The sequence below is a fragment of the Laedolimicola sp. genome (genome assembly GCF_051972735.1).
Lineage (GTDB): Bacteria > Bacillota > Clostridia > Lachnospirales > Lachnospiraceae > Laedolimicola > Laedolimicola intestinihominis.
In genome coordinates this window covers 1-42,461 of the sequence record NZ_JBOKYU010000019.1, presented here as the reverse complement: position 1 = coordinate 42,461, position 42,461 = coordinate 1, and the positions used below count along the sequence as shown (strand labels likewise).

At 49.5% G+C, this 42,461-nt stretch carries 41 protein-coding genes, 1 pseudogene and 1 riboswitch; of the genes and pseudogenes, 11 read left to right on the top strand and 31 right to left on the bottom strand.

The genetic code is table 11. The features are described 5' to 3' along the window. Nucleotides 1–206 precede the first annotated feature (206 nt). The 5 genes from ACTRC3_RS06360 to carB all read left to right on the top strand — a co-directional run bounded on the left by ACTRC3_RS06360 (nucleotide 207) and on the right by carB (nucleotide 5,760). Nucleotides 207–668 (top strand): Hsp20/alpha crystallin family protein, encoded by a 462-nt coding sequence (locus ACTRC3_RS06360; protein WP_158365130.1) that lies wholly within the window; start codon nucleotides 207–209, stop codon nucleotides 666–668. Nucleotides 669–812: 144 nt separating this feature from the next. After that, nucleotides 813–1,334, top strand: coding sequence for a nitroreductase family protein (locus tag ACTRC3_RS06355; protein WP_440322369.1), 522 nt, complete (start codon nucleotides 813–815; stop codon nucleotides 1,332–1,334). A gap of 71 nt (nucleotides 1,335–1,405) precedes the next feature. Then, nucleotides 1,406–2,044, top strand: coding sequence for an AAA family ATPase (locus ACTRC3_RS06350; RefSeq protein ID WP_440322367.1), 639 nt, complete (start codon nucleotides 1,406–1,408; stop codon nucleotides 2,042–2,044). Between the two features lie 17 nt (nucleotides 2,045–2,061). Next, nucleotides 2,062–2,499, top strand: coding sequence for a D-aminoacyl-tRNA deacylase (gene dtd, locus ACTRC3_RS06345; RefSeq protein WP_440322365.1), 438 nt, complete (start codon nucleotides 2,062–2,064; stop codon nucleotides 2,497–2,499). Between the two features lie 39 nt (nucleotides 2,500–2,538). Then, entirely contained in the window at nucleotides 2,539–5,760 is a 3,222-nt protein-coding gene (gene carB / locus ACTRC3_RS06340) for a carbamoyl-phosphate synthase large subunit (protein ID WP_440322363.1), read from the top strand. Nucleotides 5,761–5,879: 119 nt separating this feature from the next. On the opposite strand, the gene ACTRC3_RS06335 is transcribed toward carB, so the two are convergent. Next, complete coding sequence (locus tag ACTRC3_RS06335) at nucleotides 5,880–6,635, bottom strand: tRNA lysidine(34) synthetase (RefSeq protein ID WP_440322361.1); 756 nt, start codon at nucleotides 6,633–6,635, stop codon at nucleotides 5,880–5,882. A 225-nt stretch (nucleotides 6,636–6,860) separates the two neighbouring features. Between ACTRC3_RS06335 and cysK the strand changes: the two genes are divergently transcribed. The 5 genes from cysK to ACTRC3_RS06310 all read left to right on the top strand — a co-directional run bounded on the left by cysK (nucleotide 6,861) and on the right by ACTRC3_RS06310 (nucleotide 12,498). Next, complete coding sequence (gene cysK / locus ACTRC3_RS06330; protein ID WP_440322359.1) at nucleotides 6,861–7,793, top strand: cysteine synthase A; 933 nt, start codon at nucleotides 6,861–6,863, stop codon at nucleotides 7,791–7,793. Between the two features lie 49 nt (nucleotides 7,794–7,842). After that, the gene (locus ACTRC3_RS06325; RefSeq protein ID WP_440322357.1) at nucleotides 7,843–9,150 is read left to right on the top strand and encodes an O-acetylhomoserine aminocarboxypropyltransferase/cysteine synthase family protein; all 1,308 of its coding nucleotides are present in this window, start codon (nucleotides 7,843–7,845) and stop codon (nucleotides 9,148–9,150) included. 64 nt (nucleotides 9,151–9,214) lie between these two features. Beyond that, nucleotides 9,215–9,661 (top strand): RrF2 family transcriptional regulator, encoded by a 447-nt coding sequence (locus tag ACTRC3_RS06320; protein WP_440322355.1) that lies wholly within the window; start codon nucleotides 9,215–9,217, stop codon nucleotides 9,659–9,661. A gap of 256 nt (nucleotides 9,662–9,917) precedes the next feature. After that, nucleotides 9,918–10,274, top strand: a complete 357-nt coding sequence (locus ACTRC3_RS06315) for a LysM peptidoglycan-binding domain-containing protein (RefSeq protein ID WP_178040076.1) — start codon at nucleotides 9,918–9,920, stop codon at nucleotides 10,272–10,274. An 854-nt stretch (nucleotides 10,275–11,128) separates the two neighbouring features. Next, nucleotides 11,129–11,327: riboswitch (cobalamin riboswitch) on the bottom strand. A gap of 91 nt (nucleotides 11,328–11,418) precedes the next feature. Then, on the top strand, nucleotides 11,419–12,498 hold the full coding sequence (locus ACTRC3_RS06310) for a tyrosine-type recombinase/integrase (protein WP_440322353.1): 1,080 nt from the start codon (nucleotides 11,419–11,421) through the stop codon (nucleotides 12,496–12,498). 134 nt (nucleotides 12,499–12,632) lie between these two features. Here the strand turns inward: ACTRC3_RS06310 and ACTRC3_RS06305 are convergent, their stop codons facing one another. Further along, a complete protein-coding gene (locus tag ACTRC3_RS06305; RefSeq protein ID WP_440322351.1) occupies nucleotides 12,633–13,751 on the bottom strand; it encodes a DUF3048 domain-containing protein in 1,119 nt (372 codons plus the stop codon). Nucleotides 13,752–14,015: 264 nt separating this feature from the next. Between ACTRC3_RS06305 and lexA the strand changes: the two genes are divergently transcribed. Beyond that, nucleotides 14,016–14,636, top strand: coding sequence for a transcriptional repressor LexA (gene lexA / locus ACTRC3_RS06300; protein ID WP_178038135.1), 621 nt, complete (start codon nucleotides 14,016–14,018; stop codon nucleotides 14,634–14,636). A gap of 195 nt (nucleotides 14,637–14,831) precedes the next feature. On the opposite strand, the gene ACTRC3_RS06295 is transcribed toward lexA, so the two are convergent. From ACTRC3_RS06295 to ACTRC3_RS06155, 29 genes and pseudogenes are all read right to left on the bottom strand, one after another. After that, complete coding sequence (locus tag ACTRC3_RS06295) at nucleotides 14,832–15,449, bottom strand: NUDIX hydrolase (RefSeq protein ID WP_440322348.1); 618 nt, start codon at nucleotides 15,447–15,449, stop codon at nucleotides 14,832–14,834. Between the two features lie 5 nt (nucleotides 15,450–15,454). After that, a complete protein-coding gene (gene rsfS / locus ACTRC3_RS06290) occupies nucleotides 15,455–15,817 on the bottom strand; it encodes a ribosome silencing factor (RefSeq protein WP_158364765.1) in 363 nt (120 codons plus the stop codon). After that, nucleotides 15,798–16,403: a bis(5'-nucleosyl)-tetraphosphatase (symmetrical) YqeK gene (yqeK, locus tag ACTRC3_RS06285; protein ID WP_349165111.1), complete on the bottom strand. Its 606-nt coding sequence runs from the start codon at nucleotides 16,401–16,403 to the stop codon at nucleotides 15,798–15,800. Before yqeK ends, rsfS begins: the two co-directional genes overlap by 20 nt. Before the next feature lie 16 nt (nucleotides 16,404–16,419). Beyond that, nucleotides 16,420–17,040, bottom strand: a complete 621-nt coding sequence (nadD, locus tag ACTRC3_RS06280) for a nicotinate-nucleotide adenylyltransferase (RefSeq protein ID WP_440322346.1) — start codon at nucleotides 17,038–17,040, stop codon at nucleotides 16,420–16,422. Nucleotides 17,041–17,083: 43 nt separating this feature from the next. Next, complete coding sequence (gene yhbY / locus ACTRC3_RS06275; RefSeq protein WP_178038131.1) at nucleotides 17,084–17,386, bottom strand: ribosome assembly RNA-binding protein YhbY; 303 nt, start codon at nucleotides 17,384–17,386, stop codon at nucleotides 17,084–17,086. A 200-nt stretch (nucleotides 17,387–17,586) separates the two neighbouring features. Further along, entirely contained in the window at nucleotides 17,587–18,876 is a 1,290-nt protein-coding gene (gene obgE / locus ACTRC3_RS06270) for a GTPase ObgE (RefSeq protein ID WP_440322343.1), read from the bottom strand. A 73-nt stretch (nucleotides 18,877–18,949) separates the two neighbouring features. Further along, nucleotides 18,950–19,237, bottom strand: coding sequence for a 50S ribosomal protein L27 (gene rpmA / locus ACTRC3_RS06265; protein ID WP_440322341.1), 288 nt, complete (start codon nucleotides 19,235–19,237; stop codon nucleotides 18,950–18,952). Nucleotides 19,238–19,241: 4 nt separating this feature from the next. Beyond that, nucleotides 19,242–19,562, bottom strand: coding sequence for a ribosomal-processing cysteine protease Prp (locus tag ACTRC3_RS06260; RefSeq protein WP_178038129.1), 321 nt, complete (start codon nucleotides 19,560–19,562; stop codon nucleotides 19,242–19,244). 5 nt (nucleotides 19,563–19,567) lie between these two features. Beyond that, the gene (gene rplU, locus ACTRC3_RS06255; RefSeq protein WP_178038128.1) at nucleotides 19,568–19,879 is read right to left on the bottom strand and encodes a 50S ribosomal protein L21; all 312 of its coding nucleotides are present in this window, start codon (nucleotides 19,877–19,879) and stop codon (nucleotides 19,568–19,570) included. 234 nt (nucleotides 19,880–20,113) lie between these two features. Further along, nucleotides 20,114–21,364: a ribonuclease E/G gene (locus tag ACTRC3_RS06250; protein WP_440322338.1), complete on the bottom strand. Its 1,251-nt coding sequence runs from the start codon at nucleotides 21,362–21,364 to the stop codon at nucleotides 20,114–20,116. Then, nucleotides 21,364–22,086: a TIGR03936 family radical SAM-associated protein gene (locus tag ACTRC3_RS06245; protein ID WP_440322336.1), complete on the bottom strand. Its 723-nt coding sequence runs from the start codon at nucleotides 22,084–22,086 to the stop codon at nucleotides 21,364–21,366. The genes ACTRC3_RS06250 and ACTRC3_RS06245 overlap by 1 nt, the downstream gene beginning before the upstream one ends. Then, nucleotides 22,083–23,963 (bottom strand): TIGR03960 family B12-binding radical SAM protein, encoded by a 1,881-nt coding sequence (locus ACTRC3_RS06240; RefSeq protein WP_440322334.1) that lies wholly within the window; start codon nucleotides 23,961–23,963, stop codon nucleotides 22,083–22,085. Before ACTRC3_RS06240 ends, ACTRC3_RS06245 begins: the two co-directional genes overlap by 4 nt. A gap of 452 nt (nucleotides 23,964–24,415) precedes the next feature. Continuing rightward, on the bottom strand, nucleotides 24,416–25,780 hold the full coding sequence (locus ACTRC3_RS06235; RefSeq protein WP_440322332.1) for a hypothetical protein: 1,365 nt from the start codon (nucleotides 25,778–25,780) through the stop codon (nucleotides 24,416–24,418). A gap of 80 nt (nucleotides 25,781–25,860) precedes the next feature. Further along, nucleotides 25,861–27,786 (bottom strand): hypothetical protein, encoded by a 1,926-nt coding sequence (locus ACTRC3_RS06230; protein WP_440322330.1) that lies wholly within the window; start codon nucleotides 27,784–27,786, stop codon nucleotides 25,861–25,863. A 26-nt stretch (nucleotides 27,787–27,812) separates the two neighbouring features. Continuing rightward, nucleotides 27,813–28,442 (bottom strand): branched-chain amino acid transporter permease, encoded by a 630-nt coding sequence (locus ACTRC3_RS06225; protein WP_440322328.1) that lies wholly within the window; start codon nucleotides 28,440–28,442, stop codon nucleotides 27,813–27,815. A gap of 18 nt (nucleotides 28,443–28,460) precedes the next feature. Further along, entirely contained in the window at nucleotides 28,461–28,745 is a 285-nt protein-coding gene (locus ACTRC3_RS06220; RefSeq protein WP_178038121.1) for a hypothetical protein, read from the bottom strand. Nucleotides 28,746–28,826: 81 nt separating this feature from the next. Continuing rightward, nucleotides 28,827–29,924 carry a bifunctional phosphoribosyl-AMP cyclohydrolase/phosphoribosyl-ATP diphosphatase HisIE gene (hisIE, locus tag ACTRC3_RS06215; RefSeq protein ID WP_440322326.1) on the bottom strand — a complete coding sequence of 366 codons (1,098 nt, stop codon included), beginning with the start codon at nucleotides 29,922–29,924 and terminating at the stop codon, nucleotides 28,827–28,829. 1 nt (nucleotide 29,925) lies between these two features. Then, on the bottom strand, nucleotides 29,926–30,513 hold the full coding sequence (gene hisB, locus ACTRC3_RS06210; protein WP_440322324.1) for an imidazoleglycerol-phosphate dehydratase HisB: 588 nt from the start codon (nucleotides 30,511–30,513) through the stop codon (nucleotides 29,926–29,928). Nucleotides 30,514–30,516: 3 nt separating this feature from the next. Beyond that, complete coding sequence (gene hisD / locus ACTRC3_RS06205; protein ID WP_440322322.1) at nucleotides 30,517–31,818, bottom strand: histidinol dehydrogenase; 1,302 nt, start codon at nucleotides 31,816–31,818, stop codon at nucleotides 30,517–30,519. Beyond that, on the bottom strand, nucleotides 31,815–32,825 hold the full coding sequence (locus ACTRC3_RS06200) for an acyltransferase family protein (RefSeq protein ID WP_440322320.1): 1,011 nt from the start codon (nucleotides 32,823–32,825) through the stop codon (nucleotides 31,815–31,817). The genes hisD and ACTRC3_RS06200 overlap by 4 nt, the downstream gene beginning before the upstream one ends. 12 nt (nucleotides 32,826–32,837) lie before the next feature. Continuing rightward, entirely contained in the window at nucleotides 32,838–33,494 is a 657-nt protein-coding gene (hisG, locus tag ACTRC3_RS06195) for an ATP phosphoribosyltransferase (RefSeq protein ID WP_178038138.1), read from the bottom strand. 30 nt (nucleotides 33,495–33,524) lie between these two features. Further along, nucleotides 33,525–34,490 (bottom strand): annotated as a pseudogene (gene hisZ, locus ACTRC3_RS06190) (ATP phosphoribosyltransferase regulatory subunit); the annotation flags it as partial. A 49-nt stretch (nucleotides 34,491–34,539) separates the two neighbouring features. Continuing rightward, nucleotides 34,540–35,073 carry a Holliday junction resolvase RecU gene (locus tag ACTRC3_RS06185; RefSeq protein WP_349165061.1) on the bottom strand — a complete coding sequence of 178 codons (534 nt, stop codon included), beginning with the start codon at nucleotides 35,071–35,073 and terminating at the stop codon, nucleotides 34,540–34,542. A 154-nt stretch (nucleotides 35,074–35,227) separates the two neighbouring features. Then, nucleotides 35,228–36,067, bottom strand: coding sequence for a PRD domain-containing protein (locus ACTRC3_RS06180; protein ID WP_440322318.1), 840 nt, complete (start codon nucleotides 36,065–36,067; stop codon nucleotides 35,228–35,230). 4 nt (nucleotides 36,068–36,071) lie between these two features. Beyond that, nucleotides 36,072–37,484, bottom strand: coding sequence for a family 1 glycosylhydrolase (locus ACTRC3_RS06175; protein WP_178038114.1), 1,413 nt, complete (start codon nucleotides 37,482–37,484; stop codon nucleotides 36,072–36,074). Between the two features lie 88 nt (nucleotides 37,485–37,572). Next, complete coding sequence (locus ACTRC3_RS06170; RefSeq protein ID WP_440322316.1) at nucleotides 37,573–39,498, bottom strand: beta-glucoside-specific PTS transporter subunit IIABC; 1,926 nt, start codon at nucleotides 39,496–39,498, stop codon at nucleotides 37,573–37,575. A gap of 372 nt (nucleotides 39,499–39,870) precedes the next feature. Further along, complete coding sequence (locus ACTRC3_RS06165) at nucleotides 39,871–40,914, bottom strand: RluA family pseudouridine synthase (RefSeq protein ID WP_440322314.1); 1,044 nt, start codon at nucleotides 40,912–40,914, stop codon at nucleotides 39,871–39,873. Between the two features lie 86 nt (nucleotides 40,915–41,000). Further along, nucleotides 41,001–41,603, bottom strand: a complete 603-nt coding sequence (locus tag ACTRC3_RS06160; protein WP_440322312.1) for a hypothetical protein — start codon at nucleotides 41,601–41,603, stop codon at nucleotides 41,001–41,003. Between the two features lie 41 nt (nucleotides 41,604–41,644). Then, nucleotides 41,645–42,403, bottom strand: a complete 759-nt coding sequence (locus ACTRC3_RS06155; RefSeq protein ID WP_440322310.1) for a hypothetical protein — start codon at nucleotides 42,401–42,403, stop codon at nucleotides 41,645–41,647. Nucleotides 42,404–42,461: the final 58 nt, after the last annotated feature.

Genomic DNA, 42,461 nt, shown 5'->3' with positions numbered 1-42,461 from the left:
GACGCCTTTGCAAGTAAACTAGCAGGGCGTCTTTTTTCACCATTTTGCATGGCTTGTAGCGTTCACACAATTTTCACAAAATAATTAGCACTCACCTCTTGACAGTGCTAATAAAAAGGGCTATAACATAGTTGTCAAGAGGGAAAAGGAAATGGAACCTCAAGACAGTGACCTATTGTACGAGACATAAAAAAGGAGCGTTTGCTATGTTAACACCGAGTGTATTTGGAAAAGATTTCTTTGATGATTTGTTTGAGTTTCCGTTCTATGATGACAGAGACATGCAGAAGCTGGAAAAGAAGCTGTATGGCCGCAGAGGTAAGAACCTGATGAAGACGGATATCAAGGATACCGATAAAGCATATGAGCTGGAGATGGATCTCCCGGGATTCAAGAAGGACGAAATTAAGGTTTCTCTGGAAAATGGTTATCTGACCATCAGCGCAGCAAGAGGCCTGGACGTAGATGAGCAGGAGAAGGAAACTGCAAAGTACATCCGCAAGGAGCGTTACGCAGGATCCTGCCAGAGAAGCTTTTATGTAGGCGAAGGCGTAAAGCAGGAGGATATCAAGGGCGAGTTTAAGCATGGTATCCTGAAGCTGGTCATCCCGAAGAAGGAAGAAAAACCGGAAGTTGAGACGTCAAAGTACATCTCCATCGAAGGATAATGGAGCGAGGAGCCTCGCCGCGGAAGCGGCGGGGCTCCTTTTTATGGATTGATGTCGTTAAAAAGGGTGCGAAAAAATGTGAAAATGGGGTGCAAAAGCAATACCGTCATGCTATAATTGGAAAAACGAGAGGAGTGACACATCATGGCTGAGACATTAAAAACCATCAAAGAAAGAAGAAGCTGCCGTAATTTTAAGCCGGATATGGTTCCGAAGGAGCTGCTTAATAAAGTACTGGAGGCCGGCACCTGGGCGCCGACCGGAATGGGAATGCAGTCCCCGATTATAATAGCCGTAACCAATAAGGAGCTGCGGGATAAGCTTTCAAAGATGAACGCAGAGATTATGGGTTCAAAAACGGATCCGTTCTATGGCGCTCCGGTGGTACTGGTGGTGCTGGCAGACAAGAACAAACCGACGCATGTATACGACGGCAGTCTCGTGATGGGCAATCTGATGCTGGCCGCTGCGGATCTGGGACTTGGAAGCTGCTGGATTCACCGGGCGAAAGAGGAATTCGAGAGCGAGGAAGGCAAGGGAATCCTGAAAGCTCTCGGGATTGAAGGAGATTATGAGGGCATCGGCCACTGTGTGCTGGGTTATGTGGCAGAACCGGCGAAGGAGCCTAAGGAACGGAAGGCTTCCTATGTTTATTACGCGGAATAATTTTCAGGTTCCATTTCCCTACAAAATGTTGTATAATATAGACAAGAACAACTGGAAGGGAGAATGATTTTATGGCAAATAACACAATCATTACCATCGGACGCCAGTATGGAAGCGGCGGACACGACATCGGAAAACAGCTTGCGGAAGAGTTAAACGTTCCTTTTTATGACAAAGCATTGCTGGAGAGAGCAGCCAAGGACAGCGGCCTCTGTCAGGAGATTTTCGAAAATCACGACGAGAAGCCGACCAACAGCTTCCTCTATTCACTGGTGATGGATACTTATTCTCTGGGATATACCACTTCTTCTTTCTCAGAGATGCCCCTGAACCACAAGATTTTCCTGGCGCAGTTTGACGCCATTAAGAATATCGCCAAGGAAGGCCCCTGCGTCATCGTAGGGCGCTGCGCTGACTATGCATTGGCAGATTTCCCGAATGTGGTGAATGTATTCCTGCATGCGGATCTCCAGGATCGTATTGTGCGGATTGCGAGACGCCACGATCTGACGGACGCCAAAGCCAAGGACTTGATTATTAAGACGGATAAGCGGCGTGCAAGCTATTACAATTATTATACCAGCAAGAAATGGGGAGAAGCTGCAGGTTACGATTTGTCCCTGAATACAGCTACCCTGGGTATTGATGGGACCATTCATATGATTCGCGAATTTGTGAATTATAAGGAAAAGGAACACGAAAGAATCTGACAGGAGTCGTATTTTAAATGAAGTTTGTGATACAGCGGGTTTCCCATGCATCGGTGACGGTGCATGAGGAAACCATCGGCCGTATTAATCAGGGCTATCTGGTTCTGATTGGTGTGGGAAAAGAAGATACAAGAGAAGACGCAGACCGTCTGGTGAAGAAAATGATTGGCCTGCGTATTTTTGCGGATGAAAACGGGAAGATCAACAAGTCCTTGAAGGATGTGGACGGGGAGCTTCTGCTGGTCTCCCAGTTTACACTGTACGCGGACTGCAGACACGGCAACCGGCCGGGCTTCACGGAGGCAGCAGGACCGGAACTGGCCAACGAGCTTTATGAATATATCATTGAGAGCTGCAGGCAGCAGGTGTCCGTGGTCGAGACGGGAGAGTTCGGTGCGGACATGAAGGTAGAGCTGTTGAATGACGGACCATTTACCATTTTATTAGAATCGTAGAAACAAAAAAATTATGATATAAATACAGGGAGAGAAAACATGGGTAAAAGACAGGATATCCACAAAGTAATGATTATCGGCTCCGGCCCGATTATTATCGGACAGGCCTGCGAATTCGATTATTCCGGCACACAGGCCTGCAAGGCGCTGAAAAACCTTGGTTACGAGATTGTTCTCGTAAACTCCAACCCGGCGACGATTATGACAGATCCGGGAACCGCAGACGTTACGTATATCGAACCGCTTAACGTGGAGCGTCTGACGCAGATCATCGAGAAGGAGAGACCGGATGCCCTGCTGCCGAATCTCGGCGGACAGTCAGGCCTTAATCTTTGCTCTGAGCTGGCGAAGGCAGGCGTCCTGGATAAATATGATGTCAAGGTAATCGGCGTGCAGGTAGATGCCATCGAGCGCGGCGAGGACCGAATTGAGTTCAAGCACACCATGGACAGCCTGGGAATTGAGATGGCGCGCAGCGAAGTTGCCTATACCGTAGACGAGGCAGTAGCTATCGCGGATAAGCTGGGCTACCCGGTTGTTCTCCGTCCGGCTTACACGATGGGCGGCGCAGGTGGCGGTCTTGTATACAATGTAGAAGAGCTGAAAACGGTAGTAGCCAGAGGTCTGCAGGCCAGTCTGGTAGGCCAGGTCCTGGTGGAGGAGTCCATTCTCGGTTGGGAAGAGCTGGAGCTTGAGGTTGTCCGCGACAACAAAAACAATATCATTACCGTATGCTTTATAGAGAATATCGATCCCCTGGGCGTACATACCGGCGATTCTTTCTGCTCCGCGCCTATGCTGACCATTCCCGAAAATGTGCAGAAGCGTCTGCAGGAGAAATCCTACAAGATCGTCGAGGCCATCCAGGTCATCGGCGGAACCAATGTACAGTGGGCCCATGATCCGAAGACAGATCGCGACATCGTCATTGAGATAAACCCGCGTACTTCCCGTTCCTCCGCACTGGCTTCCAAGGCAACCGGCTTCCCCATTGCGCTGATTTCCGCTATGCTGGCGTCTGGCCTGACACTGGATGAGATCCCCTGTGGAAAGTACGGCACACTGGATCGCTATGTTCCGGACGGAGATTATATCGTAATTAAGTTCGCGCGCTGGGCTTTTGAAAAGTTCAAGGGCGTGGAGGATAAGCTGGGTACGCAGATGCGCGCCGTTGGCGAGGTTATGAGTATCGGTAAAAATTATAAGGAAGCCTTCCAGAAAGCCATCCGCAGTCTGGAGATTGGCCGTTACGGTCTTGGATTCGCGAAGGATTTCCATGAAAAATCCAAGGAAGAGCTGCTGCACATGCTGCATACAGCTACCAGCGAACGCCAGTTCATTATGTATGAGGCTATCCGGAAGGGCGCAACCAATGCAGAGCTCTTTGAACTGACAAAAATCAAAGATTATTTCCTAAATCAGATGCGGGAACTGGTTGAGGAGGAAGAAAAGCTCTTAACTTATAAGGGACAGGTACCTCCTGCAGAGGTTCTGACACAGGCTAAAAAGGACGGCTTCGCAGATCGTTATTTAAGCCAGCTTCTGGGCATTCCGGAAGCAGATATCCGCAATGCGAGAACGGCCATCGGCGTAACAGAAAGCTGGGAGGGCGTTCATGTAAGCGGAACCAAGGACAGAGCTTACTATTATTCCACCTACAATGCGCCGGATAAAAACCCGGTCAGCACGGATAAGCAGAAAATTATGATTCTGGGCGGCGGCCCCAACCGAATCGGTCAGGGTATCGAATTTGATTATTGCTGTGTACACGCGGCAATTGCCCTGAAGAAGCTGGGCTTCGAGACCATCATTGTAAACTGTAATCCGGAAACCGTATCTACCGATTACGATACCTCCGATAAGCTGTATTTTGAGCCGCTGACTCTGGAGGACGTCTTAAGTATCCACGAGAAGGAGAAGCCGGTAGGTGTTATTGCCCAGTTCGGCGGACAGACGCCGCTGAATCTGGCAGCAGATCTGGAAAAGAATGGAGTCCGGATTCTGGGAACCAGCCCGGAGATCATCGACCTGGCAGAGGATCGGGATCAGTTCCGCGCCATCATGGAGAAGCTGAATATTCCCATGCCGGAGGCAGGTATGGCCGTTGATGTGGAGGAAGCCCTGGAAATTGCCGAGCGCATCGGTTATCCGGTTATGGTGCGTCCTTCCTATGTACTGGGCGGCCGTGGTATGGAGGTTGTCCATGAGCCGGAGAGTCTGAAGGAATATATGCGTGCGGCGGTAGGCGTGACTCCGGATCGTCCGATTCTGATTGACCGTTTCCTGCATCACGCGATGGAGTGCGAGGCAGATGCCATCTGTGACGGAACCCACGCCTTTGTACCGGCTGTCATGGAGCATATTGAGCTGGCCGGCGTTCATTCCGGAGATTCCGCCTGCATCCTGCCTTCTCTGAATATCTCAGAGGAGAATGTAAAGACTATTAAGGAATATACAAAGAAGATTGCGGAAGAGATGCATGTCTGCGGTTTGATGAATATGCAGTATGCCATCGAGGACGGTAAGGTATTTGTACTGGAGGCCAATCCGAGAGCGTCCAGAACGGTGCCGCTGGTATCCAAGGTCTGCAACATTCAGATGGTACAGCTGGCTACCCAGGTTATTACAGAGGAGCTGACCGGTATTCCTTCCCCGGTACCCGGTCTTAAGGAGAGCAAATTCCATCATTACGGCGTGAAGGAGGCGGTATTCCCCTTCAATATGTTCCAGGAGGTAGACCCGATTCTGGGACCGGAGATGCGTTCTACCGGTGAGGTACTGGGACTGGCGTCCAATTTCGGAGAAGCCTTCTACAAGGCGCAGGAAGCGACTCAGACGCCGCTGCCCCTGTCCGGAACGGTTCTGATCAGTGTCAGCGACCGTGATAAGGAAGAGCTTCTTCAGGTAGCAAGAGGCTTCCATCAGGATGGCTTCCATATTATGGCAACCGGAAAAACCTACGATATGATTACAGAAGATGGCATTCCGGCTGAGAAAATCAAGAAGCTGAGCGAGGGCCGTCCGAATATCCTGGATGCTATTGCCAATAAGAAGATTGATTTAATTGTGAATACGCCCTCCGGAAATGAGAGCCGCTTTGATGACAGCTATGTCCGCAAGGCAGCTATCAAGGGCAAGATTCCCTATATGACCACCATGGCGGCAGCCATCGCTACTGCGGAGGGTATCCGTCAGGTAAATGTCAAAGGTGGCAAGCTTGATGTGAAGTCCCTGCAGGATCTGCATGCGGAGATTGAGTAAGAAGTTATTTAATAACCTTTCGTTTTACAAAACCAGAAGCCAGGAAAAATCCCCTCCCACAGGAAGAAAATGCGTCCCTGTGGGAGGGGATTTTTCCTGGCTTCGTCCGTTTTAACATATCAAATCACATCCGGATGCACCAGCTTGCGCACATACTCCGCGTCCTCAAACTTCTTATATAATCCGTCCAGCACCGCCCGGAACATCCGTTCCTTGGCCCCCGGATTCTCATGACAGATTTGCCGTATCAGTTCCTTGGCATATTCCCGACGGGTATATCCGTCCGCCGGACAGGGATTTTTACATACCGGCAGATTGTATTTATTCTTAAATCCAATCACATCCGCCTCATCCACCAGCAACAATGGCCGAATCACCGTTAAATCCATCCGATCCAGATACGTCACCGGGTCAAAGGAATGAAACCGCCCTTCATAGAGAAGCGAGAGCATCATCGTCTCTACCACATCGTCCTTGTGGTGTGCGTACGCGATCTTATTGCACCCCAACTTCTTAATCGTCTCATTAAGCGCACCTTTGCGCATCTTGGCGCAGAGCGCGCAGGGATTGCTTTCTTTACGGACGTTGAACACTACGTCATAGATCTCGGTATTCACAATCGTATACCGCACGCCCAGCTCATCGCAGAGCGCCTGAATCGGACTTAAATCAAAATTCGGGAAGCCAAGATCCACTGTAATTGCCTCAATTTCAAAATGCTTCTCATAGAACCGCCGAAGTCCATGCAGCGCATAGAGCATAGTCAGGCTGTCCTTTCCACCGGAGATTCCGATAGCGATATGGTCTCCGTCGTCAATCATATGGTAGGTATCCACGGCCTTGCGGACATGGCTTAAAAGCTGCTGTAATTTCATTTCCTCTGGTCAATCCTTTCTTAATTCAGGTATACCCGTAGGGTATTTCTTCAATTTGCTCCTTTTTATATAAATTATTTTCAAATTAATTCCCTACTTAGTTTATCAGAAAAAGATGAAAAAAGCTATTGACAATTTCAAAAACCAGGTATATACTACTAAACAGATAGGAAATATAAGAAAAGAAAAACCGAACTTGAGGAGATTGAAAGGAGAACGAAAACAATGGCAAATATTTATAAGGGAACATTAGGACTCATCGGAAACACACCTCTGGTAGAGGTTACAAACGTAGAAAAAGAGCTGGGACTGGAAGCTGCCGTACTGGTAAAGCTTGAGTATTTCAATCCTGCCGGAAGCGTAAAAGACCGTATCGCAAAAGCGATGATCGAGGATGCAGAGGCAAAGGGAGCACTGAAAGAAGGTTCCGTAATCATAGAGCCGACCTCCGGAAATACAGGCATTGGCCTGGCAGCCATTGCAGCAGCCAAAGGATACCGCATCATCCTGACCATGCCGGAGACCATGAGCGTAGAGCGTAGAAACATCCTGAAGGCATATGGTGCAGAACTGGTTCTGACTGAAGGAGCCAAGGGTATGAAAGGAGCCATCGCTAAAGCAGAAGAGCTTGCAAAGGAAATCCCGAACAGCTTCATCCCGGGACAGTTCGTAAATCCGGCAAACCCGGCAGCACATAAAGCAACCACAGGCCCGGAGATCTGGAAGGATACCGATGGAGCAGTTGACATCTTTGTAGCGGGCGTAGGTACCGGCGGAACCCTGACAGGAACAGGAGAGTACCTGAAGTCCCAGAAGCCGGATGTAAAGGTTGTAGCAGTAGAGCCCGCAGGAAGCCCGGTTCTTTCTGAGGGCAAGAGCGGTCCCCACAAGATTCAGGGAATCGGCGCCGGCTTCGTCCCGGATGTACTGAATACCAAGATTTACGATGAAATTCTTCCGATTGAAAATGATGATGCATTTGAGACAGCAAAGCTTCTGGCGAAGAAGGAAGGCGTTCTGGTAGGAATCTCCTCCGGTGCAGCACTGTACGCAGCCATCCAGCTCGCAAAGCGTCCGGAGAACAAAGGCAAGACCATCGTGGTACTGCTTCCGGATACCGGAGACAGATATTATTCCACACCGCTGTTTACCGAGTAATTCATTTGAAGTATCATAAAATAATTTACCATAAGAAAGGGCAAAACCAATGAGCAAACTTACAAGAGAACAGAGAAAATTTAAATTTGAAACCCTTCAGCTTCACGTAGGTCAGGAGCAGCCGGATCCGGTAACGGATGCAAGAGCCGTTCCGATTTACCAGACATCTTCCTACGTATTCCGCAACTGCGACCACGCGGCTGCACGTTTCGGACTGGCAGACGCAGGCAATATCTACGGACGTCTGACCAACCCCACTGAGGACGTGTTTGAGAAGAGAATTGCAGCACTGGAAGGCGGCGTAGCAGCTCTGGCTGTAGCATCCGGTGCGGCAGCTATCACCTATACCATTGAGAACCTGGCTCAGAGCGGTGACCATATCGTATCTGCAAAGAACATTTACGGTGGAAGCTTCAACCTTCTGGAGCATACCCTTCCGGCATACGGTGTGACAACTACCTTCGTAGATATCTTCAACTACGATGAGGTAGAGTCAGCCATTCAGGACAATACGAAGGCTCTTTACATTGAGACTCTGGGAAATCCGAACTCTGATGTGGTAGATATCGAGAGACTGGCAAAGATTGCCCATGCGCATAAAATCCCGCTGGTTGTAGATAATACCTTTGCAACCCCGTATCTGGTTCGCCCGATTGAATATGGTGCAGATATCGTCGTACATTCCGCTACCAAGTTCATCGGCGGACACGGAACCACCATCGGCGGCGTTATCGTAGACAGCGGCAAATTTGACTGGGAGGGATCCGGAAAATTCCCGTCACTGACGGAGCCGAACCCCAGCTATCATGGAATCAGCTTTACAAAGGCAGTTGGACCTGCAGCATTTGTAACCAAGATTCGTGCCATCCTTCTGCGCGATACCGGAGCAACCATTTCTCCGTTCCATGCATTCTTCTTCCTGCAGGGACTGGAAACCCTTTCTCTCCGCGTAGAACGTCACGTAGAGAATGCTTTGAAGGTGGTAGAGTATCTGAACAACCATCCGCAGGTAGAGAAGGTTCATCATCCGTCTGTATCCGATGATCCGGAGCAGAAGGAACTGTACGCAAAGTACTTCCCGAACGGCGGCGGCTCCATTTTTACCTTTGAAATCAAGGGCGACGCACAGAAGGCAAAGGACTTCATCGACAACCTGGAGCTGTTCTCCCTGCTTGCAAATGTAGCTGATGTGAAGTCTCTGGTTATCCATCCGGCAACCACCACGCATAGCCAGTGCACAGAGGAAGAACTTCTGGATCAGGGCATCAGGCCGAACACAATCCGTCTTTCCATCGGAACTGAGAATATCGACGATATCATTCAGGACCTGGATGAGGCATTCAAGGCAGTACAGTAAAAAGACTGAGTACAGGGGCGGATCATGCATCTGCCCCTTATCTTTTCATGAGGAGGACTTACTTATGCAGCTTTCGAAAAAAAGCCGCTATGGACTGCGGGCATTAATTGATCTGGCTTCTGCGCCGCAGAATCAGTATGTTTCCCTGAGCAACATCGCAGAACGCGGAGAAATTCCGGCACAGTTTCTGGAGCAGGTATTTGCTTCTTTTCGCCGCGCAGGGCTTGTAAAGGCCTTAAAAGGGCCTCAGGGAGGTTATCAGCTTGCCCGGAGCCCCAAATACATTACAGCAGCGGAGATCCTGGAGATCCTGGAGGGTTCTTATCAGATAGCAGATGAAGAAGTATCTTCGGAAAGTCGATGTTACGCTGTCTCAGAGACCATGCAGAAGCGTCTGATTGACCCGATCAATCAGGCTATGGAACGGTTTCTGTCAGAGCTTACGCTGGAAGAACTGAAGGCGGATTATCAGCAGCGCCTGAGCAGCGGGCAGGATATGTATTATATTTAAACAGAACCGTACGGGCGGTGTTTCTGACTTTCGGAAATAGAAGGACAGGGATACCGCTTTTATGTAACAGTAAATAATTTTCGAAACATGGGAATGTGCCAGTGGCACATTCTTTTTTATATAAAATTCGAACATACGTATTGACAAACGAATGTTCGAGACTTATAATACAAATATCAAAAAAGAACAGCTGTTCGGAAAATGTGTTCGAACAGTAGGCGCACTGGAGAGCGCAAGAGTGGGGAGGGCATATCTTATGTATGGAAGAAAATTAAGATACGAGAGAAGAAGAGCATATGAAAGAAAAAGGAATTTCCTGATTCTGGTTTCTGGCCTTTGCCTGGCCCTTGCCTTCACCTTTTTGTTCGGCAGTTTTCTTTCCCAGGCCGAGGCAAAGGAGTCGGATACTATCTATTATAAGTATTATACGAATATTGAGATTCAGCCCGGCGACACCCTATGGGATCTGGCAGAGGATTATATGGGTGACCAGTATGAGTCCCGTGCGGTCTATGTAGCAGAGGTACGTCAGATTAACGGTATTGCAGACAGCGACAGTATCGTATCCGGCCAGTATCTGATAATGCCGTATTATTCTGCAGAGTATAAGTAAGCGATTGACCACCATGGCAGATGCGCTATGTTTGTCAGTGGTACCACTGAGTTTTACATAGATATACAAAAGAGAGAATTTTTAATAAGGTACAAAAGCTTTTAAGACACAAAAGATTGGTGAGCACGAAATACATGAGAAAATAAAATACACAAGAGAAATAAATCGTTGCCAATAAGATACACGAGAATTTTAAACAAATACCAGAGAGATGGAAAAGGTACAAAAGAAAGCCGGATATTTAGTCTGCAAAAAGATTAAATATCCGGCTTTTAATCTACAGGTCTGCGCGAAACACAATGTATTTATTGGCGAAGAGTGCCGTACAGACTGACCTAGATCTATACGCCAAATCCTTGTTTTTCGAATAGATATAGCTATATATTTCTATATGCGTGATTCCATACAGCTCCAGGTATTATAAAAAAAGGTACAAAAAACATCTGCTATCAGCACGTCCAAACCTCTCTCATTCGCGCTACCGGGAAGCTGCAGGTAATCCCAATAAGGTGAAATCGAAAAATCTGAACAGCACTGACGCAGATGTCGAGGCTGCCGGATTAAATATTTGGGTTGGTTTATAATGTAAGCGAATTCGTTGGGTAACAATATATCGCTTTTTGAGGGATTTTGGTGAGGTACATTTAGCTTCCCAGCGTAACAAGCCGAATGCCGTCACGACCTGTCAGACCAGAAATCAAAATGCATGTTCAAGATTTATATCATCCCGGCTGCCTGTACGGTTCCACATCGAGCGCATTCCATAAACAAAAAATGCCTGCTTCCAAAAGCAGACATCCCAAAAAGGCATAACGCAAATACCTTTCTGTCAGGAACTGAACTTTCATCGGAAGTCTCTCCTCAAGTACTAAGCAGGTTTCCTGACTTACAGATCAACATATACCTTTTTCCTTCTCATACTGTAAAAGTACAATGGATACAAACAAAGGCTACTCCCTGAATACAGTGACCGGATCGCTCAGGATTCACACCTGATTCCCTTTTCTCATCTGGCTGAGGGGCCATCTGAGCACTTAATACCTTATATGGAATTGTACAAATTTATTATAACAGTATATACAGAAAAGTCAATTCTTTTCTGGAAGTTTCGCACAATAAATGATAAAATAAACTCATGGAAAGGATGAGCAGAATCATGAAATACAAGAATTACCATGAGCAGAAGGATGCGGAGAATATTCAGCGGCTGCGGGAGGTGCTCACTACCCTGCCCTCTTTCGTCAGCGATTTTTTCCGGGCAAAGGAAATGAGCATGGCTACTACCACCAGAATTTCATATGGATATGACATACGAATTTTTTTTCGTTTTCTGGTAGAGAAAAATCCTTTATTTAAAAATTATAAAACAACAGATTTTACATATGAGGATTTAGATAAAATTAGTACCGTTGACATTGAGGAATACAAAGAATATTTAAAATTATATCAACGTGAGGAAGAACAGGGCGAAATTGATATTACAAATGGAGAACGCGGTATGAAAAGAAAGTTATCTGCCGTCCGTAGTTTGTTTAATTATCTTTACCGTTACGAACTGATAAAAAATAACCCGGTCGTCCTTGTCGACATGCCCAAGCTTCATGAGAAAGCCATCATCCGCTTGGAACCGGATGAAACAGCCCGTTTACTTGATTTTATCGAGCATGGCGGCGATGAGCTGACCGGTCAGAAAAAAGTCTACTATGAGAAAACCAAAGAACGGGATCTGGCTATTGTGACGCTTCTTCTGGGTACGGGAATCCGTGTCTCCGAGTGCGTGGGCTTGGATGTGACTGATATTGATTTCAATACCAATGGCATCCGTGTCATCCGAAAAGGCGGTTCCGAAATGATAGTCTATTTCGGTGATGAAGTGGAAAAGGCGCTGAAGGATTATATCAATGGCAGCCGAAAGCTTGTGAATCCCCAGGAAGGCCATGAAAAAGCCCTCTTCTATTCCACCCAGCGCCGTCGTATCGGCGTAAAGGCCGTGGAAAATCTGGTAAAAAAGTATTCCAGGCAGGTGACGCCATTGAAGAAAATCACCCCACATAAGCTTCGGAGTACCTACGGTACAACGCTGTATCAGGAAACCGGCGACATTTACCTGGTGGCGGACGTCTTGGGTCATAAGGACGTCAATACCACAAGGAAGCACTATGCCGCTCAGGATGAGTCCAGGAGACGCAGCGCGGCGAATGTGGTGAAGCTTCGGAAAGAATAAAGAGAGGCCCTGCAGATGAATGAATCACCTGCAGGGCCTTTTGAGGAAGCAGCGTTAGGATGAAGTGAAAACTAATCTGCTGCGTTTTTCGCTGCGATGGTGCTGTACTCTTCTACCCATTTTTTGAAGTTTGTTTACTCAACTACCAGTTCGCTCCACACATCATCTGCTACGAAGCCAATGTAGGTCTTACCGGTATTGATAGTAATCTCGTCGCCGTTCAGATCACGGTAAACCGTACGTTCGGTATCGGATGTCTTGGTCCAGGTAATCGGGATGGCCTTACCATTGGTGATATAATAGCCCTCCTGACCGCTTGCCAGACAGTTCCATACCATGTAACCATGCTCGTCTAACTGGCTGTAGGACATCTTCTGCAGGATAACATTCTTGAATGCCAGCTGCTTGTTACCGTTGCCCGGATCCAAATGCTTGGAGCCGTATTCGGAATACAGATAGGTGCCGCTCTCCGCATCGTAATCGAGCTGAGAGCCATTGTGCTTGAAGGGCAGGTCTACCAGTGTGCAATCCGTTCCGTCAAGCTCTATCGGTTTACTCTCGGAAGCAAACTGGAAATGTGCTTCTTTGGGAGCATATTCATTATAGCTACGGTCGATACTGGAGTTATTTTTGAAGTTCTTTGCCATATCGCCGGTCAGAATATATTCGGTAAACTCACGGGGCTTTCCGTTCTTTACGCGGGAGAAGGTTCCGCTGAAATGATCCACATAGGGATTATTCAGGAATGTATTGATATAGAACGGGCCGCCGTCATGACATACGATGGCATTCCATTCCGGCGCGATCATCAGGTTGGTCGGACGTACGCTTCGTACGCTTCCCAACTGCTTGATGCTGTCATAGTCTTTTACCAGAACCATGAAACGGGTGATATGGTCATTCAGAGTACTGTTCATCATCTCGTAGATAATGTCTGCCTGAGACAGTCCATAATGTGGAAGTGCGGTCTTCTCATTGTCAACCATAACAGCAATGGGACGCTGATCCTTCAGATCTTCGCTGATCCACTCATTGGTCAGTTCACTGCGGTACATACCTTCCGGAGCAACCTCTTCCTCTTCCGCTTCTTCTTTGGTGTCTTCTGTGTCCTCTGCTTCATCCGCTGTCACTTCATCCTCAGTGGAAAAAGTGTTATCTGATGTAGCTTCCTGATCGCCTTTACCACAGCCGGTAAGGCTAAGGAGGCCTGCAAGAGATAAGGTCAGCAGAATCAGTGTTAAACGTTTTTTCATCTGCATAGTTTCCTTCCTGTGTAGAATTTAATAATCTGGTAACAATTATATCACGTTCTGTAATAAGATACCAGTAAAAATGTAAAATATGCTTAAAATTTACACAAATATGCAATTTTGTAACGCACAAGTATACATAATTATATTATGTATACTTGTAAAAGGAAACGAACAAATTTTCTAAACATTTGTTTGCATCATCATACATCCTGTGGTATACTGATAGTAAATACAGACCTTATTACGTTCGGGAGGAATCTAACTATGGCTTACGGTAAAATTTCGAAAAAGCAGTCCGAAATTCTTGAATATATTAAATCACAGATCATTAACAAGGGATATCCGCCCTCGGTCCGTGACATCTGCGAGGCGGTACAGTTAAAATCCACCTCGTCCGTTCATTCCCATCTGGAGACGTTGGAGAAAAACGGTTATATCCGCCGGGATCCCACTAAGCCCCGCGCGATTGAGATCATGGATGATAACTTCAATACGGCCCGCCGCGGTGAAGTTGTTAACGTCCCGGTTGTAGGCCGTGTGGCAGCCGGAGAGCCCATTCTGGCCGTGGAGAACGTGGAGTCTTATTTCCCGGTACCGATGGAGTTTATGCCAAATGAGCAATGTTTTATGCTACAGGTTAAAGGCGAGTCCATGATCAATGCGGGCATCTTTGACGGCGACACCATTCTTGTGGAGCAGTGTCAGACCGCTGCCAATGGCGACATGGTGGTTGCGCTGATCAACGACTCCGCGACGGTCAAGACCTTCTATCGCGAGGCCGATCACATCCGTCTGCAGCCGGAAAATGATACCATGGATCCGATTATCGTGCCGGATTGTCAGATTCTTGGTAAGGTGTTCGGTGTGTTCCGCTTCTTCCGGTAATTACTGAAAAGTGTAATAAAAAAAAGCTATCTTATAAAAGGCTCTGTATTACATATGATTTGTAATACAGAGCCTTTACAATGTTACATCTTTCTACATTATAATCCAAAATTCAATATAACACATAAGTTTCCAATGAGTTGCTCTCTATGACAGTCACCTTCCTGGCAGAGTCATATTCATCTGCTGTCATGTTTATTCCGCATGTAAAAATCCAAAAGGCTTCTCCGGATCCTCATACAGAAAATGCATCATCATGTAAGCGCACATCAGTGATACATTCTCTTCCTTCAGAATTCTTCGAATTTCCATGCGATCTGCCAAAACGACTTCTATCTCTTCTCCGTCTTCCAGACCATTCCTGGAAATTACACCGTCTGCGGCACCGTATACAGCAGCGCAGGACTCATCGGTCATTCCAATGGTCGTAAAATAAGGGCGGCTGTACATCTCATCTACTTCAATAGGATGAAACGTAAGTCCGGTCTCTTCTTTCAGTTCCCGCACACCTGCCTGATGATAATTTTCCCCTTCATCCACCAGTCCCGCCGGAAATTCATAGATGTAACCGCCGATGCTGAACCGATACTGGCGAATCAGGACCACCTGCTCCCGCTTTTCGCCATAGAGGGCATAGATAATGACTCCATCCGGTTTGTTGACATGAGTATTCAACTTCAAATCAGACACGTCCTTTGCCCGGGATGCCACGTGGTAAAGTCCCTTATGACCGGTTTTTGTAACGACATCCAGATCGTACATATTCAGGAATCGGTTATCGGTGGTCTTGGTGACCTTTTCGATCTTACTCATGGTTTTTATGCCTCCAGATCCTCGGCAGTAATGACGGATCCGTCTCTCCAGATCCGCTCCAGATCGTAGAACAGACGATTTTCTTCATCAAATACATGGATGATGATATCGCCATAGTCCAGGAGAATCCAGTTGGCGCTGTTGTAGCCCTCCACCTGCTTCGGAACGAAGCCTGCCTTATGCAGCTCCTCCTGTACGTTGTCCACCATGGCCTGTACCTGGTTCTTATTGGAACCGCTGGCAATCAGAAAATAATCGGCCAGAACGGAAATTTCAGAAATATCAATGATACGGATATCGCGCGCTTTCTTGTCTTCCATGGCCTGATAAGCCAGACGCGCCATTTCTTTAGACTGCTTCTGTGTCATGGTTTGCCTCCTCACGCTTTGCCTTATAATATTCATAAGCTTTGACTGTCATCTCGTCCACCTCGCCCGGGCCGTCGTCCAGATAAGCCAGTGTATCAGACAGAATCTTATACAGAGCCTCATCCAGATCCATAAACGCAAGCTTCCGTACCTCCGTCAGATTCGGTGCCTTGTTACGGCGGGGCTCGATATAGTCCGCCACGTAGACGATTTTGTCGAGCAATGACATATTCGGTTTACCGGTGGTATGGTTTAAAATGGCGCTGACAATCTCCTTGTCGTTGATGCCGTACTCATGCATGGCCAGAAAGGCCCCAAGCTTCGCATGCAGCAGAAAGGGATTGCGGCGCTCCACCTCTGTGATCTGAATGTTGTGTTTCTCACACAGCTTTAATTTCTTTCCATTGGGAATACATTTCGCACAGTCGTGCAGAAGTCCCGCCATCTGTGCCTTCTGGATATCATATTCGTAGCGCATGGCCAGGGCCGCGGAAGTATACATGACGCCCAGTGTATGCTGATATCTGCCCTCATCCATTTCCCGCTTCAGCTTCTTCTGATAGGATTTCATATCATAATTCTTCATCATAATCAGTAACTCCTTAAGCCGGACAGTATAATCCCTTTTTATAAATATATTCCTCCACTGCCTCAGGCACATAATACCGGATAGAACGACCGGTGCGGACACGCTCCCGAATCATATTGGAGGAAATGTCGATGTTGGGCGTCTCCATGGGATAAATATGAGCGCCGAACAACCGGGAAAGCTCCTGAATGCGGGCGGTCAACTCTTCGCTTTCCATATGATCCCGGGTAGCCGCCAAGATACTGCAGGCTTCGCAGATCCGTCTGGGTTCCATCCAGGTGTGGAAATGAACCAGGGAATCTGCTCCCAGAATAAAATAGTAATCGGTATCCGGGTGCTCTTTTTTCAGAAACTCCAGGGTTTCGTAGGTATAATGATAATCCTGCGGTGTTTTCTCGAAATCCGATACCTTAAGATGCGGATTATCCGCCACAGCAAGCTCCGCCATCCGGGTGCGCTGTTCCATGGTAGCGTTCACCTGACCGGCCTTGTGGGGCGGGTTGCCATTTGGCATAATCAGCACATAATCCAGGGAAAAGGACTCATAGGCAGCTTCCGCCAGAATCAGATGTCCGGTATGAATCGGATCAAAGGTTCCGCCCAAGATGCCGACCTTTTTTCGTGTAAGCTCCATGAAAATAACCGCCTTTCCCTGAGAATCTGTGTTTTATAAAATCTTATAACGGAAGTACAATCTTCTTTTTCTTGTACTTTTCGTCTGTATTCTCACGATACAGCACGATCTTCTTTCCGATCACCTGCACGACCTGAGAGCGGGTGCGGTCGGCAATTACCTCTGCGATGGCGCGGGGATCATCCGCGCAGTTCTGCAGAACGCTGAGCTTAATCAGCTCTCTGGCAGTCAGCGCTTCGTCCACAGCCTTGGTAAATTCCGGTGTAACGGAAGATTTGCCCACCTGGAAAATCGGCTCCATGGTCATTGCGAGGCCTTTTAAATAAGCACGCTGTTTACTTGTCATGATTTCTCCTTTTGTCTTATATTTATATCGCAGTGCGGATCGATTTGCCCCAGGGCACTCTCTCGCCCTCCGGGCTCACCTTGCCGCTGCGCTCTATCTCGCTCGCGGGCTTCGCCCTATGAAAGAAAGCAAAAACAGCCCCTTATGTGCCCTTCGGGTACAACGTGTCTGTCTTTACTTTCTTCCGCACTGCTCATTGCCTAACGGAAGTAGTCGAATGCAAGTCCGTACATCCGGACCGTATCGCCCTCCTGAATACCGGCTTCCTCAAGCTCCTTTAAGATACCCGTATTCTTCAGGAAGTTCTGGAAGAAGGCAAAGCCCTTCTCGGAATCCAGGTTGGTGTAGCCCAGCATTTTCTCGATACGCGGTCCTTCCACGATGAAGACGCCCTCTTCCTCCTCGGATTTGATAACGGTGTATGGCAGGTTCTCGTATACCAGCTCCTCGCCCGGGAAGTACTCCTGCTCGAAGACAATGGCCTCCTGGGGCGCCTGATCAAGGAGCTCCCTTACATAGTAGAGGAGTTCCTTCAGTCCCTTTCCGGCCACAGCGGAAATCGGGAATACCTTGATGCCCTGTGGCTCAAACTCGTCCTTCAGACGTTGGATGGGCTCCTCATTGTCGCCCAGGACGTCTATCTTATTGGCTGCAATGACCTGCGGACGCGCCGCGATCTCTTCATTGTAAGCCTCAAGCTCCTTGTTGATGGCGTAGATATCCGCTACCGGATCACGGCCTTCCGTGGAAGCAGCGTCTACAATATGGATCAGTACGCGGGTACGCTCGATATGGCGCAGGAACTCATGTCCCAGACCCACGCCCTCGGAAGCACCCTCAATCAGTCCCGGAATATCCGCGATGACGAAGCCAGGAGCACCCTGCAAATCCACCACGCCCAGATTCGGGTTCAGAGTGGTGAAATGATAGTTGGCGATCTTCGGCTGTGCATTGGTCACACGGGATAAGAACGTGGATTTTCCCACATTCGGGAAACCGACCAGTCCCACGTCCGCGATGACCTTCAGCTCCAGAAGAACCTCCAGCTCCTGGGCCGGTACGCCCGGCTGGGCGTATTTCGGGACCTGCATGGTGGATGTGGCAAAATGCATATTTCCCGCGCCGCCACGGCCGCCCTGCAGGATTACCTGTCTGCGGTTCTCGCCGGACATGTCCGCGATCACCTTTCCGCTCTCCGCTTCTCTGATGATAGTTCCTTCCGGAACCTTTAATATAATATCGCTGCCGTCTTTACCGTGGCAGCGTCGTTTTCCGCCTTCTTCGCCGTCCTGAGCCTTGAACTTTCTCTTATGACGGTACTCATAGAGGGTATTCAGTCCTTCGTCTACTTCAAAAATCACATTGCCGCCGCGTCCGCCGTCTCCGCCGTCCGGACCGCCGTTGGGTACGTACAGCTCCCGGCGGAAGCTGACATGTCCGTCTCCGCCCTTACCGGAGCGGATTAAAATCTTTGCTCTGTCTGCAAACATATAATAATTCTCCGAAAATTAAAATGGTAAAAAAGGCTTCAAATCTTCCGACTTGAAGCCTTTTACAACCAACTTATTCTGCTACTACCGGAACGATAGAAACCTGCTTCTTATCTCTGCCCTTTCTCTCGAATCTTACGACTCCGTCGGTCAGAGCAAACAGTGTATCATCGCCACCGCGTCCTACGTTCACACCCGGGTGAATCTTGGTTCCGCGCTGTCTGTAAAGAATGTTTCCGGCCTTTACGAACTGTCCGTCGGCTCTCTTAGCTCCCAGTCTCTTGGACTCGGAATCTCTGCCGTTCTTTGTAGAACCTACTCCCTTTTTATGAGCGAATAACTGAAGGTTCATCTGTAACATGGTATTACACCTCCTTGAATACAATCCTGATATATGGTTTCCCATAGCTTTTTTGAATGTCTGTCAGCCCAAGTACCATGGAATCCATCAACAATGCGGCTTTCTCTGACAAAGGCTCCGGGAAGGTGCAGGTCAGCGACCCATCACCCTGTTCACCGGAAAATTCATCTTCTGTAAAGGCCTCGATAGAATTCAGCGTATTCAGTGAAAGCACACTGACTGCTGCGCAGATAATATCGGAACCCTCCTCCGCGTATCCGGCATGTCCATTGATATCGAACCCCAGATACTGATTGGATTTCTTATATATGGTAACGGTTATCATGACAATTAGTTCGCGGAGATCTTCTCGATCTTCACTTCTGTGTACTGCTGTCTGTGACCATTCTTCTTGTGATATCCAGATTTTCTCTTGTACTTGTAAACGATGACTTTCTTGCCCTTACCATCACCGATTACAGATGCAGTTACAGTAGCTCCTGCTACAGTCGGTGTACCTACGGTCAGAGAATCTCCGCCAACTGCGAGAACCTGATCGAACTCATAAGTCTCACCAGCTGCAACGCCAAGCTTCTCAACCTTGATCACGTCGCCTTCAGATACTTTGTACTGTTTACCACCTGTTGCAATAATTGCGTACATTCTGTGGCACCTCCTAATATAATTACTCGCCAATTTCGGTGACGCGCTCTCCAGTCGGACTGAAAAAGCACATACTTATACCTCGTTGTGCGGCATCTTTTATATAATAGCAGGACAATTTCCTGCTGTCAAGTAATTTCTATTATATTTCAGCTAAATATTTTTCGCCTGTTTTTCATGCATTCAGTCCCCTTAAAACGTTCCTGAATGTGTTTTCCGGATGTCTGTGTGAAATCAGCTGTTTACCTGCTCTGCCAGTGTCTTCTGCACTTTTTTACGAGTAATTTCTACCAGGCCAAGAGGCGTCATATCTACGAGGGACGTCCGTACCGGATCCTTTTTTAATTCCGATGCCAGCACTGCCATCAGTGTCTGCTTATCTTCCTCCCGATCCATATCGATGAAATCTGCCACAATGATACCGGACAAATTCCGGAGCCTGAGCTGTCTCGCCAACTCTCTGGCCGCCTCCAGATTGATTTTCAGGAAGGTGTCGTCCTTCTTCTTTTTGCCCGTATATTTACCCGTATTTATGTCCACAACGGTCAGGGCTTCCGTGGGTTGAATTACCAGATAGCCGCCGGATTTGAGCCATACACGCTCTTTTCCGGCTTCTTCAAAGGCCTTGGACAGGCCATAGACGCTGTCCAGGGACGGTGCTGTCTCTTCATAGAAATAAAGCTTTGGCAGATCCGCCGGCTGACGGTCTGTCAGATAGGCTTTTAGTTCCCTGTAAATGTCCGCACGATCCGTCACGATTTTATTAAAGCTGTCGGCACGTAGTCCCCGCAGTCTTGCCGCGTAAGCGGATGGCTCTTTGTATACAAGAGAAAAACAGGCGCGGTTTCGCCCGGTTTCCACGGTGTGACGATAGGCTTCTGTCAGTTCGCCAAGCTCCGCGCGCAGCTCATCCTCCGAGGCTTCCGCTGCGTTGGTACGGACGATGATGCCGAAATCTTTCCCAAGAAAAGGCTCTGCGATAGTGCGAAGCCGCTGTTTATCCTCAGGAGAAAGCTTGGAAGACAGACCCAGATGATGCTTGCCGCTGGTCAGAACCAGATATTTTCCGGCAAAATTCAGGTTCGCAGTGACTGTGGGGGCTTTGGTCTTGACGGCCTCCCGGCTCACCTGCACCAGAAGCTCATCTCCGGCCACCAGTGTGTTCTTTTTCTTCGGTGTCGTGAAAATGGGCGCATCATTGTCATTTAAGGCGTAATAACAGAGCTGCCCGTTTGCAATCTCGATAAAGGCCGCGCTGATATTGGCAGCGATATTTTTCACCTTGCCCACATAGATATTTCCGAGGATGGATTCTCCGCCTGCGGGCAGACAGGACAGCTCGGCGGCATGGTCATTTTCATAAAAAGCGTAGACTGTGCGCTCCCGGTCCCTGATGGTCAGGGTGGTTACCAGAAAGGCGCCGCCTCCCTGCTGCCCGGCGTGCGAAGAAGAGGTATGCTCTGCCATGATTTCTGTCTGTTCCATCAGAATTCCTCTCCCAGATCTTCCAGGCTTATCAGCTTCCGTGGCTCGCTCTCACCGGCCAGGTTTGCGTACAGCTCCTTCCGGTGAATCAGCAGGGCAAATTCCGGAAGTTCAAAGCCTGCGTAAGTGGCAAAGGCTTCCAGTACCAGCTCCGGCTTCACATTCTCGGCACTTCCGGCGGAGAGCTGTAAGGAAATGGAATCATCCTGGCATTTTGTATCGTAAATCAATGGTTTTAAATCCAGCTCCCGCTCGCCTTTTTTCGTCTTTTTTGTCACCAGGATCTGTTTCTGTGCGAAGAACGCCGCCCACTTTTCCTCCAGGCCATTTCCAAAGACGCAGTCCGCAGGCAGGCTGTTTTCCCGGAAACGGACCTCGTAATCGGCAGCCGCCACCAGAGACATTGCGTTGGCGGATTTTTCCTCGGGGATCCTCCGGAAGGAAAGAACCTCCACGCCCTCGGCCATAACTTTGTTCAGACGCTTTACTGCCGCTTCGGAGGACAGCTCATTTCCTATCTCAATGTCCAGGTACTCGCCGTCGCTGGTAAGCCCCACGCCCAGGGGAGACGCAAAGGACATGATCATATGGGGGCTGAAGCCTGCGGAATAGCAGATGTCGATGTCCGACCGGCGCATGGCCTTCTGGAAATAGCGCATGATATCCAGATGGCCGATGAATTTCATAATACCATATTTGCGGAATTTGATACGGATTTTCATGCGTTTTCACCTCCTGTAAGCGCTGTGGGACAGCAGCCGGCACGGTAACTGCCCGCGCCGCAGCCCTGGCACTGCTGACGGCAGTTGGGGGTTACGGTCTCCTCGTGAGCCCGCTTCCACTCCCGCAGCAGGAATTTTTTCGTAACGCCGATGTCGATGAAGTCCCAGGGGAACAACTCATTTTCATCACGATGTCTGGTAGTATAGAACGGCACATCCAGTCCGGTCTCTTTAAAGGCCTGAAGCCACCTGTCATTATCGAAGCACTCGCTCCAGGAATCAAAGAGACAGCCGTTCCGGTAAGCAGCCAGAAGGGACGCGCCCACCCGGCGGTCGCCGCGGGCCAGAATGCCCTCCAGCACGGTCACGTCGGCCTCATGCCAGTTGTATTTGATGCTCTTTTTATTTAACTGGGCCTTGATCTCACTGTTGACGATATAGGCCTTGTCGAGAAATTCTTCCTTGGTACACATGCGCGCCCACTGGAACGGGGTGAAGGGCTTCGGCACGAAGAAGGAAGTGCTGACGGTAATCTGACATTTACCGTTGCGCTTGTCTTTGGGAATCTCGTAGTAACGCTTTGCGATCTTCTCCGCCAGCCAGGCGATGGCCTTCTCGTCCTCTATCGTTTCTGTGGGCTGTCCCAGCATGAAATACAGCTTCACCTTCTGCCAGCCGCCCTCAAAGGCCTGCCCGGCGCCTTCCAGAATGATTTCTTCAGTCAGTCCCTTGTTGATCACGTCCCGGAGACGCTGGGAACCGGCCTCCGGCGCAAAGGTCAGGCTGCTCTTGCGGATATCCTGGACCTTGCTCATGACATCCAGGGAAAAGGCGTCGATACGCAGAGACGGCAGGGAAATATTGACGCCCTTATTACCAAAGGTATCGATGAGGAAATTCACCAGCTCCGGCAGGCGGCTGAAATCGCTGGAGCTTAAGGAACTTAGGGAAATCTCCTCATGTCCGGTGTTTTTAAGCATCTCTGTGGCGGCCTCTTCCAGCATTTCCAGGGAACGCTCCCGGATAGGGCGGTACAGCATACCGGCCTGGCAGAAACGGCAGCCGCGGATGCAGCCACGCTGAATCTCCAGAACTACACGATCCTGGGTCACCTTGATAAACGGAACCAACGGCTTTTTCGGATAGAAGCTGTGAGTCAGATCGGTGACCACCTGCTTCTGTACCTTTGCGGGCGCATGGGGATTGTTGGGCTCCATGGACGCCAGAGTGCCGTCCTCGTGATAGGTCACGTCATAAAAGGCGGGTACGTAGATGCCCGGAATCTCCGCCGCACGCTCCAGGAACTGTACACGGCTCTCTCCTGCTGCCCTGGAAGCCTTATAAGCGTCCAACAGCGCAAAATAGGAGGTCTCGCCCTCTCCGATATAAAACAGATCAAAGAAATCCGCCAGCGGCTCCGGATTGGTAGCGCAGGGACCGCCGCCAATGACAATGGGGTCATCCCAGGTACGCTCTTTGGCATAGAGCGGGATCTGGCTTAAATCCAGGATTTGAAGGACGTTGGTGTAGGCCATCTCGTACTGCAGCGTGATACCCAGAAAGTCAAACTCACGAATGGGATCCTGCGACTCCAGGGCAAAGAGCGGAATGTGCTGCTCCCGCATGATTTTGTCCAGATCGGTCCAGGGAGAATAGACGCGTTCACACCAGACGTCCTCCCGCTGATTGAACATATCGTACAGGATCTGGATGCCCAGATGGGACATGCCTATTTCGTAGACGTCCGGGAAACACATGGCAAAACGGATATCTATCTTATTTTTATCTTTCATCACTGCGTTGATCTCATTTCCGAGATACCGGGCCGGTTTATCTATCTTCAGCAAAATTTCATCGGACAAAGCTAATTTTTTCATACATACCTCGCTGTTCTTTGTGCTATATACACATAAAATAATTGCACAATAGCATAGATCAGGGAACTCATTAAATACAACATGATTTTCCGGTAATGATATCGGAGTGGTAACCTGTTCCGCTATTATGTGATTCCCCCTAATTTATTTAATAAATCGTTTGATTATTTCAAATATAAAAAATATAATACACACTGGTACAAAATAAATAATCAGAAACCACAGCAACGGCGCACTATAAGAAGCACTCCATGCCGGGTTGGTAACCAGCCTTACAAATTGAACTAAACTATCAATTACACCCCATATTAATAGAACACAACATATGATATACTGAATTTTTTTTATTTTATTACGTTTCATGAAATACCTATATTCCTTTATTACATCGTAAGAACAAAATATGTCCAGTTAAATAATGCATAAAGCACTGGGAATTATTATACATTACTTTACGGTATGGCACAACACGATTTTTTAGCAGCTTTCCACGGCTCCATTTCCCGTACCGCCAGCATTCCCAGCAGAATAAATCCGAAATCCAGGAAAATACTGGTGCGCTCCGAGGAGGCCCAGACTGTAGGCGACAAGCCCATACTGATCTTGGAGGCGGAGGCAATGACGAGGAGTGCTAATGCGTCGATGGATCGCTCTTTCTTATTCCAGATAAGGAACAGGGAAATCACCACGCAGGCGCAGCAGAACGTGTATACAAGCAGCAGGAGTCGGTTGGAATTCGGCAGACTGCCCTGATAGTATACTACGGGCTGGTCGAAATCAAACACATGGAGAATCAGGTGTACCCAGGGGTATTCCCGGTATTTTCCGAACAGCAGGACGCCCAGAAGTCCCAAATTTGAGAGCAGTGGAATGGCTGCGATAAGGCGTGCCGGAAGTCTCTTCTGCTTTTTTCGGACTGCCATAAACAGCACGGCGCTCATCAGAAAATAAGGCAGATTGACGTCCTGATACAGAGTCTTTAGTAGACTGTACCAACCAAGCAATACCTTCTGCACCAGATTGAATCCGGCGTAGGACGGGAACCAGAAATCAATGTTGGAAGCCTTGCGAGCCGCATTGCCTGGGCAAATCGCGACGCAGATGGCGAAGCATACAGACAGGGCAAGGAGTACATACAGATAGGGATTCGTCTTTCTTCCCCGCAGATTATCTGTAATCAGCAGATACAGACAGGCCAGCAATGCCATGGCGCAGATCTGCTCCTGATTGATGGCGAAAATGGCCGCCAGCGTACCGAGGACATAGTAACTTTTCTTGCAGGTACCTTCCTGATACCAGAGATACAGAGGCAGCGCCGCTACCATTAACGCTGCCAGGGGCCACCAGTAGTTGATGGTCGTGGTCATATAGCCTGCCGAATCCATTTCCCGGAAATCATAGGAAAGGAGGAGGCAGAGGAACAGAATCAGGGATGTAAGCGGGACAACCGTCCGAGTCCCAGACAAAGTGTTTTTGTCGGTCTGGATACTGCTGCCACTTCCATGTTTCCCATAGCCGCTGCAGAAAAATCCGCACAACAGCCACGCAATTAGCACCGACACCAGAATATCCAGCACCTTCCATACCAGGATCGGCTGCTGCAATACCAGTACCAGCACGCCCTCGATTACCAGGCGGGAGGACCAGCCATACCAGCGCTTCACCATGAATGCGCCGAAGCTGGTATCATCAAGGCAGGTCATAAAGTAATAATCATCCCCGCCGCCAAGCTTCAGCCAGCACATATGAAAAAGAATCGCCAGGACTCCATAGAAGCCAAGCAAAATCCATATTCGTTTGTCTTTCAACCAGATCATAACCTATGTTTCTCCTTCATTCGCCTGTGTCAAGGCATATAAGTATATTCCTGGTGCCGCATTTTATTTCGGACTTTCAGTTACGCCTGTATTCCGTGCACCGACACCAGATTCGGAATGCCCACGGTATAGAAGCTGTACAGGGATAAGAGACAGGTCAGACACAGTAATATCCGCAGCACCTTACTCTTCCCTTCGCAGTCCGTCCGATGAATCAGGTAGGCCGCATAGAACACAATCGGCAGCAGGTAACGTCCCTGGGGCTGGAAGTCCACCACCCAGGCATTGTATACAATCAGCGCGTACTGGATGAACATAGACAAGGCCGCCGCGCCAATCTCCCACCAGGTCCGGGAGTCTTTTTTCCGGTAAGCCTGCGCCAGCAGATATCCGATGATCGCCAGATAGAGAATGGCCATAACCGTATAATACCAGTCCCGGGCGCCGAACGCGTAAGATCCAAAGAAGCCCGCGAAGGTGCGGAACAGGTTCTTATTGAAATCAAAGCCGATCAGAAGCTGTTCCAATGTAATGCCCTTTTCCATAAAGCTCATAGAATAAGCCCGTTCCAGAGCCGGCGTGGAGAGCTTGTATTCGGGCAGGGCCGTCTGCTCCATCATATCCATATAGACCTGATATTTGCCAAAGAGACCGTAGTACGGGAAATCCGTAATCATATATCGGATCGTGAAAATACCAAGCGTAAAACCCACAATGCCCAAATACTTCCAGAGCAGCGTCATGCGCTTCTCCTTCGGCGTATAGAACAGTCGAATCAGCAGCACCAGGAAAATGAAAATCAGCACCACATAGAACGTGGGTTTGCCCCATAAGGGTTGCACAAACAGCAGACCCAGAAGCGCCATGTAAAGCAACTGCTTTTTGCAAAACGGCTCGTCCAGCACCCGATTTAGCATGCTGTCCTTTTTCATAACTTCATACATGCACAGAAAACTCATGAAAAAATCCAGGGAATCCGAAGTGCAGTAGGAAAACAGATACCACACCTGGGGCGTCAGAAGCAGCATGGCAGAGAGCGCCCAGTTCTTCTTTACGTTCTTCAGCGCAATGCCAGCCATGATACAGAAGGTCACCGTCGTAAAGAAACGCACCCGGATAATGGGGTCTGCAAAAAACTGTCCGATTTTCGCAGTCAGGAAATAAAAGAGCGTCCATTCGCTGTGCCTGGTGGTTCCGTAGATGGCATAAGAATCGATGATGGCCGGATCCCGCATATCCGGCGGCATAAAGTGCGAGAAATAATAATTGACTGCCGACAGGGTATGATATTCGTCCGGATTCAGATAGAACGGATTCCAGAAGCCGGTAAAAATGGTCATCAAGGTGGCCGCGAAAAGTCCGCCGAACAACACACAGAAAATCAATTTGGAAAAGAGACCTTGTCCCGCGATTGTCCGTGTGAACCAGCGTACCAAAAGAATAGCCAGTACCAGAAGAATGCCGCTGCCAAACGCGCCCAGAAGCCGCACGACAAAGGGCGTCTGCGCACACAGTGTCTGAAAGGCTTCTGTCGGAAGCATCTGGGAATCCTCTCCGGTCACCAGAAAGGTAAAGCCGTCCTCTCCCACCAGATCCAGATCCGAATTAACCGTAAAATAAGTTCTCAGCTTGTCACCGGTCAGATCCACCGTCTGAATACCGTTCTTCGACACAGTAAGCCCTGTGATGGTCAGCGGCTCGCCTGTGGAATAATGCTGGTCCAGCGGGTCGATACGTTTCAGGGAGCAGTGGCTGCCGTACTGGAGATCACCAAAGAAGATCCGGGCAACCCCATTCACCACCACCCGATGGTGATCATCCCGGCCGCTGACATTTTCACCCGGTCCGGCAAAAACGGTTGTTACCACCTCGCCATGGGGGTCATTTTCAAAGGTCAGTGTCACCGTCGTAAATACCGGCGTGACAAACATGCAAACAAGCAGCCACAAGACTGCCGCTGCTGCAAAGAGTTTCTTTTTGTTCTGTTTTAATTTGTTTAAATTCATGTCTTTCCTACTTCAAAAATATTATTTCAGAAAACTACCTGCACCAGAAGCATGTAGCAGAAGGTTCCCGCCGCGATGCTAAGGAGCACGTTCCGCTTCCAGGCGTGTAAAAGCGCCGTCAGAAGCGTGGCCGAAAGTTCCGGAATGCCATGGGTGGGGGAAAAGAGATCTGCGCCCTTCAGACAATAGACCACCAGAGTTGCCATAATCGCCGGGGGCAGAATCGCGCCAAGATAATTGACTGCTTTCGGCATCTCCTTGTTCCCTCCGAAAAGCACGAAAGGAATGAGCCGGGTGATCAGCGTGCAGACAGCTGTCACCAGAATTATAACAAATGCGCGCGTCGCTGTCATGTATTTTCCACCTTTCCTTCCAGTCTTTTTTGCAATGCCATCAGAATTGTCACTGTAATGATGAGAGACGGCAGGATAAAATTGCTGCCGCCGAAGATCTGAAGACAGATCACCGAGCTGATAAGACCGATGACTGCGGGCAGATGGCTCTTCGCTTCTGTAGACGACAGTGCTGATCAGAAGAGCCCACCAGAAGCTGTAACCGGCTTCCTGCAGAAGCAGGCCGAAGGCCAGTCCCAGGAAAATGTATCCCAGCATAACCGGGATGGTTTTCACGAATGCGAATTTAAAAGTCTTACTCATTAGTTAAAGCTCCTGTATTCATTCTATGGCCGACGCAGCCTGGCTCAGAACCTGATTCAAATCAAAGCCAAGCTGTTCGGAGTAATCCCGCTCCACCTCCTGACAGATCCGTTCACTGTTCCAGGAAGCGATATTTGCATGGCTGTAATCCAGAAGCATATACGCCGCAAAAAGACAGAGACAGACATAAAAGCGAATCCTTATCCAGATTCGTCCGACCGGTTCCTCCTGAGCCGGGGCCTGCCCCCGCTGCGCCAAAAGAAGCTGCCGGTACTGTCCGCCCTGTCTTTCTGTTTTTTTCATAAAGATACCGCCTTTTATTTCGTGGGAATTACTATACATTATGAAATGCATTCTGAAATCAGAACTGCCATGGTTTTTATTTTACCGGTTGGCCAGCTCCGACGTAATATCTTCCCAGGTCACACCCCGCTCCACCATCAGAACCATAGCGTGATACAGCAGATCCGACATCTCATACTTGATCTCCTCCGGATCCGGATTCTTTGCCGCGATAACCAGTTCCGTAGCTTCCTCTCCCACCTTCTTCAGGATCTTGTCGATTCCCTTGTCGAAGAGATAATTGGTATAAGAGCCTTCCTTGGGGTGTATCCTGCGGTCTGCAATCACCTTGTATACATCCTCGAAAACCTTCAGCGGATTGGTATTCTTGTAATCGGTTTTCGCGATCTCGTGGAAGAAGCAGGACTTATTGCCCGTATGGCAGGCTGCTCCGGTCTGGGATACCTTTGCCAGAATGGTGTCGCAGTCGCAGTCTACTTTAAGGTCCTTTACATACTGGTAATGACCGCTGGTCAGACCCTTGACCCAAAGCTCCTGGCGGCTTCTGCTCCAGTAGGTCATCTTGCCGGTCCGGGTCGTCTGATGGAAGGCCTCCTCGTTCATATAGGCTACCATCAGTACCTCATCGGTACGGTAATCCTGTACCACCACCGGAACCAGGCCGTCCGGGCCAAGCTTAAACTCGGACCATTCCATATTGCAGCTTAAGGGGCGGATTTTCTCAACGAAGGGTACGAGCTCATTCAGATAAATCAGCTCGCTCACATACTCCTCGATCAGAGCCGCAGGGGCGCTGACCACATCAGAGCTGTCCACGCAGGCTGCAATCTTTTCTTTGCCGAAGCGCTTGGATGCATCCTCAGTCAGGTCGATATTTTCCTGACGTCCATAGTTTAAAATGGCTTTCTCACAGCCCGCATAGAGAATCTTCTTCACATCTTCCAGCCGCTTGATTCTGCCGCCGGCCTTCACCGGAACCTCCACGGTGCGGCAGATTTCTTTCAACGCGCCGATGGACAGATCGTGATCCACATCCCCGTCGGACAGGTCAAAGACCAGAATTTCGTCGGCTCCATTGTCACTGTAATATCTTGCAAGGACAGCCGCGTCTTTGTCCGCGCCCTCCCCCTGCACCTTTCCGGCCAGAAGCCGGATCACTGGGATATTTTTTTCACTCATATCAAAGACTTCCTTTCGTAGATAATACGTCTGTAATTCTCGGGTCCTGTGTGGTCGCCATGTCGAGGGCCTTGGCAAAGGCCTTAAACATGCCCTCAATCATGTGATGGCTGTTGCTGCCGGAGAGCATTTTGAAATGCAGGTTCATACCGGCGCTATAGGAAATGGCGTAGAAAAACTCCTTCACCATCTGGGTGTCCATTTCTCCTATCTTTTCTGTCAGAAACTCTGCGTCAGACACATAATAGGGACGGCCGGACAGATCCAGGGAACAGAGCACCAGGGATTCATCCATGGGCAGAATGCAGGTGCCGTAGCGGACGATGCCCTTTTTATCTCCCACGGCCTCACGAATCACCTGCCCCAGCACAATGCCGGTGTCCTCAATGGTATGGTGGCAGTCCACCTCCAGATCGCCCTTCACCTGACAGGTCAGGTCAAAGAGTCCGTGTCTGGAAAAGCCGTTCAGCATATGGTCAAAGAAACCGATGCCTGTGGAAATATCCGCTTTTCCGCTGCCGTCCAGATTCAGGGTAATGGCGATATCCGTCTCTTTCGTGGTTCTGGAAAGACTTGCGATTCGTTCCATAGCCTAGTCCTCCTTTTTCTCAAAGCGTACCGCAATGGAGTTCGCGTGTGCCGTCAGCTGCTCCGCTTTCGCGAAAGTTTCAATATCCTCATGTACCGCCTCCAGCGCTTCTCTTGAATAGTATACGATACTGGATTTTTTCATAAAATCGTCCACACTCAGCGGAGAGAAGAACTTCGCCGTACCGTTGGTCGGCAGGATGTGGTTCGGTCCCGCGAAATAGTCTCCCAGAGGCTCGCTGGAATTCTCGCCGATAAATATTGCGCCTGCATTCTTAATCTTGGTCATCACCTGGAAGGGATCCTTTGTGACGATCTCCAGATGCTCGCTGGCGATCTCATTAGCCGCCGCAATGGCCTCGCCCAGATTCTCCGCAATCAGAATATATCCATAGTTTTCCAGCGACTTTTCCAAAATCGCTTTCCTGGACAGCTTCTGCACAAACCCTTCGATCTCTACCTGAACCTTGTCCGCCAGCTCCTTGCTGGTGGTTACCAGGATCGCGGACGCCATCTCGTCGTGCTCCGCCTGGGAAAGCAGATCGGCCGCCACATAGCGGGGATTGGCGGTCTCATCAGCCAGTACCAGAATCTCACTGGGGCCTGCGATGGAATCAATACTTACGTAGCCATATACGGCCTTCTTTGCCAGAGCCACATAGATATTGCCGGGCCCCACGATCTTGTCTACCTTCGGCACACTCTCCGTACCGAAAGCCAGCGCCGCGATGGCCTGGGCTCCACCCACCTTGTAGATCTCATCCACGCCCGCCTCACAGGCTGCCACCAGGGTATTCGGAGATACCTTGCCGTCCTTTCCGGGCGGTGTGGTCATGACAATACGCTCCACACCGGCCACCTTGGCCGGGGCCACGTTCATCAGAACGGAGGACGGATAGACTGCCTTGCCGCCGGGTACATAGACGCCACAGGAGGCGATGGGCCCGATTTTCTGGCCAAGCAGGGTGCCGTCCGGCTTGCTGTCGAACCAGCTGTAACGGCGCTGCTTCTCGTGGTAGCTGCGGATATTGACCAGGGCTTTTTTGATGACCTCCAGAAGCTTCGGATCTACCTCATGGTAAGCCTCCTCGATCTCCTCTTTGGTGACGCGGATGGTGGATGCGTCAAGCTTCGCCCCGTCGAACCGCTCCGTATAGGAAAACAGGGCCGCGTCTTTATTCTTTTTAACATCTTCGATGATGGCGTTGACCCGTTCGGAAAACTCCCCGTAATGATTGGGGCTTCTCTTCAACAATTCATCCAGCAGATTCTGTTTGCTGTTTTCATCCAATGTAACGACTTTCATTTTGATGACCTCCCAATAAGACGTCCGAACCAGCGGTTAAAAATCCAGGCAATGGGAACCTCCGCGGCACAGACCAATATGGCAACGCCCAGATTAAACGCAGGCTGGGACATTGGTATCCATTTTTTTACAAAAAACATTCCCAGTGACACATAGTATACCACCAAAAAGGTGGCGTGTGTACACATAATGACTAAAGAATTCCGGCCAAGCCAGGATAACACGCGGCTCACCGGCAGTGCCTTCGCCAGGGCGATGAGCCCGGCGCAGCACAGAAACGCGTTCAGGTAATGCACCGGATGTACATACAGGTAATGTAGATCAAACACCGGAGCCCGCAGCGCCAGCAGACTTCCGGGAATCAGCAGCAACGCAGGCCAGCCCTTGGGAAGCCTCGTCATGTACCAGCCCATCACCAGAAACGGCATAGCCAGAATTCCACGCAACACCGTAATTAGGATATCATAACCCAGATATCCGCTTAAGGTACATTCCCAGGTTACATACCGATCAAGCCCAAGCCCGGCAGAAATGCCGTAAGCGCCGGCGGCCAACAGCACAATCAGAAAATTTCTCTGCCATTCCTTACAGGTTCCCGTCAGCACCGCGAACAGCGTGCCCGCGATAAAATAGGCCGGTAAAAACCACAAAATATGCACACCGTAACCTGTAAAGGTATCCACATACTGTCTCGCAAGCGCCGCTCCGGACAGGGCCTCGCTGTTCAGCAGATGCGTAATCGTATTCATGGTCAGCAGCATCAGAGAAAAGGACAGATACGGCGTCAGTACGCCCCGCACCCGGCTTTCAATGGACTGAAAGACCGAACGCTTTTCTCCCTGCTTCAGACGTGCCAGAATTCCTCCCACCACGAAAAACAGCGGCATATGAAAGGAAGAAATCCATTTCAGGGTATCCTCCTGTATATATTCGATATGACCCAGGATCACCAGAAAGATTCCGATGCCCTTTGCCATATCCAGATAGTTCAAACGCTTTTGCTGCATGCTTCCTCCGATTTACAGTGCAGCCCTCAGATCTTGAATCAGCTTGGTAATCCGCTCTGATTCCATCTTCATGCTCACCTGATTGACCACCATGCGGGCAGATAGAGGCATTACCTCTTCCAGCACGCCAAGGCCGTTCTCGCGGAGCGTGGAGCCGGTCTCCACGATATCCACGATCACATCAGACAACCCCACAATGGGTGCCAGCTCGATGGAGCCGTTCAGCTTGATGATCTCCACGGTCTGATGCTTCTGATTATAGAAATAATCCTTTGCAATATCCGGGTACTTGGTGGCCACGCGGATCTGCTCCTGATGAGCCAGCTTCTCCCGGGCCGATTCCGGTCCGCAGACGCACATACGGCATTTTCCGAAGCCCAGATCCAGCACCTCGTACATCTTCCGGCCCTCTTCCACCAGGGTGTCCTTGCCGACCACGCCGATGTCCGCCGCACCGTACTCCACATAAGTGGGGACGTCCGGACCCTTGGCCAGGAAGAATTTGAGACCCAGCTCCTCATTTACGAAGATCAGCTTCCTGCTGTCCGGATCCTTCATTTCCTCGCAGGTGATACCCACCTTTTCCAGAAGCTCCAGGGTCTTCTTGGCCAGACGTCCCTTGGTCAGCGCGAAGGTCAGATAACGCTTGCCGTCATCGGTGGCGTTCACCTTCTTCTCCGCGTCATTTCGAAGAGCCCGCTGCAGCTGATCCACCACGATGGCAAAGCCAACCGCGGGCAGCTCCCGGCCAAAATGGGACAGCAGGTTATCGTACCGTCCGCCCTTGGCAATGGGCTCGCCGTAGCCGTATGAATAGGCATGGAAAATAATGCCTGTATAGTAATTATACTTGCTTAGCATGCTCAGGTCAAAGGTTACGTACTTTTCATAACTCTTTTTCTTCAGACCTTCGTAGATCTCCTGAAGCCGCTCCAGTGCCTCCAGTGCCTCTGCGTTGTCTGTCAGGCTTCTGGCTTTCTGCAAAGCCTCCTCGCCTCCGGTCAGCGTCGCCATCTCAAGGAAGGTTGCGCGCAGCTTTTCAGAAATATCATAGCTTGCCAGCAGCTCCTCCGCGCCGAACCGGTTCTTATCGGAAATGAGTCTCCGCAGACTCTCCTCCGCCGCATTGCCGATACCGGCCTCCCGAAGCAGCGCCTTAAAGAACTCCACCTGCCCCACGCTCACCTGAAATTCCCGAAGGCCCGCTTCCTGCAGGGCTTCAATCAGCACCGAAAGCAGCTCCACATCAGACGCCACACTGCCATCTCCCATGAGCTCTGCGCCCATCTGGGTAGTCTCTTTTAAGCGGCCCTGATATTTGTCATAGTTGATAAAGGTGTTGCCCATATAGCAGAGCCGGATGGGGGTCTCATCGTGAAAATATTTGGACACGGCTCGGGCGATGGACGGCGTCATATCCGGCCTGAGTACCAGGGTGTTGCCCTCTTTGTCAAAGAATTTATAGAGCTCCCGGGAGGAAACTGTACCGACTTCTCTGGAAAATACGTCGAAAAACTCGAAGGTAGGCGTCTCAATACCCTGATAGCCGCGGCCCGCAAGGATCCGGTATAAAAGCTGCTGCAATTCAAATTTCTGTACGAACTCATTACCATAGATGTCCCGGACGCCTTCCGGGGTATGCAAAAGCGGATTTTGATTCTTCATCTTACTTTCTGCCTCCTAAACGCTTTACTGATTTACCATTATAAAGTGTTTAACCCGATTCGTCAATCACTTTCTGAATTCCGTCCAGATAGGGAACCAGGTAGCCGCCGTGGGGCGCAAGCACATACGACAGGTCAAGCTCGTCATGGCGGAAGCTCTTCCGTCCGCCTGCCTCGGCCCGATCCCAGAATTCCTTCATTTTTTTATATGGAAGAAAATAGAGTTCATTTCGCTTTGCAAAAAGAATGATCAGGAAGGACACGCCGTCCTGACGCTCGAAATCGCCCATAAATTCCACCTGATGGGCATGAATATTCTGGAGCGGAAACGTGTCCGTATCGCATTCCTTGGCGTCGAAGCACACGGGAATGCCCTGTACAGCTCCGATATAGTCCACGGTACTTTTCTGGTCAAAATAAGCCAGGGTAATGTGCCGGTGCTCTTTATCAATCTTAATGGGGGTAATGGGGGTCGGCACCTTCTGAATCAGCGCCAGTCCCTGTTCCCGGTATTTTTCATTGGTCCGGTTGATCAAATCTTCTAGGGTAGAACCCCGGAGCCCTCTGGAATTCCAGGTCGCCATAGTCAGGTCCTCTTTATATGAAAATTTTTACGCGAATAAAATCAAATATCATTATAAATCGGAAGTCATGATAAAACAACCTCTGATTTCGGAAAAGCAAAGCCCGGGGATGCAAAAAGCCAGCTCCCAAAGAGCTGACTTTCCGTATTAATATTTAATCCTCTTCCAGCACCCGATGGATATGAAGTGCCAGATACATTTTTTCCTGGCTGGACAGCTTCTGGCGAAACTGCTCATATACATAGATCTGTATCTTCTCCACACAGGCAAATTCCTTTTGACAGATGGAATGAATCTGCTCATAGAGAATACTGTTCTTCTCATCCGGCAGCTGATTGCGGCTCACCAGACGCTGGGCGAACAGGCGCACATGGGTTACATACCTGGAATACGAAGTGCTGTCCTCGTTGTAAGTAATCCCAAAGGCATATTTTACAATATCCAGCACTGCGTCCAGAGTGCGGCTAATCAGAAGATTCTGACTGTTATATGGATGGTTGAACTGGGCGTTGATGAAATGAAAGGCGATATTGCCCGCCTCATCCACCGGAATCTCCAGATCCAGACGCTCCCGCATGAGCTTCACCGCATATTCGCCCACCTGAAACTCATTGGGGTTAAATTTCCGCATTTCCAGCGTGTAAAAATTCTGCAGAACAATGCCCTCCCGAACGCGCTTTTCCGCAAAGGCAAGATGGTCCGTCAGTGACAGATAAATATGATCCATCAGCTTCATATGGAAAGTGTCAATGGCATAGTCGATGACCGCTTTGGCAAGCTCAAAGAAGACACTGTCCGTCTCCGCTGCCAGACGGATGATATTCCGGGAGACCTCTTTGTCTTTGAGTACAAAGACTTTCTCAATCTCGCTCTCCTGAAATTCATAGCCGATTGATTTATGGAAGCCGATTCCCTTTCCCATGAGAATGGCCTCCTTACCCGCATCATCCAGCGCAAGCACCAGTGAATTGTTCAGCACCTTAATTACACGCATGGTATTACAAACTCTCCCCGTTTGTCTTAATTACATTCTGATACCAGTAAAAGCTGTCTTTCTTAATTCTTCCCAGATCCTTCAGATTGAAGTCGTCGCGGTTGATATAGATAAAGCCGTAGCGCTTCCGGAAGCCCTGATGGGAACTTAAAAGATCCATCACAGACCAGGGGCAGTAACCCATCATTTCCACACCATCGTCGATGGCGTCGGAAATAGCCTGGATATGGCCGCGCAGATAGTCGATCCGGTAATCGTCATGCACGCGTCCGTCCTCGGTCAGCTCGTCCGCCATACCGAGACCGTTCTCGGTGATAATCAGCGGCAGATGGTATCTGCGATAGTACTCATTCAGTACAATCCGAAGACCCATGGGATCAATCTGGGCACCGTATTCGCTGGCTTTCAGATTTTCGTTTTTCTCGTCCCGGCAGTAGCCGTACTGGTCAAAGTCTACCTCATTGCCGCGGAAGACTCTGGATCCAACCGGATGTTCCTCGTCTGCGGGCAGATAGCTTGCACAGAGGGTACGGTAGTAGTTCAGAGCAATGTAGTCTATTTTCGCAGACTTCAGAATGGCTGCGTCGCCCTCTTCCATCTTCGGAACGATATTGCGCTCCTTCAGATAACGCATATAGTAACCCGGATACTCGCCGTTGATGTGCATTTCCAGGCAGTAGTTTGTCTTGAACCAGTCGTTCATCTTCGCGGCCCATACATCCTCCGGCTTATTGGTCAGCGGATAGGTGCAGGTGGAGGATACGGCCGGAGCGGCCTTTCCGCCCTCAACCAGCTCATGGCAGGCATTGACCGCCAGCGCATGACCCAGGAACATGTGGTAATCCATCTGGGCACGCATGCGGTCTGCTTCCCATTCGTCCTCAGTGTAGATATTCATACGGTTGTTGACACGGATCATCAGGTTCTGCTCGTTGATCATCTGCCAGTATTTTACCCGGTCTCCGAAAGCCTTATAGCAGACCCGCGCATAACGCTCAAAAGCGAAGGCACAGTCTCTGCACTCCCAGCCATTGTACTTCTCTACCAGAGCGTAGGGCAGATCGAAATGGTATAAGGTTACGAGGGGCTGGATGCCCTGCTTGAGCAGATAGTTGATCACATTATTATAGAAGTCGATGCCCTTCTGGTTGACCTCGCCGTCTCCGTCCGGAATGATGCGGGCCCAGGAAAGGGAGAAACGGTATGCCTTCATACCCATCTCTTTCATCAGGTCAATATCTTCTTTCCAGTGATGATAGAAGTCACTGGCCACCTTGCTGTCCGCCTGCTTGTCGGAACGCTTGAAGGAATTGTAATCGGCCACGGTCATGCCCTTGCCGTCCTCATCCCAGCCGCCTTCGATCTGAAATGCGGAAGAAGATGCGCCCCAGAGGAAATTTTCAGGAAAATTTGTCATGATAAGGTTCTCCTTTAAAAGTTGTAAAAGCCAGGCGGAAGTGTACTGACTTCCGCCCGGCGGATGTTTTTGTTACAGATTCAAACAATTACTTTACAGCTTTGATAACAACCCTGGTAAGGTCAGCCTTCTCTGCCGGAACACCGGTGACCTCTGCGAAATCAGCCGTATTGGAAATGATAACGCTTACGGTAGTATCATAGCCTGCCGTTTTGATCTTGTCAATGTCAAAGGATACAATCGGGGTTCCTTTTTTAATTTTGTCTCCTTCGTTCACATGCTTTGTGAAGCCGTCGCCGTTCATGGCTACCGTGTCCATACCAATGTGAATCAGAAGCTCTGTGCCGTCTTCGAGCTTCAGGCCCATAGCGTGAAGGGTCGGATACAGAACAGATACGGTACAGTCAGCCGGTGCTACCACCTCTCCCTTGGTCGGAAGAACTGCGATTCCTTTGCCCAGTGCCTCGGAAGCAAATACCTCGTCCTGCACCTCATTTAACGGGTAAGCCTTTCCCTCTACCGGAGAAGCGATTTCTACGGTCTCGCCTGTGTGAGCCGGTGCGGTCGGCATAGCCAGGTCAGACTCCAGTGCTGCTGCGCCTGCCGGAACTGCGTCCACATCTTCAAAGCCTACGATGTAAGTCAGGATAGCCGCGCCAAAGAATGCCACTGCGATACCCAGTAAGTAAGCTACGAACTGTCCCAGGCTTGTTCCCTCGCCATAGTAGGACATGATGGTCAGAATACCATTATTTGCGAAACCTGTGTTGACTGCGTGGCCGATACCCATGATACCACCGCCGAGAGCTCCGGCGATTACCGCGCATACCATCGGCTTCTTCAGACGAAGGTTACAGCCGTAGATAGCCGGCTCAGTAATACCTACCAGCCATGCGGACAGGGATGCGGAAGCTGCTACCTGCTTTAAATCCTGGCTCTTGGTCTTCAGCATAACGCCAAGTGCTGCGCCTGCCTGAGAGAAGTTTGCGGAACCAGCGAAGCACATCAGGGTGTTGGTTCCTGTCAGGGCTACGTCATTAAGACCAATCGGAAGCAGTGCTCTGTGCGCGCCGAAGATAACGCATACGCCCCACAGACCGCCGACGATGATACCGCCCAGTACCGGACTGAAGCCGTACAGCGCATTGTAAAGGAACTGAATAATATAACCAACATAGATACCAACCGGTCCTACAACAGTCAGCATAACCGGAACCATGATAATCAGGGACAGACCCGGTACCAGGATGAGCTGCAGAATCTCCGGAACGACCTTCTTTAAGAATTTCTCCAGGAAATACAGTACAATCACGCCCAGAAGAATCGGGATAACGGACTCAGTGTAAGCAAATACCTTAGAGGACTCTCCTACGGTAAACGCCATCTTGATAACCGGAAGTCCGAAGATGGTGGACTTGGTAGCTACGTCCTGAACCAGTGCATCAATGGTGGGATGGCAGATAAAGCCGCCCAGCATCATAGCTACAACAGTGCTGCATTTCAATGCCTTGGATGCGGTGTAAGCAAGGAAAATCGGCATGAAGTAGAAAATAACATTAGAAGCGGTGTTCATGATGATGTAGGTGCTGTTGGCTGTATCGAAGCCCGGTACCTTGGCAAATGCTGCCAGAAGACCCTTGATCAGACCTGCTGCCGCAATAGCCGGTACCAGCGGTGTGAAGATCTCGGTGATCTTCTGCAGAATCAGGTTGCCCAGAGGCTGCTTCTGATCCGGAACCTGCTCGTCTACGGAACCGCCTGCAACGGCGTCTCCGAGGATCGCTACGGTTGCGTCATAAATCTTTGTGACCTTTGCGCCGCATACCACCTGGAACTGTCCGCCGGAAACGACGACAGAGATAACGCCCTCCAGATGCTCTACCACGTCTTTCTTTGCAAGGCTCTCATCCTTCAGGATAAAGCGCAGACGGGTGAAACAGTGTGTCACCTGTTTTACATTGGCTTTGCCGCCCACATTGTCAAGAATGTCCTGGGCAATTTTGTTGTAATCCATGGTTTTCTCTCCTTTGTATTGTAAATGTGTAAAATATAAGGTTCTTATATCCGGCCAGAATATATGGTATCGAAAGACCTGGTACGCATCAGAAAATTTCACACAAAAAAAGACCCAGTGAAATGAATTTCCAACAGAAAACGCAGATACTGATACAGCTTATCCGCACTTTTCTATCCTCTTCATTTTCACCCGATCTTGCCTGCCTAACCAGTAACACGTCGTATGTGAAACCACGATGTAATTGTCTCTCAATCTGATAATACTTTAGCACAGGATTTTTTACTTTGCAAGTGTTTCTTAAATTTTTGTGAAATCTATATGAATTTTTTGAAAATGTTTTGTGTAAAGCAACGAAAAACCGTGGCTATTTTACTCGCCACGGTTCAAAACGTTCATAAACTCTTTGGGAAGCGGCGCAATATACTGCTGTCCCGAAAGATTGGAAAGCGCTCCGGTAAGCTCCGGCAGCTCCAGCCGATAGGCATGGAGAAGCTGGTATTTCAGACCGAAGTTTTTCCGGAATTCCGCGTTTATCTTCGGACTGCCGTATTTGGTATCCCCGATAAGCGGATGGCCGATGCTGGCCAGGTGCGCGCGGATCTGATGGGATCGGCCTGTAATCAGGTTGATTTCCAGATAGGTATAAGGATTTCCGTTGTAAGTCAGCTGTTTTAGTGGCACATATTCCGTACAGATAGGCAGGGCGTCCGCTCTCTTCTGCTGATAAATCTGTACCTGGTTGGTCCGTTCATTTTTCAGAAGCCAGCCTTCTATACGCTGCTTTTCCCGGATATTGCCCACTGCAATGGTCCGGTAATATTTATGGAGATTGCGGACGCGGAACAGTTCATTCAGTTCCTGAAGTCCCCGAAGGCTCTTGCCCGCCGCCACCAGCCCGCTGGTATTCCGGTCAAGACGGTTACAGATACCGGGACGGAAGCTGCGCAGACTTGACCGGGTGGCCTCTCCGCTTTCTAACAGGTGTTCCGTCAGGTATTCTACCAGGGAGATATCCGAGGGCTTCGCTTTCTGTGACAGGAGACCTGCCTGTTTATTAAAGAAAATGACATTTTTGTCCTCGTAGATGATTTCCGGTCGGAGCCTTAATGGGAGCTTTTTCTCTGACTTGGCTCCTGCTGCCATGGTCTCCTTTTTCCCACTTTGTCTGGTTTCGGTTCCCATTTCCCCCATCATACTGGAAAAGCCGTCTATGGTCTCGTCCGCCAGGAACAGCTTGATCTCGTCTCCTGCTTTCAGGCGCTCTTTTCCTTCCGCCTTTTTCCCATTCAGGGTGATATTCTTTTTGCGCAGCATTTTGTAAAAAAAGCTGGCCGGGGCCTTGTCCATATATTTTCCCAGCAATTTGTCCAGCCGTTGTCCGGCTTCGTTTTCGCCTACGGTCAGAAGACGCATGGTTTCTCTCCTTTACATCCTATAAGTGAAAATACAGCAGGCCATTGATATTTAGAAAGCCTGCTGCATTATCGTTTTGCTCATTTTTACAGGGACAGTGCCAGAATTAACCCCCGGATCAGCTGCTCCCGGTTCAGGGACGGATAGCGCTCATCCGGCGTAAACTGGATCTCCTCCGGTTCCTTTTTCGCCAGGGCGTCCACCCGATCCAGATAGGCCTTCAGATCCGCAAACACATGCACATGGACACCGGAGATCCCATTCTCCTTCAGGATCTTGGTGACATGCGCCTCCACCGGTTTTAAGTCCGTATTTTTCAGTGTGGTGTAGCCTGCGATCTCATTTCCGCGGATCACCAGGCTATGGACAGGATAATTCTTTTCATAGGTGGTCAGAACCAGCTCATAAGCGTGCTCCATACCGCCGGTGTGTCGATCCAGCTCCTCGTAGAGATCCTGAGGGATGGAACGGCGTCTGCAGAACACGATCACGTTGACCAGCTCCTTGCAGGCCGGAAGACAGCCTACAACCGCCACCACTGTGAACAGATTCAGGCGTGTCCCGGACGTCACATAGCCGACGGTAAAGATGACGGCGGGCAGCAGGAAAAAGATAAAGGTCTTAATAATCTGCGCTTTTTTATGGGCGTCCGTATAGCCGTGGTCGCCTTTCTGGGGTACATTTCGCATAAATAGGTTCTCCTTGTAATTTCTTTATAGGATGACTTTGTTTATTTTAATGCTTTGATGTTCTCTTCTGTCAGCTCTACCATGGGAACCTCGATCTGGCCTGCGTCTCCGATGCAGAAATCCAGCCAGTCTTTCAGAACGGTTTCGTCAATCTCCGTCTCCTCCCCGCCTGCCAGAGTCTGATAATAGACGTCAGGCTTATCCTGCTGACAGACAGAGCCCAGAAACTCATACGTATTCACTTCCTCGTCATAAATGAAGAGCGTAAAGGGCTGGAAATCACTGCCCTCTACGGTACTTGGATCGTGGCTCCAGTCCGCACGCACTACACCATTGTCATAGAACGTTGCAGCCGGGAAGCCGGTAAATTCCTCATGCACCGCGTCCAGCGCTTCCACAAAATCATAGATCAGGAACATCTGGCCGTCCGCGGACGCTGTCGTATAAGCGATCAGCAGCTCGTCGCGGCCATCGCCGTCGATATCGTAGACGCCGTATTTATTTTCTGAAAGATCCGAGCCGTTATAATCCAGTTCTAAACCATTGGGGAACTGCTGATTATAATAAATGTCATCCAGCACAGAACGGTAAGCGCTCTTTGCGGCGTCAGACAGGGTACCTGCGCCTGCCAGGATAGCGTCTTTCGTTCCATCGGTCTTTAAAGCTTCTTTTTCCTGATCTTCGGTTTCTTTGTTCTCCGCCTCGGCTTCCCTGGCGGTATCCGTTTTATCTGTGGTACCTTTACAGCCTGCCGCCAGCACCGAAACGCTCAGCAGCACAGCCAGCCAGTATTTCTTCATGATAAACTCTCCTTTTTTCTGAACACTATTTTTTTCGGATGTAAAGGCAATGAAACAT

Excerpts from the sequence above, each read along its gene's own strand:
- ACTRC3_RS06230 (WP_440322330.1), bottom strand. The coding sequence starts at position 27,786 with ATGAATTTAAACAAATTAAAACAGAACAAAAAGAAACTCTTTGCAGCA.
- rsfS (WP_158364765.1), bottom strand. The coding sequence starts at position 15,817 with ATGACACAGAAGCAGTCTAAAGAAATGGCGCGTCTGGCTTATCAGGCC.
- obgE (WP_440322343.1), bottom strand. The coding sequence starts at position 18,876 with ATGTTTGCAGACAGAGCAAAGATTTTAATCCGCTCCGGTAAGGGCGGA.
- ACTRC3_RS06175 (WP_178038114.1), bottom strand. The coding sequence starts at position 37,484 with ATGACAAATTTTCCTGAAAATTTCCTCTGGGGCGCATCTTCTTCCGCA.
- ACTRC3_RS06225 (WP_440322328.1), bottom strand. The coding sequence starts at position 28,442 with ATGAGTAAGACTTTTAAATTCGCATTCGTGAAAACCATCCCGGTTATG.
- lexA (WP_178038135.1), top strand. The coding sequence starts at position 14,016 with ATGGCTTACGGTAAAATTTCGAAAAAGCAGTCCGAAATTCTTGAATAT.
- yhbY (WP_178038131.1), bottom strand. The coding sequence starts at position 17,386 with ATGACAAGTAAACAGCGTGCTTATTTAAAAGGCCTCGCAATGACCATG.
- rpmA (WP_440322341.1), bottom strand. The coding sequence starts at position 19,237 with ATGTTACAGATGAACCTTCAGTTATTCGCTCATAAAAAGGGAGTAGGT.
- ACTRC3_RS06165 (WP_440322314.1), bottom strand. The coding sequence starts at position 40,914 with ATGCGTCTTCTGACCGTAGGCGAAAACGAAGCCGGACAACGGCTGGAC.
- ACTRC3_RS06355 (WP_440322369.1), top strand. The coding sequence starts at position 813 with ATGGCTGAGACATTAAAAACCATCAAAGAAAGAAGAAGCTGCCGTAAT.
- ACTRC3_RS06305 (WP_440322351.1), bottom strand. The coding sequence starts at position 13,751 with ATGAAAAAACGTTTAACACTGATTCTGCTGACCTTATCTCTTGCAGGC.
- ACTRC3_RS06170 (WP_440322316.1), bottom strand. The coding sequence starts at position 39,498 with ATGGATTACAACAAAATTGCCCAGGACATTCTTGACAATGTGGGCGGC.
- ACTRC3_RS06325 (WP_440322357.1), top strand. The coding sequence starts at position 7,843 with ATGAGCAAACTTACAAGAGAACAGAGAAAATTTAAATTTGAAACCCTT.
- ACTRC3_RS06180 (WP_440322318.1), bottom strand. The coding sequence starts at position 36,067 with ATGCGTGTAATTAAGGTGCTGAACAATTCACTGGTGCTTGCGCTGGAT.
- ACTRC3_RS06335 (WP_440322361.1), bottom strand. The coding sequence starts at position 6,635 with ATGAAATTACAGCAGCTTTTAAGCCATGTCCGCAAGGCCGTGGATACC.
- dtd (WP_440322365.1), top strand. The coding sequence starts at position 2,062 with ATGAAGTTTGTGATACAGCGGGTTTCCCATGCATCGGTGACGGTGCAT.
- ACTRC3_RS06235 (WP_440322332.1), bottom strand. The coding sequence starts at position 25,780 with ATGATCTGGTTGAAAGACAAACGAATATGGATTTTGCTTGGCTTCTAT.
- ACTRC3_RS06220 (WP_178038121.1), bottom strand. The coding sequence starts at position 28,745 with ATGAAAAAAACAGAAAGACAGGGCGGACAGTACCGGCAGCTTCTTTTG.
- ACTRC3_RS06350 (WP_440322367.1), top strand. The coding sequence starts at position 1,406 with ATGGCAAATAACACAATCATTACCATCGGACGCCAGTATGGAAGCGGC.
- ACTRC3_RS06295 (WP_440322348.1), bottom strand. The coding sequence starts at position 15,449 with ATGAGTAAGATCGAAAAGGTCACCAAGACCACCGATAACCGATTCCTG.
- hisIE (WP_440322326.1), bottom strand. The coding sequence starts at position 29,924 with ATGAGTGAAAAAAATATCCCAGTGATCCGGCTTCTGGCCGGAAAGGTG.
- ACTRC3_RS06160 (WP_440322312.1), bottom strand. The coding sequence starts at position 41,603 with ATGCGAAATGTACCCCAGAAAGGCGACCACGGCTATACGGACGCCCAT.
- ACTRC3_RS06185 (WP_349165061.1), bottom strand. The coding sequence starts at position 35,073 with ATGGCGACCTGGAATTCCAGAGGGCTCCGGGGTTCTACCCTAGAAGAT.
- rplU (WP_178038128.1), bottom strand. The coding sequence starts at position 19,879 with ATGTACGCAATTATTGCAACAGGTGGTAAACAGTACAAAGTATCTGAA.
- nadD (WP_440322346.1), bottom strand. The coding sequence starts at position 17,040 with ATGGAGCTTACACGAAAAAAGGTCGGCATCTTGGGCGGAACCTTTGAT.
- carB (WP_440322363.1), top strand. The coding sequence starts at position 2,539 with ATGGGTAAAAGACAGGATATCCACAAAGTAATGATTATCGGCTCCGGC.
- cysK (WP_440322359.1), top strand. The coding sequence starts at position 6,861 with ATGGCAAATATTTATAAGGGAACATTAGGACTCATCGGAAACACACCT.
- hisD (WP_440322322.1), bottom strand. The coding sequence starts at position 31,818 with ATGAAAGTCGTTACATTGGATGAAAACAGCAAACAGAATCTGCTGGAT.
- yqeK (WP_349165111.1), bottom strand. The coding sequence starts at position 16,403 with ATGAAGAATTATGATATGAAATCCTATCAGAAGAAGCTGAAGCGGGAA.
- ACTRC3_RS06245 (WP_440322336.1), bottom strand. The coding sequence starts at position 22,086 with ATGAAAATCCGTATCAAATTCCGCAAATATGGTATTATGAAATTCATC.
- ACTRC3_RS06360 (WP_158365130.1), top strand. The coding sequence starts at position 207 with ATGTTAACACCGAGTGTATTTGGAAAAGATTTCTTTGATGATTTGTTT.
- ACTRC3_RS06310 (WP_440322353.1), top strand. The coding sequence starts at position 11,419 with ATGAGCAGAATCATGAAATACAAGAATTACCATGAGCAGAAGGATGCG.
- ACTRC3_RS06240 (WP_440322334.1), bottom strand. The coding sequence starts at position 23,963 with ATGAAAAAATTAGCTTTGTCCGATGAAATTTTGCTGAAGATAGATAAA.
- hisB (WP_440322324.1), bottom strand. The coding sequence starts at position 30,513 with ATGGAACGAATCGCAAGTCTTTCCAGAACCACGAAAGAGACGGATATC.
- ACTRC3_RS06200 (WP_440322320.1), bottom strand. The coding sequence starts at position 32,825 with ATGCAGCAAAAGCGTTTGAACTATCTGGATATGGCAAAGGGCATCGGA.
- ACTRC3_RS06315 (WP_178040076.1), top strand. The coding sequence starts at position 9,918 with ATGTATGGAAGAAAATTAAGATACGAGAGAAGAAGAGCATATGAAAGA.
- ACTRC3_RS06155 (WP_440322310.1), bottom strand. The coding sequence starts at position 42,403 with ATGAAGAAATACTGGCTGGCTGTGCTGCTGAGCGTTTCGGTGCTGGCG.
- ACTRC3_RS06320 (WP_440322355.1), top strand. The coding sequence starts at position 9,215 with ATGCAGCTTTCGAAAAAAAGCCGCTATGGACTGCGGGCATTAATTGAT.
- ACTRC3_RS06260 (WP_178038129.1), bottom strand. The coding sequence starts at position 19,562 with ATGATAACCGTTACCATATATAAGAAATCCAATCAGTATCTGGGGTTC.
- ACTRC3_RS06250 (WP_440322338.1), bottom strand. The coding sequence starts at position 21,364 with ATGGAACAGACAGAAATCATGGCAGAGCATACCTCTTCTTCGCACGCC.